The organism is uncultured Nostoc sp. (genome assembly GCF_964247315.1).
In the GTDB taxonomy this organism is placed as follows: Bacteria; Cyanobacteriota; Cyanobacteriia; order Cyanobacteriales; family Nostocaceae; genus Nostoc.
Window position 1 is genome coordinate 1 of record NZ_CAXTTT010000063.1, and the last position, 44,093, is coordinate 44,093.

General features: G+C 40.5%; 31 protein-coding genes and 2 pseudogenes. 28 read left to right on the plus strand and 5 right to left on the minus strand.

Going from position 1 to position 44,093, the window contains the following annotated elements; translation table 11 throughout:
* Window positions 1-50: 50 nt before the first annotated feature.
* The 14 genes and pseudogenes from ACFE93_RS19095 to ACFE93_RS19160 all read left to right on the plus strand — a co-directional run.
* Window positions 51-3,875, plus strand: a pseudogene (locus ACFE93_RS19095) (amino acid adenylation domain-containing protein); the annotation flags it as partial.
* Between the two features lie 162 nt (window positions 3,876-4,037).
* Window positions 4,038-11,867, plus strand: coding sequence for an amino acid adenylation domain-containing protein (locus ACFE93_RS19100; RefSeq protein ID WP_375475181.1), 7,830 nt, complete (start codon window positions 4,038-4,040; stop codon window positions 11,865-11,867).
* Between the two features lie 39 nt (window positions 11,868-11,906).
* Window positions 11,907-15,128, plus strand: a complete 3,222-nt coding sequence (locus ACFE93_RS19105) for an amino acid adenylation domain-containing protein (RefSeq protein ID WP_375475183.1) — start codon at window positions 11,907-11,909, stop codon at window positions 15,126-15,128.
* 120 nt (window positions 15,129-15,248) lie between these two features.
* Complete coding sequence (locus ACFE93_RS19110; RefSeq protein ID WP_375475185.1) at window positions 15,249-18,344, plus strand: thioester reductase domain-containing protein; 3,096 nt, start codon at window positions 15,249-15,251, stop codon at window positions 18,342-18,344.
* A 136-nt stretch (window positions 18,345-18,480) separates the two neighbouring features.
* On the plus strand, window positions 18,481-19,386 hold the full coding sequence (locus ACFE93_RS19115) for a class I SAM-dependent DNA methyltransferase (RefSeq protein WP_375475187.1): 906 nt from the start codon (window positions 18,481-18,483) through the stop codon (window positions 19,384-19,386).
* Between the two features lie 29 nt (window positions 19,387-19,415).
* Complete coding sequence (locus ACFE93_RS19120) at window positions 19,416-20,885, plus strand: aspartate aminotransferase family protein (protein ID WP_375475189.1); 1,470 nt, start codon at window positions 19,416-19,418, stop codon at window positions 20,883-20,885.
* Between the two features lie 110 nt (window positions 20,886-20,995).
* Window positions 20,996-21,466, plus strand: coding sequence for a hypothetical protein (locus ACFE93_RS19125; RefSeq protein ID WP_375475191.1), 471 nt, complete (start codon window positions 20,996-20,998; stop codon window positions 21,464-21,466).
* A 65-nt stretch (window positions 21,467-21,531) separates the two neighbouring features.
* Entirely contained in the window at window positions 21,532-22,029 is a 498-nt protein-coding gene (locus ACFE93_RS19130; RefSeq protein ID WP_375475193.1) for a siderophore biosynthesis protein, read from the plus strand.
* 298 nt (window positions 22,030-22,327) lie between these two features.
* Window positions 22,328-23,533, plus strand: coding sequence for a tyrosinase family protein (locus tag ACFE93_RS19135; RefSeq protein ID WP_375475195.1), 1,206 nt, complete (start codon window positions 22,328-22,330; stop codon window positions 23,531-23,533).
* Window positions 23,534-23,577: 44 nt separating this feature from the next.
* Window positions 23,578-24,609: a sucrase ferredoxin gene (locus ACFE93_RS19140; protein ID WP_375475197.1), complete on the plus strand. Its 1,032-nt coding sequence runs from the start codon at window positions 23,578-23,580 to the stop codon at window positions 24,607-24,609.
* A gap of 4 nt (window positions 24,610-24,613) precedes the next feature.
* Window positions 24,614-25,978: an MATE family efflux transporter gene (locus ACFE93_RS19145; protein ID WP_375475199.1), complete on the plus strand. Its 1,365-nt coding sequence runs from the start codon at window positions 24,614-24,616 to the stop codon at window positions 25,976-25,978.
* A gap of 89 nt (window positions 25,979-26,067) precedes the next feature.
* Window positions 26,068-26,454, plus strand: a complete 387-nt coding sequence (locus ACFE93_RS19150) for a GtrA family protein (RefSeq protein WP_375475201.1) — start codon at window positions 26,068-26,070, stop codon at window positions 26,452-26,454.
* A gap of 49 nt (window positions 26,455-26,503) precedes the next feature.
* Window positions 26,504-27,475 carry a glycosyltransferase family 2 protein gene (locus ACFE93_RS19155; protein WP_375475203.1) on the plus strand — a complete coding sequence of 324 codons (972 nt, stop codon included), beginning with the start codon at window positions 26,504-26,506 and terminating at the stop codon, window positions 27,473-27,475.
* A 7-nt stretch (window positions 27,476-27,482) separates the two neighbouring features.
* Window positions 27,483-28,691, plus strand: coding sequence for a glycosyltransferase family 39 protein (locus ACFE93_RS19160; protein WP_375475205.1), 1,209 nt, complete (start codon window positions 27,483-27,485; stop codon window positions 28,689-28,691).
* Between the two features lie 155 nt (window positions 28,692-28,846).
* On the opposite strand, the gene ACFE93_RS19165 is transcribed toward ACFE93_RS19160, so the two are convergent.
* From ACFE93_RS19165 to ACFE93_RS19180, 4 genes are read right to left on the minus strand one after another with little or no spacing between them, the layout of a single operon-like run.
* Complete coding sequence (locus ACFE93_RS19165; protein WP_375475207.1) at window positions 28,847-30,661, minus strand: ABC transporter ATP-binding protein; 1,815 nt, start codon at window positions 30,659-30,661, stop codon at window positions 28,847-28,849.
* Window positions 30,658-32,475 (minus strand): ABC transporter ATP-binding protein, encoded by a 1,818-nt coding sequence (locus ACFE93_RS19170; RefSeq protein WP_375475209.1) that lies wholly within the window; start codon window positions 32,473-32,475, stop codon window positions 30,658-30,660. Before ACFE93_RS19170 ends, ACFE93_RS19165 begins: the two co-directional genes overlap by 4 nt.
* Window positions 32,476-32,514: 39 nt before the next feature.
* Window positions 32,515-32,769 (minus strand): hypothetical protein, encoded by a 255-nt coding sequence (locus tag ACFE93_RS19175; protein WP_375475211.1) that lies wholly within the window; start codon window positions 32,767-32,769, stop codon window positions 32,515-32,517.
* 15 nt (window positions 32,770-32,784) lie between these two features.
* A complete protein-coding gene (locus ACFE93_RS19180) occupies window positions 32,785-32,973 on the minus strand; it encodes an ABC transporter substrate-binding protein (RefSeq protein WP_375475213.1) in 189 nt (62 codons plus the stop codon).
* A gap of 13 nt (window positions 32,974-32,986) precedes the next feature.
* Here ACFE93_RS19180 and ACFE93_RS19185 point away from each other — a divergent pair, with 13 nt between their 5' ends.
* The 9 genes and pseudogenes from ACFE93_RS19185 (at window position 32,987) to ACFE93_RS19225 (ending at window position 41,670) form a co-directional block, all read left to right on the plus strand.
* The gene (locus ACFE93_RS19185) at window positions 32,987-33,205 is read left to right on the plus strand and encodes a hypothetical protein (protein WP_375475215.1); all 219 of its coding nucleotides are present in this window, start codon (window positions 32,987-32,989) and stop codon (window positions 33,203-33,205) included.
* A 116-nt stretch (window positions 33,206-33,321) separates the two neighbouring features.
* Complete coding sequence (locus tag ACFE93_RS19190) at window positions 33,322-34,317, plus strand: helix-turn-helix transcriptional regulator (RefSeq protein ID WP_375475217.1); 996 nt, start codon at window positions 33,322-33,324, stop codon at window positions 34,315-34,317.
* Window positions 34,318-34,402: 85 nt separating this feature from the next.
* Window positions 34,403-36,994: a TonB-dependent siderophore receptor gene (locus tag ACFE93_RS19195; protein ID WP_375475219.1), complete on the plus strand. Its 2,592-nt coding sequence runs from the start codon at window positions 34,403-34,405 to the stop codon at window positions 36,992-36,994.
* A 23-nt stretch (window positions 36,995-37,017) separates the two neighbouring features.
* The gene (locus ACFE93_RS19200) at window positions 37,018-37,146 is read left to right on the plus strand and encodes a hypothetical protein (protein WP_375475221.1); all 129 of its coding nucleotides are present in this window, start codon (window positions 37,018-37,020) and stop codon (window positions 37,144-37,146) included.
* A gap of 31 nt (window positions 37,147-37,177) precedes the next feature.
* Window positions 37,178-37,834 carry a hypothetical protein gene (locus ACFE93_RS19205; protein WP_375475223.1) on the plus strand — a complete coding sequence of 219 codons (657 nt, stop codon included), beginning with the start codon at window positions 37,178-37,180 and terminating at the stop codon, window positions 37,832-37,834.
* A 194-nt stretch (window positions 37,835-38,028) separates the two neighbouring features.
* Window positions 38,029-38,829: pseudogene (locus ACFE93_RS19210) on the plus strand (TonB-dependent siderophore receptor).
* A 441-nt stretch (window positions 38,830-39,270) separates the two neighbouring features.
* Entirely contained in the window at window positions 39,271-40,434 is a 1,164-nt protein-coding gene (locus ACFE93_RS19215; RefSeq protein WP_375475225.1) for a PepSY-associated TM helix domain-containing protein, read from the plus strand.
* A gap of 710 nt (window positions 40,435-41,144) precedes the next feature.
* Window positions 41,145-41,423 (plus strand): hypothetical protein, encoded by a 279-nt coding sequence (locus tag ACFE93_RS19220; protein ID WP_375475227.1) that lies wholly within the window; start codon window positions 41,145-41,147, stop codon window positions 41,421-41,423.
* 46 nt (window positions 41,424-41,469) lie between these two features.
* Entirely contained in the window at window positions 41,470-41,670 is a 201-nt protein-coding gene (locus ACFE93_RS19225) for a hypothetical protein (protein ID WP_375475229.1), read from the plus strand.
* Window positions 41,671-41,789: 119 nt separating this feature from the next.
* On the opposite strand, the gene ACFE93_RS19230 is transcribed toward ACFE93_RS19225, so the two are convergent.
* Window positions 41,790-42,035, minus strand: coding sequence for a hypothetical protein (locus tag ACFE93_RS19230; RefSeq protein WP_375475241.1), 246 nt, complete (start codon window positions 42,033-42,035; stop codon window positions 41,790-41,792).
* A 60-nt stretch (window positions 42,036-42,095) separates the two neighbouring features.
* Here ACFE93_RS19230 and ACFE93_RS19235 point away from each other — a divergent pair, with 60 nt between their 5' ends.
* The 5 genes from ACFE93_RS19235 (at window position 42,096) to ACFE93_RS19255 (ending at window position 44,083) form a co-directional block, all read left to right on the plus strand.
* Window positions 42,096-42,854: an ABC transporter substrate-binding protein gene (locus tag ACFE93_RS19235; protein ID WP_375475231.1), complete on the plus strand. Its 759-nt coding sequence runs from the start codon at window positions 42,096-42,098 to the stop codon at window positions 42,852-42,854.
* Window positions 42,855-43,060: 206 nt separating this feature from the next.
* Window positions 43,061-43,516, plus strand: a complete 456-nt coding sequence (locus tag ACFE93_RS19240; protein ID WP_375475237.1) for a FecCD family ABC transporter permease — start codon at window positions 43,061-43,063, stop codon at window positions 43,514-43,516.
* Window positions 43,479-43,577, plus strand: coding sequence for a hypothetical protein (locus tag ACFE93_RS19245; RefSeq protein ID WP_375475239.1), 99 nt, complete (start codon window positions 43,479-43,481; stop codon window positions 43,575-43,577). Before ACFE93_RS19240 ends, ACFE93_RS19245 begins: the two co-directional genes overlap by 38 nt.
* A gap of 3 nt (window positions 43,578-43,580) precedes the next feature.
* Window positions 43,581-43,889 carry a hypothetical protein gene (locus tag ACFE93_RS19250; protein WP_375475233.1) on the plus strand — a complete coding sequence of 103 codons (309 nt, stop codon included), beginning with the start codon at window positions 43,581-43,583 and terminating at the stop codon, window positions 43,887-43,889.
* A 32-nt stretch (window positions 43,890-43,921) separates the two neighbouring features.
* Window positions 43,922-44,083 carry a hypothetical protein gene (locus ACFE93_RS19255; RefSeq protein WP_375475235.1) on the plus strand — a complete coding sequence of 54 codons (162 nt, stop codon included), beginning with the start codon at window positions 43,922-43,924 and terminating at the stop codon, window positions 44,081-44,083.
* The last annotated feature ends 10 nt before the right edge of the window (window positions 44,084-44,093 follow it).

Here is a 44,093-nt window from a genome sequence, read left to right on the forward strand (position 1 = left end):
ATTTTACCAGTTTTAACCTCCGCTTTTTTCTGAGTTTGTGAGAAATTCGGGTTATAGTAGGTTCACCCATCGCTAATCGCAACCGAGCAGAAATCGAAGGGTTAATTGGATTTTTTATCAATACATTGGTACTGAGAACCAACTTCGCAGGAAATCCCAAGTTTGAACAGCTACTCAAACAAGTGCGGGAAGTTGCATTAGGAGCTTATGCTCATCAAGATTTGCCTTTTGAGTTGTTAGTTGAGCAACTGCAAGTCGAGCGTTATTTAAGCCATACACCGCTATTTCAAGTGATGTTTGTACTTCAGAATGCACCAATGTCTGCTTTAGAATTGCCGGGTTTAACTTTAAGTTCTGTAGAAAGTGAGAGTGCTACTGCCCAGTTTGATTTAACCCTACAAATCACAGAAACAAAGTCGGGGTTAGATGGAACTATAGAATACAATACTGACTTATTTGAGGCGAGTACTATTCAAAGAATGGCTGGACATTTCCAGACTTTACTTGAAGCAATTGTAGATAATCCACAACAGCGTCTGTCACAATTGCCATTGTTAACGGAAGTTGAGCAGCAATTACTCAAACAGTGGAATTATACAGAAGTTGAGTATCCTACTACTACCAAAGAGCAATGTATTCATCAGTTGTTCGAGGCGCAGGTAGAACGCACGCCTGATGCTGTAGCTGTAGTGTTTGAAGATCAACAGCTGACTTATTGGGAACTAAATAATAGAGCCAATCAATTAGCACACTATTTGCGTTCGCTGGGAGTAAAACCAGAAGTGTTGGTAGGGATTTGTGTAGAACGCTCCTTAGAGATGGTTATTGGGCTATTAGGCATTCTCAAAGCTGGTGGTGCATATCTGCCTCTTGACCCCAATTATCCCAAACAACGCTTGGCTTATATGTTGCAGGATGCTCAACTATCAGTTTTGTTGACTCAGCAGCCACTACTTGAGCAAATCCCCGAACATCAGTCTCAAGTTGTTTGTCTGGATACAGACTGGACATTTATTAACCAAGAAAGTCAGGAAAACCCTGTTAATCAAACTACAACTGAAAATTTAGCTTACCTGATTTACACATCTGGTTCTACTGGCACACCCAAGGGCGTGATGATTCAACATTGCTCATTGGTAAACTATACTGTAGCTGCTTGTTTAGAATATGAGATCAAAGCAAGGGATCGCATCTTACAATTTGCTTCAATCAGTTTTGATGCTGCTGCCGAAGAAATATTTCCCTGTCTCGTGCAAGGCGCAACTCTGGTGTTGCGTACTGAAGAGATGTTGAGTTCTATACTAACGTTTCTGCAACAATCCCTAGAACTGGGACTGACTATACTTGATTTACCTACCGCTTTTTGGCATCAACTAACAGCAGCTAATTTGGTATTACCCAAAACACTGCGATTGGTAATCATTGGGGGCGAAAGAGCTTTACCAGAGCTTCTACAAACTTGGCGGCAGCAAGTAAATTCACAACAAGTGCGCCTTATTAATAGTTATGGTCCTACAGAAACGACTATCGTCGCAACTATCTGCGACTTATCGCAAGCAATAGCTGACCGTAAGTTACCAATTGGAAAAGCAATTCCAAATATTCAAACTTATATACTTGACTCTTATTTACAACCCGTTCCAGTAGGTGTTCCAGGAGAACTCTACATCGGAGGTTTGGGTGTGGCACGGGGCTACCTTAATCGGCCGGAACTGACGGCACAGAAATTTATACCAAATCCCTTCCGGGGGAGCAGGGGGGATAGAGAAGACCAATCCTCTAATTCCAAATGTCTCTATCAAACTGGGGATTTAGCACGTTATCTACCTGATGGGAATATCGAGTATTTAGGACGCATCGACAACCAAGTTAAAATCCGGGGTTTCCGTATTGAACTGCAAGAGATTGAAGCTGTATTGAGTCAACATCCCCAAATTAGGGAAACTGTTGTTGTTGCTCATGAGAATGTTCACGGTGACAGGAGGCTTGTAGCTTATGTAGTTGGGGAGCAACAACTTACACTGTCTGTCAGTGAACTACGCCACTTCCTGAAAGAGAAGTTGCCTGAATACATGATACCTGCGGTATTCTTGCAGCTTGCAGCACTGCCACTGACACCTAATGGGAAAGTGGATCGCAATGCGCTACCTGCACCTGACACTGTACGTCCAGAACTAGAAAAAGCTTTCATCGCACCTCAGACAACTGTTGAAAAACAATTGGCTGTTATCTGGACACAGGTACTAGGTTTAGAAAAAGTAGGTATAAACGACAACTTTTTTGAATTAGGAGGGGATTCTATCCTCAGTCTTCAAATAATATCCAAAGCAAACCTTGCGGGGCTGCACCTAACTCCTAAGCAATTATTTCAACACCAAACCATAGCTAAACTGGCAGATGTCGCTGGCACAACTCAGAAAATTTCAGCAGAACAAAACCTAATCACTGGTTCACTAGAGTTAACACCTATTGAGCACTGGTTTTTTGAACAAGAGCAACCAGAACCACACCACTGGAATCAAGCGGTAATGCTAGAAGTCAAACAGCGCATCAACCCTGTAGCTTTAGAAAAGGTAGTAGAAAATTTACAAAAGCATCATGATGCGCTGCGTTCGCGATTTATAAAAGAAGAATTTGGTTTTCAGGCAGTAATAGTCAGTCCCGATAATCGAGTGCCCTTAACCTATTTAGATTTGTCAGAATTATCGAAAGAAAAACAAGTAGCACAGATGGAAGCAATGTCGGCTCAGCTACAAGCCAGCTTGAACTTGACACAAGGACCATTATTTAGAGTTGCTATTTTTGACCTCGGTGCAAATCAACCAAGTCGCTTGCTTTGGGTGATTCATCACTTAGTTGTTGATGGAGTTTCTTGGCGAATTTTAATAGAAGATTTTCAAACAGCTTACCAGCAACTTTGTCAAAACAAAGCACTACAACTGCCACCAAAAACAACTTCTCTCCAGCAGTGGTCTAGTTATCTACAAGAGTATGCACAATCGTCTGCATTGCGTTCGGAGCTAGAATACTGGTTGACAATAGAGCAGCAACCTGTTAAGCCTATACCCATAGATTTTAGCTATGGGAACAATCTAGAAGAATCAGCTTGTACTTTGACTGTATCGCTAACTCAAGAAGAAACTCAAGTTTTATTGCAACAAGTGCCAGCAGTGTATCACACGCAAATTAATGATGTATTATTAACTGCACTTGTGCAAACATTTAGCCAATGGACAGGAGAAACTTCATTACTAATTAACTTAGAAGGGCATGGTCGAGAAGAACTATTCGAGGATATAGATTTATCGAGGACTGTGGGTTGGTTCACAACTATCTTCCCGGTACATCTAAGTCTTGACAGTGCTTTCGACTCGCCAGGAAAAGCCCTCAAATCAATTAAAGAGCAGCTTAGGGCGATTCCAAATCGAGGTATTGGTTATGGAGTGTTGCGCTATCTCAATGGAGATATGGAAATTAGCCAACGATTCAGTGGTTTGCCAAAAGCGGAAGTGGTTTTTAATTATCTAGGACAGTTTGACCAAGTTTTACCGGAATCATCTTTATTTGGCTTTGCTACCGAATCGACCGGTCCTAACCATAGTTTGCAAAATAAATTAACTTGCTTGCTGGAAGTTAACGGCGGTATTTCTCAAGGACACCTGCAAGTAAACTGGACTTATAGTAATCAGTTACATCGGCAATCCACGATTGAAACTCTTGCTCAAAGCTTTATTGAGGAATTGCGAGTGCTGATTACTCATTGCCAATCTTCTGATGCAGGAAGTTTTACACCCTCCGATTTCGCTGAGTTTCAGCAAAGCCAATGGGAGCAATCCGATCTTGATGCCATTACATCTGTCATCGGAAATATTTGACCTGATCATTTTTCTTTCGCTTTTAAAAAGGATTTAAATATGAAATTTAATGAACAAGAAATATCACCAAAACAGATTTTTATTGAAGCAAAAAGAAAATCTCAACATGAATTCTAAGTAGCGTTCTTGATGCCATTACAGCAGCTACAGGAGATATTTGATATGACGGTAAAAAACAAAAATATTGAAAATTTTTATCCCCTCTCGCCGATGCAGCAGGGCATTCTCTACCATAGTCTTGCAGCCCCCAAATCTGGCAACTATTTTGAACAATATAGCTGGACTCTCTACGGAAAACTCAACATTACAGCGTTCCATAGCGCATGGCAACATATTGTAGAGCGCCATTCAATTCTGCGAACCTGCTTTGTTTGGGAAGGCTTAAAAGAACCAGTACAAGTTGTGCATCGACAGGTAACTCTACCGTGGCAGGAGTATAATTGGCAGCATCTGTCTCCAGATGAACAACAACAAAAGTTAGAGGTTTTCTTGGAAAGCGATCGCTCTAGTGGTTTTGAACTGACGCAACCACCATTGATGCGCTTCACACTGGTTCAACTTTCAGATACATACTATAACTTTACCTGGAGTCATCATCATCTGTTAGTAGATGGGTGGTCTGTTGCCCTAATCTTTAAGGAAGTTCTTGCTTGTTACAAAGCTTTCAGCAAAGGTGAAGACGTATATCTAGAACCTATTCGCTCTTATCGGGATTACATTGTCTGGCTTCAACAACAAAACCTATCTGTGGCTGAGACTTTCTGGCGAGAGACACTCAAAGATTTTACGACTCCAACATGGCTGTGGGCAGATCGAGGAGCTAGAAAATCACTGACTCCAGAAGATGACTATACCGAACAGAAAATTCAACTTTCAGCAGTCACAACCGCAGCATTGCAATCCGTAGCACAGCAGCATCAACTGACGCTAAATACTCTGCTACAAGGAGCTTGGGCTTTGCTGTTAAGCTGCTACAGTGGTCAAGAAGATGTAGTTTTCGGGGCAGTAGCTTCTGGTCGTCCCCCAACCTTAGCTAAAGCCGAGTCGATGGTAGGACTGTTTATTAATACACTACCAGTTAGAGTCAAAGTCTCGCCCAAAGAATTTCTTTTACCTTGGCTGCAAAAAATTCAAACTCAATTAGTTGAAGCCCGTCAATACGAATATAGTCCCTTAGTAAAAGTCCAGGGATGGAGTGAAGTTCCTAAAGGTTTCGCTCTGTTCGATAATATATTAGTTTTTGAGAATTATCCTGTAGATCCTTCCGTGCAAGAGCCGGATATAGATTTTGAGATAGAGAGTTTTTATAGCTTTGCAAGAACTAACTATCCTGTGACTCTAACTGTGAATCCAGGTGAGGAGTTACTGTTCAAGATTACTTACGATGATAGCGATCGCTTCGATATCATCACCCGAATGCTAAGACATTTGCAGACTTTGCTAGAGGGTATGGTTACTAATCCACAGCAGCGGCTTTGTGAATTGTCGCTCTTAACAGAAATTGAACGACATCAGTTATTGCTGGAGTGGAATAATACAGAAGTTGATTATCCTCAACAGCAATGCATTCATAAGTTATTTGAAGCACAAGTAGAACGTACACCCGATGCAGTAGCAGTGGTGTTTGAAGATGAACAGCTAACTTATTGGGAACTGAACGCTAGAGCAAATCAATTGGCGTATTACTTGCGTTCATTGGGAGTAAAACCAGAGGTATTGGTAGGGATTTGTGTAGAGCGATCGCTCTCTATGGTCATCGGACTATTAGCCATCTTCAAATCAGGCGGTGCATACGTACCATTAGACTCAACATATCCACCAGAACGTTTAGCCTTCATATTGCAAGATGCTGCTGTATCAGTACTACTAACACAGCAGCACCTGATAGAGAATTTACCACAACATGAGACTAGGGTTGTTTGTCTAGATACAGATTGGGAAAGCGTAGCTCAACAAACCTCACACAATCTAATTAATGATTGTACAACTGACAACCTAGCTTATATCATCTACACCTCTGGTTCAACAGGTCAACCCAAAGGTGTCTTAGTCAATCACAGCAATGTTGTTCGTTTGTTAGCAGCAACTGAATCTTGGTATAACTTTAATCAACAGGATGTCTTTTCACTATTCCACTCTATAGCTTTTGATTTTTCTGTTTGGGAAATCTGGGGGGCATTGCTGTATGGTGGAAAATTAGTAGTAGTACCGTATTGGCTGAGTCGTTCACCTGAAGAGTTTTATCAATTGTTGTTAACACAGCAAGTGACTGTACTTAACCAGACACCTTCTGCTTTCCGTCAACTGATACAGGTAGAGGAATCGCTGGACAATATTAACAACTTAAGCCTGCGAAAAGTTATTTTCGGTGGAGAAGCGTTGCAAATTGAGAGTTTAGGACGTTGGTTTGAGCGTCATGGCGACCAGTCACCACAGTTAATCAATATGTATGGGATTACGGAAACAACTGTGCATGTGACATATCGTCCGCTAAAAATGGCAGACTTAGAAGTAGCATCAGCTAGTTTAATTGGTCGTCCAATTGGTGACTTACAAGTTTACTTACTAGATAGATATGGGCAGCCAGTACCCATCGGAATACCAGGTGAAATGTACATTGGTGGTGCTGGCGTGGTCAGAGGTTATTTAAACCGACCAGAACTAACACCTGTTAGATTTATTCCTAATCCCTTTAGTGATAAAGCAAATGCGCGTCTTTATAAATCCGGTGATTTAGCCCGATATTTACCGAATGGAGACATTGAATATTTAGGTCGTATTGACCACCAAGTCAAGGTACGTGGTTTCAGGATTGAACTGGGAGAAATAGAGGCAGTAATTAGCCAATACCCAGCAGTACGAGAAACTGTAGTTATAGTCAGCGATGATTCAGAAAATTCTAAACGAATAGTCACCTATGTAGTTCCTCAAAAAGAACAAACACTGGCAGTTCCTGAATTACGCGGCTTTCTGGAGTCAAAGTTGCCAAGTTACATGGTGCCAGCAGCTTTTGTAATTCTAGAGGCACTACCACTAACATCGAACGGAAAGATTGACCGCAGAGCATTACCGGCTCCTGACAATGCGCGACCTGAATTAGAAGAAGTTTTTGTCGCACCTCGCACAAAAGAAGAAAAAACACTAGCTCAAATCTGGGCTGAGGTTCTCGGTCTTGAACAGGTCGGTATCCACGACAACTTCTTTTCATTAGGTGGAGATTCCATCCGTAGCATTCGAGTACAGTCCCTAGCTAAAGAAAAAGGTTTAAGCTTTTCAATCCAGCAGGTGTTCCAATATCAAACTATTTATCAGCTGTTAGAGGCAATAAAAACGGTAGAATCGGAGATTATAAAAACGGAAGAAACTCAACCATTCAGTCTCATATCTCAAGAAGACAAACAGAGGTTACCCGGTGATATAGAAGATGCCTATCCTCTTTCTATCCTCCAAATGGGAATGGTTTTCCATAGCAAGTATAGTCCTGAGGGAACAACATATCATGATGTTTTTAGCTACCACCTCCAAGCTCTTCTCGACATTCAGGTTTTGCAAACAGCTATAGAACTTTTGGTAAATCGTCATGCTGTACTGCGTACTTCGTTCCAGCTAACCGACTTTAGTGAGCCATTGCAACTGGTTCATCAAAACATTGATATTCTATTGCAAGTAGAGGATTGGCACCATCTCTCAACTTCCGAATTGGAGGATGCCCTAAATGCCTGGCTGGATGACGAAAAAAGACGACAGTTTGATTGGAGTATACCTCCCTTGCTCCGCTTTTTTGTTCATCGCTGCACTGAGGAGACATTTTATTTGACTGTGAGCTTCCACCATGCAATTCTGGATGGGTGGAGTGTAGCTTCAATGTTGACTGAGTTGTTTGGGCACTATTTCTCCCTCTTGGGTGAAAAGACTGATTTTCTCGAACCACCACTTTTAAGCCTGTTTCGGGACTTTATAGCTTTGGAACGACAGATGATCGTCTCTGAGGAGTCTCAGCACTATTGGATGGAAAAATTGCATGATAGAACTATAACTATGTTGCCTCGTTGGCATTTTTCCCCTCTGGAGGCTAAAGTCGGGCAAGTTGGTGTACAAGAAGTGCCAATATCTGCTGAAACTTCTCAAGGGTTGCAACAGTTAGCTAAGTCTACAGGAATTCCATTCAAAAGTGTTCTGCTTGCAGCACATCTACGGGTGTTAAGCCTGCTGTGCGGACAGTCAGACGTACTCACGGGTATGGTTACCAATGGACGCCCGGAACATAAGGATGGAGAGCGAGTCCTTGGACTTTTCCTCAATACCGTGCCATTTCGTCTCAAATTGTCTGGAGGCACTTGGGTAAACTTGGTGAAAGAGGTGTTTGAGGTAGAGCGGGAATTGCTGCTACATCGTCGATATCCACTGGCGGCAATACAGAGGAGCTTGGGTGGTCAGCCTCTGTTCGAGACTATATTTAATTTCACTCATTTTCATATTTACCAGGCAGCGCTAGTAGATAAAAATTTACAATCGCTAGGAGGAAAGTTTTATGAAGAAACAAACTTTCCTCTAATGGTTAACTTCAGCCAAGACCCAACCTCTTTTCTGGTAAAATTATCACTTAATTACAAAGTTTCTGAGTTTAGCTTAGAGCAAATCAAGAGCATTAGTGGATATTATGCTAGAACTCTCCAAGCAATAGCGAGCACCCCCCAAGAACACTACGAGTTGCAAGAACTTCTTTGTGTACAAGAACGACATCAGTTGCTGATAGAGTGGAATAATACCCAGACTAATTATCCAATTGATCAGTACATCCACCAACTGTTTGAGGCTCAAGTAGAACGCACACCTGATGCAGTAGCAGTCGTATTTGAAGATGAACAGTTGACCTACTGTGAACTCAACACCAGAGCAAATCAACTAGCGCATTACTTGCATTCATTGGGAGTAAAACCAGAAGTATTGGTGGGGATTTGTGTAGAGCGATCCTTAAATATGGTCATCGGGTTATTAGCCATCCTCAAAGCAGGTGGTGCTTATGTACCACTAGATCCTAGCTATCCCAAAGAACGCTTGGCTTATATGTTGGAAGACTCTCGACCAGGCGTATTGTTAACACAACAAAACTTAGTAGAAAATTTACCCACTGATCAAGCTCAAGTAATTTGCATCGATAGCGACTGGCAATTAATCGCTGATGAAAACACAGAAAATCCTGGGTACAACATTACAGTCGAAAGCCTTGCTTACGTCATTTACACCTCCGGTTCTACAGGAAGACCAAAAGGTGCAATGAACACTCATCAGGGAATCTGCAATCGCTTATTGTGGATGCAAGATACCTACCAGTTAACAGCAGCAGACAGTGTTTTACAGAAAACGCCCTTCAGTTTCGATGTATCAGTCTGGGAATTTTTCTGGACGTTGATGACGGGTGCGCGCTTAGTAGTAGCTCAACCAGAAGGTCATAGAGATCCCAACTATATAGTTAATTTAATTCTAAAGCAGCAGATTACGACCTTACATTTTGTCCCATCAATGCTGCAAGTATTCCTAGAAGCAGAAGGATTAGAAAAATGCCAGTCTTTGGTAAGAGTCATAGCCAGTGGTGAAGCGTTACAAGTCCAACTACAACAGAGCTTCTTTAATCGACTTGATACTCAATTGTATAATCTTTACGGTCCTACTGAAGCTGCTGTAGATGTCACTTTTTGGCAGTGTCAAGATAGTTTTACCAACCAGAAAACAGTTCCTATTGGGCGACCAATAGCAAATATCCAAATTTATCTACTTGATAAGTATCTCAATCCTGTTGCTTTTGGTGTAGCAGGTGAAGTTTATATTGGTGGCGTGGGAGTAGGTAGAGGTTACTTAAACCGTCCTGATTTGACCGCAGAAAAATTTATCCCCAATCCCTTTAGCAACGAAGCAGCAGCCCGTCTGTACAAAACAGGAGACTTAGCACACTATCTAGCGAATGGAGACATTGAATACTTAGGTCGCATTGATAACCAAGTTAAGATACGTGGTTTCCGCATTGAGTTGGAAGAAATTGAGGCAGTAATCAGTCAATACCCAGCAGTACGAGAAACTGTAGTTACAGTTCATTGTTCAGAAGCAGATTCTCAACAAATAGTGGCTTATGTAGTTCCTCAAAAAGAAGAAACACTCGCAATTTCTGAACTACGCGGTTTCTTGGAGTCAAAGTTGCCAAACTACATGGTGCCAGCAACTTTTGTCATCCTTGAAGCACTACCACTAACACCTAATGGTAAGGTTGACAGAAAAGCCCTACCAACACCAAATGGAGAAATTACCCGAGAACATGAATACGTAGCACCACGTACAGCCATAGAACAAACCTTAACCAATATTTGGCAAGAACTGCTTTTCAAAGAAAAAGTCAGCATCCACGACAACTTCTTTGAAATAGGTGGTGATTCCATCCTTAGCATTCAAGTAGTTTCTCGTGCCAAAAACTCAGGAATACAAATCACTACCAGACAAATATTCCAAAATCAAACTATCGCCGAACTAGCCAGAGTTGCCAATACAACAATTAGTGTAAGTGCTCAACAAGTTATAGTTACTGGAGTTGCACCACTAACACCAATTCAACATTGGTTTTTTGCACAAAATCGACAAGAGTCACATCATTTTAACCAATCAGTTTTATTACATCTACCCAAGGATATAAAACCTGAATTGCTTGAAAAAGCTGTAGAGAAATTATTAGAGCATCACGATGCTCTGCGTTTACGATTTAGATCGCAAGCATCTGAGTACAAACAAATAAACTATGACAAAGAGAATAATGTACCATTTTCCGTAGTAGATTTATCATCAACTCCCAGACTCTCACAACCACAAGCCTTATCAAAAATTGCCACAGAATTTCAAGCCAGTTTAAACCTGTCAACAGGACCGATAATGCAAGTGGTGATGTTTTACTTGGCTAGCGAAAGGGATGCACGTTTATTAATTATTATTCATCACCTAGCAGTCGATGGTGTAAGTTGGCGAATTTTATTATCAGACCTAGAAACAATTTATCAACAACTCATCGTTCAACAACCGATACAACTAAATGCTAAAACAACAGCATTTATTGATTGGGCAGAAAAATTAAACAACTATGCACAATCAGAAATTATCAAACAAGAGTTAGACTATTGGTTAAACCAACCTTGGTCTAAAATAACACCACTACCATTAGATTATGCTCACGCTCAACAAGAAAATACAGTTGATAGTGCTGCTTCTGTGTCAGTGAAATTAAGTGTAGAAGAAACCCAAACTTTCTTGGGGACAGTAAACGAAGCTTATAACACACAAATTAACGATATGTTACTAAGTGCATTAATACTTTCATTGGCACAATGGGCGGGAAATTCAACGGTAGTAATTGACTTAGAGGGACATGGCAGAGAAGAATTATTTGAAGATGTAGACTTATCGCGGACGGTGGGTTGGTTTACCACTTTGTTTCCAGTATTATTGCAACTACCGGACTTAAATCAACCATCATCGGTTATTAAGTCAATTAAAGAACAATTACGAGCGATTCCCAGTCGTGGTATTGGCTATGGTATTTTGCGTTACTTATGTAAAGATATTAGTGTTAATCAACAACTACAGACAATTGCTACTCCAAAAATTAGTTTTAACTATCTGGGACAATTTGACCAAGTAAAATCCCAAAATGGTTGGAAGTTTGCATCTGAATCCACTGGAGCTAACCAGAGTTCAAAGCAAACTCGTGACCATCTATTGGATATTAATGCTCTGGTGATAGAAGGTGAATTACAAATTAATTGGACTTACAGTAGTAATGTTCATACTCAAGCTACAGTGGAGAATTTGGCACAGAACTATATTCAAACAATTAGGTCAATAATAAAACATTGTCAATCACAAGATGCTTTTGGATATACACCTTCGGATTTTCCCGATGCACAATTGAATCAATTAGAACTTGAGGAGTTATTAGAAATTTTGCATGAATAGTATAAAGCTGAAAAAATACAGTTAAAAAAAGAAAGAGCGATGAGCAACTTACAAATAAAAACTTCGAGCAAAACTAAAAATATTGAATCAATTTATCCACTTTCTTCGATGCAACAAGGAGTACTGTTCCACAGTCTTTATGCTCCTGAAAGTGGAGTGTATTTTGGTCAGATCGTCTTAAGTTTAAAAGGTAATATTTCTACTACTGCTTTTGAATCTGCTTGGCAAAAAATTGTAGATAGACATTCAATTTTACGTACATTATTTGTTTGGCAAAATCGCCCAACTCCATTACAAATAGTACTCAAGCAGGTTAAATTCCCTTGGAATAATCTTGATTGGCGAGGATTATCTTCAACAGAGCAACAACAGCAATTATCAGAGTTAGTGCTAAAACAAAGAGAGCAAGGGTTTCAATTCAATCAAGCACCCTTGATGGGATGTACGTTAATTAAACTAAATGAAGATACTTACCAGTTTATCTTGAATTTTCATCAAATCCTCATGGATGGATGGAGTTTACCAATTATTTTTAAAGAAGTTTTAAGTTTCTATGAGGCTGACGTGAGAGGTGAAACTTGTTATTTGCAAACACCACGTCCCTACCGTGATTATATTGCTTGGCTGAATTCTCAAGATAAGGAAGTTGCCATTGAGTTTTGGCGACAAACTTTGCAAGGTTTTAGCGCCCCCACTCCCCTAATAGTAGATAAGTTTCAGTATCAAAATCAGCAGCAAGACTCTTACCATCACAAGGAACTTGAATTACGTTTGTCTGCTCAGGTGAGCCGAAAGTTACAAGATATAGTACAACAACATCATGTGACTTTATCGACTATGGTACAAGCTGCTTGGGCATTACTATTAAGTCGTTATAGTGGTGAAAAAGATGTAGTATTTGGTGTGACTGTTTCAGGTCGTCCTGGTAGTTTTTCTGGGGTGGAAAATATGGTGGGATTGTTTACCAACACCTTACCATTACGTCTGCAAATCCTCCCCCAGCAGCAACTAATACCTTGGCTGAGACAAATACAACAGTTAATGTTGGAATTACAGGATTACTCTTACACTGCCCTTGTTGACATTCAAGCCAAGAGCGAACTCCCTGGGAGAAGACTTTTGTTTGAGAGTATTGTGGTGTTTGAGAATTATCCAGTTGATAGTTCTTTGTTAGATGAAGGTAGTTCGCTACAGCTAGGTGAGATAGAGGCTTTTGACCGCAATAACTATCCACTGACTGTAGCTGTAACGCCTAGTAATGAGTTGTTCGTTAAGATTATTTACGATGCTGTTCGTTTTGAAGAAGATACGATTGGGCGGCTGTTAGGGAATCTGCAAACTATTTTCTCAGCGAGCGCGGAAAATCCCCAACAAGCTGTGGGTGAATTACCCTTGCTGAGTAAATCAGAAATTCATCTGTTGAGGGAGTGGAATGACACGCAGATTGAGTATCCCAATGATCGGTGCTTCCATCAATTATTTGAAGCCCAAGTGGAGCGATCGTCTGATGCTGTTGCAGTTGTCTTCAAGGATGAACAACTAACTTACCGAGAACTCAACCAACGCGCCAATCAATTATCACACCATCTACAAAAACTGGGCGTGAAACCAGAGGTATTAGTTGGGATTTGTGTAGAGCGATCGCTCTCTATGATCATCGGAGTATTAGCCATTCTCAAAGCGGGTGGCGCTTATCTCCCCCTAGACCCAACTTACCCGTCAGAGCGCCTTGCCTTCATGCTGTCAGATTCACAAGTACCCATACTTCTGACAACACAGAAATTAGTCACAGAACTACCCCAACATACCGCCAAAGCCGTCTGTCTAGATACCGATTGGGCAACTATTGCACAGGAGAGCGAGCAGAACCTCAATAGTGGTGCTATCGTCGAAAACTTGGCTTACCTCATCTATACCTCTGGGTCTACAGGGACACCGAAAGGAGTTTTGGTTACTCATCAAGGATTGGGCAACCTAACGAAAGACAAAATTCGGACGTGTAAAGTTCAACCTGACAGCCGCATTCTCCAATTCTTCTCCTTGAGCTTTGATGCCTCCATTCCAGAATTAGTTATGGCTCTGGGTTCTGGTGCAGCCCTGCATCTGGGAACACCGGAAGATTTGCTTCCTGGCTCCGCCTTGATGCAGATTTTACGCGGACAAGCCATTACCCATATTACGCTCCCCCCCTCAGCGCTAGCGGTTCTGCCCACTGCCGAATTACCTGCCTTGCAAATGGTTTTAGTGGGAGGAGAAGCCCCTTCTCCAGAACTGATCGCGCAATGGTCAAAAGGGCGACTGTTCATCAATGCCTACGGGCCGACCGAAACAACAGTCAACGCGAGTATGGTAGAATGCAGCAACGGTGGTCAATCTTTACCTACCGTGCGTCCCGCCGCCAACAAACAGCTTTACATCCTAGACCAACATCTTCAACCTGTTCCCATCGGTGTGCCAGGAGAACTGCACATTAGTGGAGTCGGTCTGGCGCGGGGCTACCTCAACCATCCAGAAAAAACTGCCGAGACATTCATCCCTAATCCTTTTAGTGATGAACCAGGAAGCCGTCTCTATAAAACTGGGGATTTAGCTTGCTACCTGAGTGACGGTCATATTAAGCTTTTTGGTCGCCTTGACCATCAGGTTAAAATTCGCGGCTTTCGGATTGAACCGGGAGAGATTGAAGCACTGTTAACCCAACACCCAGGAGTGCGAGAAAGCATAGTCATCGTCTGTGAAGATCAACCAGGAGATAAACGGCTCGTCGCTTATATCGTCCCCGATCCGGAAAATAACCCGACAATTGGCGATTTACGCCGCTTTATTGCAGAAAAATTACCCAATTACATGATACCTGCGGCGTTCATAACGCTCGATGCCCTACCACTCAATCCTAACGGCAAAGTAGACCGTTTTGCTCTGCCTATACCAGATACGGCTCGACCAGAATTAGAATCAGCGTTTGTCGCTCCTCGCACCCCTACAGAGCAAATTTTGGCTGACATTTTTGCCAAAGTGCTGGAGGTTGAGCAGGTGGGTGTTCATGACAATTTCTTTGAGTTGGGAGGACATTCGTTGCTGGCAACTCAACTGGTTGCTCAGTTGCTCAAAACGTTTGAGGTAGAGGTGACGGTTGTTGACCTATTTGAAGCGCCTACCGTAACAGGTTTAGCTGAACGCATCGAGAAAATGCAGACTTTGGAGAAGCTTTCGTCTCTTCCTTTGGAGATGATTGAGGAAAGAGAGGAAATTGAAATATGAGGAGGTAGAGTTGTGTTTTTAAACGCAGAGTAAGCGCAAAGGGAGGCTGAGTTTTGATTCGCTACGAATTTATGAAATTTTGTACAGTACATCTTAATTACGAATTACGAATTACGAATTATGCCTTATCTCAAACCCAACGTTATCGTAGAGCCATTATTTAATCAATGGTATGCCTGGTCATACCTCATCTTCCCAGCAACAGCGGCTCGGTATATTACTGAATCGCATCTCAAAATTATGCAGTCGTTTGTTGATGCTCCACAGGTTCATCAGTCAGCACTGAAAAATCCAGCTATGATGGGCGCTCCCTTTATCAACTATGAGGTTGACCGAGTTCATCAAATAAAAGCTTTGTTAGAAAAAACGAAAGAAGAAGAAGTACATCTGGTGCAACTCAGTCAAGCGATCGCACAGCTAGACACGATGCTAACTGAAGAAGCCAAGGGATATTCCTTAGAACCTCTTTATCAAAACGTTCCTGAAGCCTTAAAAGGATATATAGAATTAGTTTATGACTCAAACAACCATCCTTCTATTCGCTTTATTGAAGGACTTCTCTATAAAAGTCAATACTATAATCCTGCATCCCAAACTGTTGCTTTATATTTAGGTCACGAGGATGAACGTTCCTTTGTCCTCAGTACGCCTCGTTTAAAAGATGAGCGTTATTTACATTTAAATTTTCCCTTCAACGACTCCAGACTCGATCGCCTCTTTCAAATGAGGGATATTCCTCAACCCTATACTCAAATCAAAAATCTGTTGGGGATAGCTGAGGAAAATGAGGCATTATTTTCATCGTTCTTCACCGAAGAACCTCCTCAGAAAGAGCCAAAGTATAGCGGTGATTCAGTCAGAATTCGTTACTTCGGTCATGCTTGTGTCTTAATTGAAACTAAAGACATCAATATTTTATTAGACCCATTAATCAGCTATCAGCACCAAGAGGGCATCCCCCGCTACACCTATGCCGATTTACCGGAAACGATTGACTACGCGCTGATTACCCACAATCATCAAGACCACTGTATGTTTGAAACATTGTTGCAGTTGCGACATAAAATCAAGCATTTAGTGGTGCCGAAGAGTAACAGTGGGGTTTTACTCGATCCTTCTATGAAATTAATCTTAAAAACAATTGGCTTTGCCAATGTTATAGAAATTGACAGCCTGGAAGCGATAGACATTAATGAAGGACAGATTGTTGCCTTACCTTTTTTAGGCGAACATGGGGATTTAAACATTAGCGCCAAAGCCGCTTATCTGATTCAATTAAAAGGACAATCTATTCTTTGTTTAGCAGATTCTAATAATATTGAGCCTAAACTTTATGAAAAAATTCAAAAAGTATTTGGAGATATTGATGTAATTTTTATCGGGATGGAATGCGATGGAGCGCCCTTTAGCTGGGCCTATGGCTCCTTACTCACAAAATCAATACCCAGAAAGATGGGTGCAACTCGGAGATTAGATGGTTCAAATGCTGACAGAGCATTTGAACTTGTCAGTCAATTTAATCCGCAACAGGTTTATGTTTATGCAATGGGACAAGAACCTTGGCTGAGCTATATCACATCAATTCAATATACTGAAGAATCTCGTCCTATTATTGAGTCAAATAAGTTAGTAGAAGCGTGTATAAATCGCAATATTTTTAGCGAACGGCTATTAGGTAAAAAAGAAATTTTATTAGAAAAAAATCCCAAACAAGTACCCGATGTAAAATTCCCTACAAATTATAACGAACGCTTAAACGAAAAGAAAGTTACTCAAACCATTGATGAGTTTTTAGCTAAACTTAGCCGTCTTAATATCAAGCTTTGGGTGGATGGGGAGCGCCTGCGCTGTAATGCTCCTAAAGGAGCGCTGACACCAACTTTAAAAACTCAACTTTCCGATCGCAAAGCAGAAATTCTGGAGTTTCTGAGCAATAAGTCTAATGGCAGCGAAACGTTAGCGTTACTCAATGCTGACGCTGTTTTAGACTCTTCCATTCACCCTAAATTACTCACCCAGCCGACTGTTGAACCCAGTTGTATATTATTAACCGGAGCGACAGGTTTTGTCGGAGCCTTTTTACTTTACGAACTCCTGCAACAAACATCAACCGATGTTTATTGCCTAATTCGTGCCAACAGTACTGAATTAGCTCAGAACAAGCTGCAAAACTGCCTTGAATCCTATCTACTTTGGGAGGAAAGTTTTAGTAGCAGGATTATTCCAGTTATTGGAGATTTATCACAACCACTTTTGGGACTTTCTGAGTCACAATTTCACGAGCTTGCTGATACAATTGATGTTATCTATCATAATGGGGCGTGGGTTCATCACGCTTCTCCTTACTCGTTACTCAAAGCCACCAATGTCCTGGGAACTCAAGAAGTATTGAGATTGGCGTGCCAAACGAAAGTGAAGCCAGTTCATTTGATTTCTGCTACCAGCGTGTTCTCAGGAGTTGGTGATTCTAGAGTAAGAGTAGTTCGAGAACAGGATAATATTGATAATGGTCAAGTCCCATTCGGGGGCTACAGCCAGAGTAAATGGGTAGCAGAAAAATTAGTCAGCGCTGCACGCGATCGCGGACTTCCGGTTTGTATTTATAGACTCGGACGCATATCAGGACACAGCCTAACGGGTGTCTTTAATGTCAATGACTTTTTGTATAGATTGATTATCGGTTGCGTCCAACTCGGCAGTATTCCCGATGTTGAGTTGATACAGGATATTATTCCTGTAGATTATGCAAGCAAAGCTATTATTCATCTATCGAAACAGCAAAACTCTTGGGGTAAAACCTTTCACTTGACTCATCCTCAACCAGTTTCCACAAACCTGTTTTTCGAGAAGTTGCGATCGCTTGGCTATCCGATTCAACAAATCCCTTACGAACAATGGCACACTCAACTGTTAAACATTGCACAAAATTCTCCAGAACACGCTTTATATCCTCTAGTTTCTCTGCTTCCTGGTAGAAACAATAATTCCCAAGCACCAACCTCTGATTCAGCAGTTTTAAAATTTGACTTTCAAAATACACTCGATGGTTTAAAAAATACATCCATTACTTGTCCTACTATCGACGATCAATTGCTAAATATTTACTTCTCATACCTCATTAAAAACGATTTTTTAGTAGCACCACCCATTAAAGATAGCGCTCAAAAAAGTCACGATGAGTACATTTTCTCAAATTTGACGCCAACGCAGAGTTAAGTAGAACGGCGTCAAAAATATAAGCTATGTCATTGTAACTTCAACGAAGTGGAATGTAGACATAATACAAAATCTTGAAAAAAGTGGTTAAGAACCAAAATTTGCCCAAATTATAATTTTCATCTGAGAAAACACCATGAACAAAACTGACATATCTCCAGAAAGTCGCTATACAGATTACGACCCTTGGGCTTGGTTATACAATAAATCAGAAGCGAATTCAGCCTGTAAAGGGTTGCTGCCAAACATAGAAAAATTACTTTTGCCACACCTTTCTAAAGGAGCAAAAATTTTCGATCTCTGCTGCGGTACAGGGCAATTATCGCAAGAGTTAATCGCTAAAGGTTATGAAATTGTGGGACTAGATGGCTCGGAAAAAATGTTGCACTATGCTCGCCAAAATGCACCAACTGCTGAATTTATTTTAGGTGATGCTCGTGATTTTAAACTCACTTATACATTTGAAGCTACTATTTGTACTGATTCTGCCCTCAACCACATTATGAGTCTTGAAGAACTCAAAAGCGTTTTTAGTAATGTATATATGGTCTTGAAAGAGAACGGTATATTTTTATTTGATATAGGCTTAGAAAAGCGATATGCCAACATCTTTGTTAATGATGGTGAAATAGAAGAAAATTATGCTTGGACTGTGGGCGAAACTTACAATCCACAAGGAAAAGTCGGTACATTTACAATTACAATATTCCAGCCAAATGACGATGAATTAGACAAAAAACCAAACTCAATTAACTTATTGATAAAACATTTAAAACGCATAGTTTACAATAAATTTTTGCGTCATACTAAACCATCAACTTTATTGCAACTTGTAGAAAAAGACTGGCAAACCTCAGAGATTACTTTTTTAGTTAAGCCTTATTCCAAAACAGAAATACAATCCCTTTTGGAAGAAGTAGGGTTTACATCAGTTAGTATTTATAACTCCAATAGTGAATTAGCAGATACTGAAAATAATAAGAATGCCTATTTTGTAGGACGTAAACCTTCTGCTTCTCTCAGTTTATCAAAATCAGACTAAAAAATGTACGTAAATAACACTCTAAAAACATGATAACTAATAAACAAACTTCACCTCTTTCTACAGAGACAAAAGCAGATTTACAACAGAAACATTTACAAGCATTAATCGAACGCTACACCAAACGGACAAAAAAGTCAAAACAAATGACCCAAGCTTACCGTTCGGTTCTAGCAGACCCCAGAGTTCCAGAATGGTTCGATGCTTCCGTTAAAGAGATGTGTTATTTAATCATCAGTCAACAAGCTCAAGGATCTCGAGTTTGGGATATTGATGGAAATGAATATATCGATATCATCATGGGGTTCGGCAGCAATCTTTTAGGGCATAATCCACCATTCGTGAAAGAAGCAATTCAGGAGCAACTTGAAAAAGGATTTTCACTAGGCCCACAATCAGAATACGCTGGTGAAGTTGCGGAGTTAATTAGCGAACTGACAGGGATGGAAAGAGTAGCTTTTAGCAATACTGGCACGGAAGCTGTAATGACAGCAATTCGGTTGGCTCGCTCCCATACAAAGCGCAATAAAATTGCTTTATTTACTAATTCCTATCACGGTCATTCCGATGGTGTTTTAGTCGGATCTGTCGGTCTCAAGTTGCCTAAAATACTTGAAAAGCTAGGTGGTAATATCCTAACTTCTCGTATTAATTCCCTAGCCTTTCCAGGATCTCGTGGCATTCCTTACTCAGTTACCAAAAATGTTTTAATGCTAGAGTATGGCAACCCCGAATCCCTCAACATTATTAAAGCTAATCAGGGAAAATTAGCAGCGGTTGTAGTAGAACCCATCCAGACGAGTAAACCCAATCTACAGCCGAAAGAGTTTCTACATCAACTCAGGCAATTAACTCAAAAATCAGGAATTGCCCTGATTTTTGATGAAATGGTAACAGGTTTCCGTCTTCATCAAGGAGGAGCTCAAGCTTGGTTTGGTGTTGAAGCAGATATTGCTGCTTATGGTAAGGTTGTCGGTGGAGGAATGCCGATTGGAATTATTGCCGGAAAAAGAGCCTACTTGGATCGTATTGATGGGGGTATGTGGAATTATGGAGATGCTTCTTCTCCTGATGTAGAAAAAACCTTTTTCGCAGGCACTCACTGCAAGCACCCTCTAGCGATCGCAGCGAGTCGAGCAGCACTTAAGTATTTAAAAAATCAGGGACCCACTCTTCAAGAGCAATTGAACCAAAGAACATCTCAGTTTGTAGAAAGATTAAATATTTACTTTCAAGCCAATAAACTACCAATTCAGATGGCGAATTTTGGCTCTTTCTTTGGTCCTGTCTTTACTGAACATGCTGTCTCCTCAAAAAGTTTTCTTATGGGTTTCGAGCTATTACGTTATCACCTTTTTGATAAAGGTATTTTGCTTAGGGGAGAAGGAGGAGGTTTCTTATCTACTGCTCATACCGATGAAGATATTAACTCGATCTTTAAAGCTATGAAAGACAGCATTACTGAACTACAGGAGGCTGGCTTTTTTAACATCCCGTAACTTAAGCAAACTTCTTTATTTTGAGGCATATTCACTACTATATATAAGGGATTTAGTTAGGTCAACAGGGCTATTGATAAATTATTTCTCAACTAAACCCCACTTTATAAATGACCCATAATTCTCTTCCCTCTCAACTTTATCTACTCGTTCCTTGGAATTTACCAGTTGAGCAGCAACTTAGCGAATCAGACCAAGTAAAAATACGTCAATTACTCAAAAAATTGTTGCAAGCTTTAGATGAACTGTCCCATCGAAAAGCCCTTGCCATTATTGATCAAGAATTAGCCAATCTTGATGTCAGCAATATATCTCCTGCCTCAATATCTTCTACTGAAACGTCACTAGAACCTTGGGAAGTTGAAGACTTTAACCGTTGTTTTAAAGCAACTTACGTCACAACAAAGGAATCAAGCGTCTGTATTGTTTGGGGACTGCTAATCGTTTATAAAACTTTGCTCATACTTGATGAAGATGGTAAAAAATTTGACCGTGATCGAGTCAAGGATCTAAAAGAAGGACTTAAAAGCTATGTTTATCTGTTAGGAAGAGTTTTCAGTTTATCTTTGGAGGAAATCTAATGACTAAAATAGAGACTCAAGTCAAGCTAAAGCAACTTTGGGAGTGATTCCACTGGTTATTTTTTGTGGATGTCCAAGGGCTGATTATCTGTTTGCGACGCTTTGAGATCGAACTTGCAGCAGGTAATCTTTCCCAAGCTGAAGTGGAATTAGGAACGGCAACTAAGTTAATGTTAGCGTCTGGAGCAGCAATGGAACTTGCTGGCAGCTTCAGTAGAAAGGAGTATGAGAATCAAATTATTCCAACTATGAAGCCTCCTCAAGTTGAATCGGAAAACTTTAGCGGATTAATGTCTTGGGATCATGCCTTGCTAATTAAAATTTTGAAAAGACTTAGTCCAGTTTTTCAGGCTCTACCTGTTGAACTCCATACTCAACACAGCCAGTTTGTAAATGCTTATGTTACATTATCGAGTGCTCATACAGCAGTTTGCACTCGATTTGGCGGTGATGAAAAAGGAAGTTTACGTTGTAACAAAAGTACGGCAGTGAGTAAGTTAAAGATATTCGCTCAAAATCGCCTAAAGCTTATTGATCCAAATCATAAAGTCACTGATGGGTGATATAGGTATCCTATTTGAGTTGTGAAAGTTGTTGTGTTAATTGTTCTTAGTTATTAGTCCATAGTCATTTGTCCTTTTTCAAGAATAATTTAGGATTACCATAATTCCATCAAAATCGATTATTAGAAAATGGCACTTGCTGAGAGAGTTGTTTATATACCAGATTTTAACCTATCACAAAGTTATTAACTTTAGCCTAACTAGCGGATAATTAAATAACTGAAATTAATATTTATTAAAAATTGATATGAAAAAATTATTGACATTAAGAAAATTCTCATTAATTTATTTCATTGTTATGGTCGTTATCATAGCTGGGTCAGTAATTACAACCTCCATATATCGAAGTTATCCTTATACCTATACACCTCCGGCTATCAACTCACCTGTACCAGCACCCGTTTATCCTCCGCTCATTTCATCGCCTAACCTCTCTGTTCGTAAGAATGTTGTTGACCTCACATCCAAGGAAAAAGCCGCTTTTGTCAAAGCAGTTCATGCCCTAAAAAACACAATTCCACAAGGGAGTAAGCTCAGTATTTATGACCAATTAGTTTTAGAACACGTTTTCACGATGGGTTTTAGTTTATCTAGCGGAGCTAAAGGTTCAGCTAAAGTCAACCCAGCCCATGGTAAGCCTGCATTTCTGCCTTGGCATCGTCAATTTTTGCGGGTATTTGAACAAGCTTTACAAGCAATTGATCCCAGTGTAACTGTTCCTTACTGGGATTGGACAGACCCCAAAGCACTTGAGATTGTTCTTGAAGACGACTTTCTAGGATCGCGAGGACAAGGAGTGACTATTGAAATTCCAGGTGCGGGAACATTCCAGGGAGGTGTAGTCTCCTCCGGTCCATTTGCTGAGTGGACATTGAATGAGAAAATTCATTTCGATCCGATTACTGGAAAGTCATTAGGTCCGAAACTCAAGCGATTTATTAAATTACCACCTTGTGATAAATACCCCATACCTAAAGCGAAAGTAGAACAACTCTTCAGGTTCGATAATTATGAAATTTTTAACGCTCTTTTAGAAGGAGCATTAAAGTTGGATGATAAAAAAAATTGGGTTGAAGGATGGGAACTTCACGCTTGTATCCATACACTTATTGGTGGTAGTCTTGTTGACAAGCTCGAACCAAACCGTGTACCCCAGCAAACTCAAATTTTAGGGACAATGGACAGCGTTCCCAGTTCTCCCTACGATCCAATATTCTGGTTAAATCATGCTAACGTAGACCGCCTTTGGGCTGAATGGCAAGATCGAGGACACACCAGTAGCCGTTTTTATCCATCTAAAGGTATGCCATTTGGACACAACTTGCACGACCCAATGTGGCCTTGGGATAAGGGTTTGTCCATACCAGGAAATGTTGGCTCTGAAGATATAACTTCTTTAGTGTCAAGTATCCAATCTAATGTAGTGGTCACGCCTATGGACGTTCTAGATTTCAGGAAACTGGGTTATACCTACGATACAACTCGTCTGGTTCCAAAAACCTAAAACGACTTAAGTTATAGTTAATTTTTTTTAGTTGATCTGCAAATATGCAAATAAAACAGACTCATAAAACTCACCTTATAGATTGCCGTTTTTGCTCTTTGGTTTCTAAAGCTAACGGAGAAGACCCAATTGGTACAGCAGGTACTTGCGACCATTGGCTGATTATGGAAATTCCACAACCTTGGCCGGAAGAAGTCTTTGAGGAAAATCCAACTATCAAATCATTGATAGGTTTATTCCAAGAGTTAGTTTTTCAGCATGGGATTAATTTAAAACCGATACTAATTGCTCCCGATCGCGAGTATTCTTATGCTGGTTTTACTCGTGTATTATACTACTATCGCCCTGCAAGGCTATTTTCTCAATTTGAGAAACAGGAATTTATTGTTCCAGAAAACAAAGCTGCTGCTCTAGTGACGGCAATATTCAAGCAGTTAATGGAACAACCCAATGATTTATCAGAATTTCAGCAATATCAACAACAAACAAGTCACATTCGCGAACTCATGGTTTGCACCCATACTCAAGTAGACCTCGCCTGTGGCAGATTTGGGACTCCTATATATCGACAATTACGGAAAAAATATGCTCCTGCTTCCAACGGAAAGTTAAGAGTCTGGCAAACAACTCATTTTGGCGGTCATCAGTTTGCTCCTACCCTAATTGATTTACCTCAAGGATTATTGTGGGGACATCTAGAGCCAGATGTATTGGATTTACTGGTACAGCGAAATGCTTCAGTCTCTGGCTTGCGTCAATACTACCGAGGATGGACTGGTTTAAGTAAATTTGAGCAAATTGCCGAGGGCGAAATTTGGATAAAGTCTGGCTGGAGTTGGTTAGATTACTTGAAAGCAGGTAAAGTGCTAGCTATAGAAGAAGTAGCTGAAGGGCAGAATGCAAATTGGGCAGAAGTTCGGATTGATTTTGCTGTAACTGATGGTAATACAACAGGTGCGTATGAAGCCAGAATTGAAGTTTGTAGTGAGGTTATGAGTGCATACAACTCAGCGAAAGAAATGGAATTAGAAGCAGTAAAGCAGTATCGTGTTAGCCGTTTTGTTAAGGTTGAGTAATTAAATGACTGCTCAAAAACAATCTAAAATTACAAACGAAATCCTTCAAGGCAATCTAATTAAATTGATGTTTAAGTTATCAATTCCTAGTATTCTGGGAACACTGATGGTTAGTTTAAACTCTTTTATCGATGCTTTGTTTGCAGGAAGATTTCTTAATGAAACAGCTTTGGCTGGCATCTTACTTGCACTACCATTTACAAGTATAGTAGAAGGATTTGCTGCCTTAATTGGAGTAGGTTCTGCTTCTGTTCTCAGTCGAGCTATTGGGTCTGGAGATATTAAAACTCAATCTAAAATATTTGGCAATCTCATAACTATGAGTGTTGTAATTTCATTTTTTATTACAATTATTGGCTATATATTTGGTGAAGAATTAATTGCATTTATGGGAGGAAGTGGTCAAGTAGCTTTAGAAGGAACGAAATATTTGAAGACTTATATATTAGGTTCTGTTTTCTTCATTGGAGGAACAGCTTGTGGTGAAATCATAAGTTCAGAGGGACAAATTAGATTAACCACAATATCTATGTCGATTTTTGTAATCATTAACATATTATTAAATTATATATTTCTTACTGTATTTCATTGGGGAACCTCAGGGATTGCCCTTGCCACAATTATTGCAATGGTTTTTTCTAGTATTGTGAACTTAGCTTATTTTATTTTTGGTAAAAGTTTTATATCAGTGAATCTCAAAAAATTAGCGATCGCAATAGATTTACTACCCGCAACATTGTCAGTGGGAATGTCATCACTATTTGCTCCAGTTATGATGTTGGCTCAAGGGTTTGTAGTTTTTAATTCAATTTCTTACTATGGAACAAACAATGACATTGCTTTTTTTGGTGCAACACAAAAAGTAACTTCATTAGTATTTATTCCTATTATCGGTTTTGCACAAGCATTACAACCAATAATTGGTATGAATTATGGTGCAAAAAATCATAGGAGGATAAAAAAAGCCTACTTAACTTTTGCAATTATTGGAACTATTTTATTACTATTAATTTGGCTACCTCTACAACTCTCTCCAAGGACATTTTTGGGTATAATTCTACCAAGTATTAATTTTACAGAAGATGATATCTTCAATTTTAGACTTCTCAGCATATTAGCACCAGTATGGCCTTTAGCATCCTTTAGTAACACTCTTTTTCAATCTATAGGTAAAGGTAAAACTATATTAGTAGTTCTTTTATTAAGAACTATAGGTTTATATGTACCAATGGTGTTATTTTACTCAAGGATATATGGATTAAAAGGTATATATTATGGAATGCTTTTTGCAGATGTCATATTTATGTTTATTGTATTTATTCTAACTGTTTTAGAATTTCAGTCTTTAAGTAAACTCAAAGTTGAATAATACAGATTATAAGTTATCTAAAAATAGTTTCATAGTTTTTAAAGTTTTTTATAATTCAAAAAAATTAAAATAGATATTGAATTAAGCTTATGCATTATCCTTCAAAAAGATTTATAAAGTTTCTGATAGTAGGGGGAATCAATACACTTTTTGGTTACTCGATATTTGTTATGTTAATTTTACTAAATTTTCGCTATGAACTTGCAGTATTAATATCAACTATGTGTGGAGTATTATTTAATTTCAAAACTACAGGAACTTTAGTTTTTAAAAACAAAAATAATAAATTAATTTTTAAGTTTATAGTAGTTTATATTATCATATACTTATTACAATTATTTTTGCTAAAACAATTATTAGCTTACAAAATCAATCTTTTTGTAGCAGAAGTTTTAATTTTACTTCCTCTTGCTTTAGTCTCATATACATTAAATAAAATATTTGTTTTTCCAAAATATAAACAGATAAAAATGTAAATTATCCAGATAGTGTCTGCAAAAATTAAAAATTACGGAGGACTTAACATTGGCTTATATTTCTGTTGTCATTCCTGTCTATAAAGCTGAAGATTCTTTACATGAGCTTTATCAAAGGTTAAAAGCCTCTCTTGAAATTATTTCTGAAGACTTTGAGATAATTTTAGTTGAGGATTGTGGAGGCGATCACTCCTGGGAAATCATACTAGAATTAGCTAATAAAGATCCACGAATTAAAGGGATTCAATTTAGTCGCAACTTTGGTGAGCAATATGGTATTACAGCTGGCTTAGATCACTGTAATGCAGAGTGGGTTGTAATTATGGACTGTGACTTGCAGGATCGTCCTGAAGAAATTCCTCGTTTATACGCTAAAGCACAAGAAGGCTACGATATAGTATTGGCTAGGAGAGGTAAGCGAAAAGACCACATTTTGAAGCGCCTTACTTCTTGGCTATTTTATAAAGTTTTCAATTATCTAGCAGATATTAATTACGATGGACAAATTAACAACTTTCGTATTGTTTCTAGGAAAGTTGTAGACAGTTTTCGTCTCTTGCGTGAACAACTAAGATTTTTTAGTCTTTTGGTACAGTGGATTGGTTTTCCCACTGCTAGTATTGACGTCCAACATGGTAGTCGTTTCGCCGGAAAAAGTACATACACCTTTAGTAAATTGTGGAAACTGGGAAGCGAAACTTTAGTTGCTTATTCTGATAAACCTCTGCGATTATCAATCAAGCTGGGTTTATTAATATCTTTCCTAGCTTTTATATATGGCACTTATACTTTTCTTGATGCCTTATTTTACGGAACAACTGTTACAGGTTGGACTAGCCTGATTGTTTCTTTGTATTTTCTCTGCGGAATTATTATTGCTTTTTTAGGAATCATTGGTCTTTACTTAGGTAAAACTTTTGATGAGACAAAAAGAAGACCACTCTATATCATTAGACAATATTCGGATAGTAAGGACAGCAGTGCATCAAGGTTATATTTAAGTAACCGTTCAGGGAGGTAACGAGACAATGAAAGTTACAGGCGATTTGAAAGAAAATCAGACTAGCATTCAGCAATATCAATTGATTGATTTGCCGAAGATTACTGATCCTCGTGGCAATTTGACTTTTATTGAAGCGAATAGACATATCCCTTTTGAGATAAAAAGAGGCTTAATGGTAGGTATTGGATGGCTCAACAAATATTCAATTGTTTTCTTTTGCTTTGGTTTGCTAGTTGGCTTATTAATTACTCCCAACCGACAGTTTTTACTTAATCGATGGATTTGGATAGCTGGCTTAATTGCATTCACAATTGCCTTACCAAATCTGATTTGGCAAACTACACATGGTTGGCCTTTTCTTGGGATACAAAAAGAATATAAAGCAGATTATCAGGTCGATTTTTGGATATCTACTATTAATTTCACACTACAACAGATATTCCAGATGCATACCCTGACCTTTCCAATTACATTAGCAGGATTTTCCTATTATTTCAGAGACACAGAAGGTAAATCATATCGTTTTATAGGATGGGTATGTATTATTGTTTTTGGACTATTGATAATTCTTGAAGCCAGAGAAATTTATTATTTAGCTCCTATCTATCCATTGCTTTGGGCATCTGGGGCAGTCAAAGTTGAGAAGTTGATTTACAATCGCAGGCGTTTAAAATCTATTATTTTAGCTGTTCTAATTACTGGTGGTATTATAACAATGCCTGCCTCACTTCCTGTGCTACCCTTAGAAACCTTCATCAGCTACTCACGCTTCTCACGCTATTTATTGCCGATTTGGGAATATCCCTTCATGCTAGAGCCAAAACAGGTGACGGCACCACACAGATGGACACTTGGTTGGCAGGAAGCTGTCGCGACAGTGGCTAAAGTTTACCATAGCCTTTTGCCAAGCGAGCAAGCAAAATGTGCCATTTTAGCTTGGGACTACAATTATGCTGGGGCAATTGATGTTTTAGGTGGAGCCTATGATTTGCCAAAATCAATCAGTGGCGATATAGGTTATTATTTCTGGGGACCAAGAAAATATTCTGGTGAGATTGTGATTAGTGTTGGAGGTGATTTAAATTACTTACAAAAGCTATTCAATCAAGTTAATCAGGTAGCTATGATAACCAATGAAAAAGTTGGAAAAAGTAGTAATACACCGATTTATCTGTGTAGACAAATCAAAATCCCTCTAGAGCAAAGCTGGTTAAATTTTAGAAATCATTGGTGAAGGAACTGTAATTTTTCAAACTTTTTTATTTTGAGTCTAAGCATAGAAAGACACATGAACTTATTCGCGAGTTATTATCCCGAATAAAAATACAGTTTGATGAATCCTTCAATAGCTTTGAGGCTATTTTGCGGGTGTTTTTTGTCTAAGTCCTATTAGTCCGAACTCGATCTAATTTGTCCCATATCTTCAGACCAGAGGCGCTGCATTTCTTCGCAGGTTGCTAGCAACTCCTCCAACTTACCACTCGCTTCAACTCGACCATCTTTGAGGACAATAATTTGATCGGCTTGATGTAAAGCGATTTGACGATGAGAGACAGCTAAACAGGTAAAATTTTCCGTTGCCAACAGACGCTGCCATAAAGTGCGTTCTGTTTCCACATCCAAAGCACTAGACAAATCATCAAAAACCAACAACTCAGACTGGCGGATAAACATCCGCGCCGCAGCCGCACGCTGAATCTGACCACCAGAAAGTTTTGTTCCCCTTGGCCCGACAACAGTATCTAAGCCATTTTCTAAATTGGCAACATCTTTTTCCATCACCGCCAAATGAATAGCACCTGCCAAATCCACTACATCCTCCGGCAGTCCCATCAAAATGTTATCGCGTACCGTTTCGCTAAAAAGTTGCGGAACTTGCGCAGTATAAGCACTACGGGGTGGGACAAAAAAAGCGGCTGGGTCTGCAACTTGCTGATTATTCCAGAAAATCTCTCCTGCTTGTTTGGGTAAAAGCCCCAAAAGCACGCGCAATAAAGTACTCTTACCCGAACCAATGCGCCCGGTAATTACCGTCAGAGTACCCCTTTGCAAAGTCAGATTCACCTGAGCAATACCGCACTCCGTACCGGGGTAGTGATAGCTCAAGTTCCTGAGTGCCAGCGTTTCCAAGCGGTGTTGCCCAGTTTTGGGAGTGTAAGGCAACTGGGGTAACTTACCCCGAAGATAAACTTTTTCGTGTTTGACTAAACTTAGAGGTGGCACGCCAGGAATGAGTTCGGCCAATCGGAGTAGGGAAACCTCGGTTTGGTAGTAACCTGTTAAAGACTCACTGAAAAATCCTGCGATCGCTGCAAACTCCCCCAAATATGAAACAAATAAAGCAAAATCACCGACTGTTAAAGTCGTTCCTGTTTTAGTTTGCATTATCACAGCCGCCGCCAGCAGCAAGATGGCTGTGCCAAGATTTGCTATATTTGTCAAAAACGAATACAGTACCTGTCCGAGTAACAAATCTTTGAGAGCGGCTTGGCGGCGAACTTCATTCACTTTCTCAAAGTATTCCACAACACGCTTCTCACTCCCAGCAACCTGAATTGCTTGTACTGCTGTGAAAATCTCGCCTAATAACCCCGTCACTCCCCCAATGGCTTCCTGATTTGCTTGTCGGTATTTGCGGATGCGCTTACTGGCTAAATTGATGGTTGCGATCGTCACTACTAAAGGCGCAAATACTATCAGTGCTAAGAACAGGTTAATGCGAGCTAGTACGATCAAACCGATGGTAATTGCTAGCCCCTGAGCAATTGGGTCGAAAGAAAAGGTCAAAAAATCAAGGATGGCTTGGATATCATCACGAAAACGGGAGATCGCTTCTCCAGATGAGCTTGGTAATGCTTGTGCGCCTGGTCGTTCCCAGATGCGAGCGAGTAAATGCTTGCGGAGCAGAGTTGCAACATGCATCCGAAACACGCCATCAGCTGTGACACCAATCAACATGAATGTTTGCTGTGCGATCGCACTCCCAACCAACAAAGCCAGCAATGTCCAAACGTTTAACCCTGCGGCTGTTTTGACTGTGATGGTATCGAAAATCTGGCGGATAATCAGTCCGGGTATCAAGAGAAAGAAATAAAATAGACCACTCGCTAACAACCCATTGGTTAAGTAAAATAAGGGTTTGTAGCGAATTAACTCCAGTAAGTACCGCCAAGTTGGGATAGAAGATGCAGTTTTTGTTCTCATGCTAAAGCTTCCTCTAACCCGATTTGCAGTAATTGGGCAAAGCGGGAGTCAGGGTTAGTAGCCAATTCCTCGCGCTGACCGCACTCTAGACAATGACCGTCTTCTAAAATCATGATTTGATCGGCTCGTTTTACTGTTGCTAAACGATGAGCAATAATGATGGCAGTTCTCCCAACGAGTAGGCGATCGATCGCTTTTTCTAACAACTGTTCTGTAACCAAGTCGAGGCGGGATGAGGCTTCGTCCAGAATTACCAAACCAGGGTTTTTGAGAAACACCCGCACAAATGCCAATAACTGCGCCTGTCCTGCTGATAGTCCGCTACCACCAGGAGCGAGTAGAGTGTCTAAACCGCTAGGGAGCGATTCATACCAGTCCCATAAGCCAACTTCCTGAATAACTGACTCTATGCGTTGATCGGGGATAGATGACTCAAACAAAGTGAGATTATCGCGGACACTGGCGTGGAAAAGTTGAATTTCTTGCGTTACCATACCGACGTGTTCCCGCAGTGTAGCCAATGGTATATCGAGTAAGTTGACCCCGCCTAAACGAATTGTTCCTTGTGTGGGGTCGTAAAGTCGCAGGAGAAGGCGGGTGATGGTAGTCTTGCCACTGCCTGTACGACCAAGTAGACCGAGAATGGTATCAGGCAACAAGGAAAATGAAACATTGCGCAATACCAAATCCGGTTGTGTTACGATGGCGTTTCGCCCGCCGTAGGCGATCGCATCTTTCTCAGGAGTAGGATAACGAAAGTCAACATTCTCGAAACTTACGCTCAATGCCTTATCTGGAAGAGTTGTTTGACCAATATCTGAAAGACGACTTTGGGTTGTGAGTAATTCTCGCACCCGGATTAAAGCAGCTTCAGCTTCTTGTAAATCTTGAACTTGGCGACCAAATTGTTGAATTGGTTGTTCCAATAACTCGATGTAGCGATAGATGAGATAAACTGTGCCGATCGCAAATGCGTTATTGAAAAAAAGCACGATGCTCATCCCCAAAATCACTGTTTTTCCCAGAGTAAAGAAAACACTCCAAGCGCTAAATACTCCAAGACCAAAGGTTTGTGATTTAACCAACTTGGGAAATAAATCTCGTGAGCGTTCGTAGAAACGGTGCATGACGTAGGCTGATGCACCACAGGAACGCACATCTTCTGTACCAGAGAGTCGCTCTGCCAAAAAACCAAATAAAGCTGCACTGGATTCACGTTCTGCTTGAAAATAAGGAATGACTATATTATTGAAATAGCTAAAAGTAAATAAGAGAATGACTACCATTGCGATCGCTGTTAGCCCTATTCGCCAGTCAATATGAAACAGGGCGATAAAAACACCCACAGCAAAGATACTGTTACCCACAAAGTCAATTGCGAACCGAGAAAAAAAGTCATTCAATTGGCTGACATCACCATCTATGCGTTCGATTAAAGCCCCTGGTGTTTGGTTATTGTGAAAGGACAGATCGAGTTGCAGGCAATACAGGGTCAGGTTTGCCCGCAGTCGGTTTGTGGCTCGTAAGCCAATATCTGCTGCTAAATAGGTTTCTAATAAAGAAATTAGCCCAGTCGCTAAGGCAATTCCTAAAAAAAGCAACGCTAATTGGATTAGTCGAGAAAATTTTGCCCCAGCGTAGGCGTAGCCCGTCGTAGACATCGCTGTATCAATAAACGTTGCTAAAATCTGAGGATTAAGCAACCGTAAGCCAATACCAATCAGCAAGAGAATTAGTAGCAAAAGTGACTTATGCCACAGGGGTTTGAGATACCTGAGTAAAATGAAAATATAGTAACTGCGAGAGCTTTGCATAGTCTTAAATTAATCATTCTTTTGGTTACATTTGCATCACTAAAATTTGCATTTTTTTTTACATTCCTCCTTGTTTTCATCAATAATAAATAGAATATCGGCATCAAGTTTGTCTATAACTTCAATGGTATATGAAGCCAACTCATTTAGATTGATGGAAATTGGTTTTAGGTGTACACCGATATAATTCAAAATTTGAAAGTAATTTTCATCTTTCGGTTTAATCCAAAAACTAGAACCATCAGATTCAATGACGGAGATATCTTTTACTTTTACTTGTAACGTGTTGCTCACATTTTGTCGTATTTTTTACACTCGTTTTTGATATTGGGCAAGAATTTCTTCTGCTTTTTCATCCTGACCTACTAATTGAGCAATAGATCGAAAGTTCTCTTTGAAAGAAGTTTTGCTCTCATCAAATTTTCTAAGCACAGTGGGCGCAATAGCTGATAGTTGCTCGTAATTTTTTTTGTCGTGAACATCGAGTGATAAAATCAAATCTGGTTTGAGCGTGAGAATTTTTTATAGAGAAGGACTCGCTGTAAGCAGGCTCCCAGCAGGAGCATTGCAACTGCACCCTGAAAGTGCGATGTCTGACGAGAAGCCGAGTCAGCGTCTACACACAGATCACCAGAGGCGATCGCTTACAACTCCAGCATATTTGTGGCTGTGTATTGTTATACTATTTTTCCAAATCAAGCAACAGAGCCAAACCCAGAAATCTAGATGAAATCTGAGTTTCGTAATTCCGAATTCGGAATTACGAATTGGTATTACATCATTAACCAGCCATAAAAACATGAGATAATTTCTCAATAAACTTGAGAATAAGCTTAATTAATTAAAATGGCGGAAGTTTATACAAATGCCCAATGGTCTGAAATCTACGAAGAAGGCTTAAAAACTGGAAAGATTACCTACCATTCTGATGAGATTGAAAGCATTGAAATTTTGCAGCATCCACTCATCAAAGGTCAAGTTAGTAACATTCCACTTTGTCTGGGACTGCGAGCAGACATTATTAATTTGGAGTTACCACAGACTCTTGGTTGGGATTTTGTGGATGGTGATACATACATAACTCTGGTTTTTCGTAGCGCAGGGGTATTCAAAGAGGAAATTGAAGATATTTGCGAACAACCTGGAGAAAGCTATTTATTCTATAGCTTAGGAGAAGTCAGAGAGATTGAGAAATCAATGGCGGGACAAGATGTCAATATCAGAGTCCGTTTGGAACCGCATCTGCTGAGATTATTGAGTATGGGTCAGGAAGCATATTTACCCTCCCTACTCAAACCATTCTTAGAAACAGACACACCACCTTCATTTCATCAATCACTTGGCAAAATGACTCCGGCAATGCAATTAGCGTTACATCAACTGCTTCACTGTCCGTTTCAGGGAATCATGCGACGTACTTATTTAGAAGCTAAGACACTGGAACTGATCACCTTACAATTTGCTCAACTGTTTAATGATAATACACCCTCCCACCAGCTAGTTAATTTGAAAAGAAATGATGTTGAGCGCATCTATCAAGCCAGAGATATTTTGCTTCGAGATATTACCAACCCACCCTCATTAATTGAATTAGCAAAACAAGTAGAGTTAAACGATCGCAAACTCAAGCAAGGGTTTCGTCAAATTTTCGGTACAACAGTTTTTGGATATCTGCATGATTATCGTTTAGAAAAAGCTTGTCAATTTCTCATGGAAGGACGAATGAATGTAGCTCAGGTGTCTTACGCTGTGGGGTTTGCCAATAGAGGTTACTTTGCTGCTGCATTCCGCAAAAAGTTTGGCATAAATCCCAGCGATTATCAAGCACAGTGGCGAAAATAGTCCGGCAAGCGATCGCTTTTGACCCTGTAGAGATCACCTGAAATCAGAAAATGCCCTATTCTACCTAAAAGTTATCGAAATTTACTTGCAACTGTTTTGGACATCTGCGATCGTGGTGTGTGGAGCAATGAATCAAAAAAAATCTTATATTCTTTTGGTAGTCGGTGTAATCTCAATTCTGACGATGCGACCTGCTCAAGCAGATTCAGATATTTCTCGCCTTCAGGATGTTATTCATCCTCAGAGAAGTGCTGCACTGCTGGCTCAAGACTCTAGTGTAACGGTAGTACAGGTGACGGGAGTGAAGGCCAATCCCACGAATCAAGGCGTGGAGATAATTTTACAGACTTCTCTTGGTCAACAGTTACAAGTTATAAATCGCAGTGCTGGTAATAGCTTTATCGCTGATGTTCCTAATGCTCAATTGCATTTACCGTCGGGTGAAGCCTTTACATTCCGCTCCACTAAACCAATTGCAGGTATTACTGAAATAACAGTCACTAACTTTGATGCCAATACAATTCGAGTGACAGTTATCGGTGAGGGAAGTGTACCAACAGTTGAATTATCTGACAGTCCAGACGAGGGTATAATCTTCTCAGTTGCAAGTGCTGCATCTACGCAAAATCCCACCCCGCCTGCACCAGGGTCACAACAAACCCAGCCAGAGCAACCAACAGCCCAGGATGATCAGCCGATTGAATTGGTAGTTACGGGTGAGCAGGACACAGGATATAATGCGTCAGACGCCTCAACTGCCACCAAAACAGATACGCCCCTGCGGGACATTCCCGGTTCAATTCAAGTAATTCCCCAAGAGGTGATCCGCGATCAGGGTGCAATCAGCGTCCGAGAAGCAGTGCGTAATGTCAGCGGTGTCACCTATGCCAGCTCATCTGGCAATCGTGGAGAGGGTTTTACTGTTCGGGGCTTTTCAGCCGAACCCTTCCTAAATGGATTTCGTGGTGAAGGCTTCTCACGAACCCAAGAGGAAAGTGCAAACATCGATCACATCGAAATCTTGAAGGGGCCTGCATCCATTCTCTATGGACGAGTAGACCCATCGGGAATCATCAATCGGGTTACTAAGAAACCGCTATTTGATCCTTTCTACGAATTGAATTTTACAGCCGGTAGTTATAGTTTCTACCGTCCAACCTTAGACTTTGCTGGTCCACTCAACGACGAGAAAACATTAGCATATCGCTTGAACATTGCCTACGAGGACGCAGGGAGTTTTCGCGATCGCGTTCAAACTGAGCGATTCCTCTTTGCGCCATCCTTTACCTATCGGCTAAGTGAAAATACGACCTTAAACTTAGATGTATCCTATCTGCGGGACGCACGACCAATTGATCGGGGACTGGTGGTACTGAGTGACAATAAAGTTCCCAATATTCCACTGGGTCGCGATCTGGGCGACCCGACCAGGCAGGAAAAATTCACTCAAACCCTAGCAGCCCTCTACCTCGACCATCGTTTTAATCCTAATCTCTCGCTCCGGTCTTTGTTTCGCTATACCGCAAGTACCGAAAGTGGTCCCGGTGCCACTCTACAAATCTTCGGTGATACAGAAGATGATCGCACCTTTGAACTGGGCAATTCTATTGGCGATCAATACTATGAAACCTACTCCTGGCAAAATGACCTGACTGCCAAAGTCAAAACGGGATCAATTCAACATACGGTATTGCTGGGCTTAGAACTCACACGACAGAAGAGCTTCTTTTCTGCCAGAGATCGCTCGGCAGGATTCATTGATGTTTTTAACCCTAACTACAACTTTACTTTTGGTGAGTTTGATCCCTTGAGAACTGGTAATGATGTCACTGAGACTTTTGGTATCTACCTGCAAGATCAAATTACCTTGCTGAATAACCTCAAACTGCTGGTCGGTGGAAGATTTGATACCTATCACTTTGAATCCACTACCAACGATGTTGCAAATCCGCCCGATAACGCAGATGCATTTACCCCGCGTGTAGGTATTGTTTATCAACCGATTCAGGAAGTGTCACTTTACACCAGCTACAGCCAGTCTTTTACCCCTAACAGTGGTAGAAGTATCAGCAATCAACCCTTTGACCCCCAAAAAGGCACAGGCTATGAAGTTGGAGTCAAAACAGAGTTGCTTAATAGTCGGTTATCTTCAACACTAGCATACTATAATACAACGCTGAAAAATGTCCTCATCGACGATCTAGATAATCCTGGCTATTCGCTTCAAGTCGGTGAACAGCGCAGCCGAGGCATCGAGTTTGATATTGCAGGTGAAATTCTTCCAGGCTGGAAGCTGATCGCATCTTACGCTAACACCGATGCAAAAGTTACCGAAGACAACATATTGCAGGTCGGCAATCGACTCAATAATGTGCCGCGTAATAGTGGCAGCCTATGGACAACGTACACCCTGCAAACAGGCAGTTTGAAAGGATTAGGATTTGGGTTTGGGGCATTTTTTGTCGGTGAGCGAGCAGGAGATTTAGCTAATTCCTTTGTGGTTCCCGGTTATACTCGCTTGGATGCAGCGCTGTACTACCAAAAAGACAATTTCCGAATTGGACTCAATTTCAAGAACCTTTCGGATATTCGTTATTTTGAGGGGTCACAAGGTCGAACTCAAGTTATTCCAGGTGCACCCTTTATCGTGCAAGGTACGATTTCATATTCGTTTTAATTGGTACAGCAGGAGTATTTACTATGACATCTAAAACGGTACGTAAAGTTATCTTTGGTTTACACCGCTACATCGGGTTAGCGGTGGGACTGATTGCGATCATTGTTGGTTTAACTGGTAGCTTGCTATTATCGCTGGATTCGGCTTCGTGAAGGCATTCTCATCGAAATTCTTGAAACCTATTTGCCGCAGTCAATCAAGTGGATTACTCATCCTCATCAAAACAGTTTAGAATTTGGATTTATTTTAGCTGGATCAGGACAAGATTATGCTGGACAACCAACAAAGTCAGGAGAAGACTATATTTTTGGTGGTGTATATCCACAATCGAATCACAACCTTAATGGAGCAGGTAATCTTAGGTGGGTGAGTTTGATAATTAAGCCAGAAACTCTGAGGACGTTGATCGAAAGTTATGGGGAACAACTACCGCCAGATTTAGAAAAAGCGATCGCAGGTGTACCAGAATATTTTAATCTACGTCCCAGTCTAATTACCCCAGCCAAACAAGTCGCGCTCCAGCAAATTCTTCATTGTCCTTATCAGGGACTAACACGCAAAATGTATCTGGAGAGCAAAGTGCTAGAATTGGTTTCCTTCAAGCTAGCAGATCGAGTAGCAGCGCCAACAGAAAAACTGCTACGGCTTCAACAAATTGATCGCATCCATCACGCCAGAGACATTTTAATAAGGAATATCGGTAATCCACCTTCATTAATCGATCTGGCTCGACAAGTGGGTATTAATGAATACACTCTCAAACGCGGGTTTCGTCAAATTTTTGGGACTACAGTGTTTGGTTACTTACACGACTATCGCATGGAACAAGCCAGGCCGTAGTGCAGAGGGACAAAGGAGTTGATGATGCGATCGCCTAATGATACCTTCAAAGAACTATCTACTCGCAAAACCTTACCACTGTATTGATCGAGATAAGCAGTGCTTTCACTGTTGTCTACATCTTCTTAGGTCAGCTTAAAGCTAACCGTTAAGACTTCTTCTGTGTTTACTTGGAAAGTAAATTGTCCTAAGCAATGCATCCGGTAAAGCAGCTTGAGCAGTTTTTAATTGTTTATCATAGTGAAACACAAGATTTCCTCAAGTCCTCAACGACAGTAACAGATAGTGATGCGTTTTCACCCCGTGTGGGAATTGTTTACCAACCGACGAAAGAGATTTCACTGTTTGCCAACTATAGTCGCTCGTTTGTTCCTGTTGGTGGTAACGATAAGAACGGCAATACTTTTGTGCCTGAAAGGGGAACTGGCTAAGAAGTTGGCATCAAAGGAGACTTTTTAAATAATCGTCTTTCCTCTACTTTAGCCTTCTATACAGTTACTAAAACCAATGTCACAACTCCCGATCCCATCGGTACCTTTTCAATTCAAGTCGGCGAACAACACGCTCGTGGCATTGAGTTCGACATTGCTGGAGAAATCTTACCTGGTTGGAAAGTGATTGGTTCCTACGCTTATACAGATGCACAAATCACTGAAGACAATACATATCCAGTCGGAAATACTCTGTCTCCGACACCGCGACATAGTGGTTCATTGTGGACAACCTATACCTTTCAAAGGGGTTCTTTAGAAGAGTTTGGTTTTGGTGGAGGCATTTTTGCAGCAAGCGAGGCTTATGGAAATTTGGATAACTCTTACACTGTACTTGGTTTTGTACGGACTGATGCGGCACTTTTCTACAAAAAGGATCGCTTGAGAGCATCTGTTAACTTCAAGAATTTATTTAGTGTCAGATATTTCGAGAGCACTTTTTTGGGTACAGCCTATCCGGCTGCACCGTTTACAGTTCAAGGAACGATTTCTTGGGAGTTTTGACCAAGAAGAGGGGTTACAAGTGTGGGGTGTAGGGGAAATGCCCAATTCCCCTCTGGCAAGGCTTGAATATTTTAATGTAACATTTTTCTTGAAAATAATTGTCATTTTTGGTAAGGTGTGATGAGGAATCAGTTGCAATAAGTGGTGTTGACGCTATATTACTCACTAGGTAAATTATCCGGGTCAAAGCTGAGCGATCGCATTGGTGATAGATATAATTCTTTTGATATTCAACTACATTTACTATCTCACTGCTAACTGACAAAAATGATTGCCCCACACTCCACCTTTATGAGAAAATATTGCAAGTATTGCAATCGCTCGCTCTGCAAAAATGACCATCACCATTTCGCACAATCACTTCTGGTATGTCTATTTTGACGTAAGCCTCTACGGCTGAATTCTACTGTGGCAAGGCTTGAATATTTTAACGTACCTGCTATGAACTCTAAAAAACTACGCGACCTAGTATTTACCCTACACTGCTACATTGGTTTAGCAGTGGGACTGATTGCAATTATCGTCGGCTTGACTGGTAGTCTATTGGTCTTCCACTCAGAAATTAGCACCTTCGATCAGCAGCGTCGAATTGGCACCATTACTCCTCAAGGTGAACAACTGCCAGTTGAGGTTGTCCTGAACACTGTGAAAAAGACATATGCCGATCAACCAGATGCAACAGTGCAGAGGATTTATCTGCCCTCCAAGCCAAATGAGCCGATGAATGTTATCCTGAAAACCAAGGAAAATGACTGGACAGAAAACTATGTTAACCCTTACACAGGAGCAATTCTCGGTAATAATTTAAACCAAACTTTTGTAAATAAGTTTTTTGAAATTATCTACCCACTTCACTATGCTCTTTTAGGCGGTGACATTGGCTATAAGTTTGTAGGCATTATTGGTTTACTGATGTCCTTCATGAGCATTACAGGTATTATCCTTTGGCCAGGTTGGCGCAGGTTGATTTCTGGCTTCAAAATTAAGTGGAAGGCTCATCCCAAACGGGTTAACTTTGATGTTCACAAAGTTGCTGGCGTTGTCGCAGCAGTATTTCTGATATTTGCATTCTTTACAGGATTTTGCTGGAGCTTTGGTGAGTTCATCAACCCGATGATCTATGCTGTCACTTTTTCCAAACAGCAACCGACTCCGGTATCTGTTCCCATTACTGGTAAGTCTGCGCTAGGACTAAAAGAACAATTAAAAACTGCTCAAGCTGCTTTACCGGATGCAGCGCTTAGGATAATTTACTTTCCAAGTAAACCAGAAGAAGTCTTAAGAGTTAGCTTTAAGCTGACCCAAGAAGATGTAGACTCTGGTGAAAGCACTGCTTATCTTGATCAATACAGTGGTAAGGTTTTACGAGTAGATAGTTCTTTGCAGGTGTCATTGGGCGATCGCATCCTCAATTCTTTTACTCCCCTACACTATGGTACATTCTGGGGATTGCCATCTCGGATTTTCTATATCTTTGTCGGACTTGCACCATTAATTTTATTCATTAGTGGCTTTGTAATGTGGCGGTATCGTTATCAAGCTAAAACGACTGTAGGCGATGCCTATGGTAACCCGAAACGCGATCGCCAAATAGAATTATCATAGTCAGATCGTAATTAACTCATCAAATAAGGCAAAAGTAAAAAGTTAAAAGGCAAAAGAAAGAATGAAAGAATAGACCTCTTGCATGAATTAGATGATGTCTACTAAACAAGTGAATTTTCTATAACTTTTTGCGTCTACTCTGCAAGAACAATTACGTCGAATGCGTGAGGCTTAAGGCTTAAAATTCTTGTTCTCCAACCTTCGTGCAAGAAGTCTAATGATGATTTTGTAAGTTTTTCACCTATTTCTAACGGGTGGTTTATTTACGCCATGTTGTACTAGTACAGGTAGGCATAAATAAACAGACCATTTTAAATCACTGAAAAGCCTATTATGATAAGCTTTTTGACTTTTGACTTTTGACTTCCGCCTTGCGGTACTAGTATCTTGAGTTGTGCTGTTGTCAAGAGTTAAGGATAAATTGCGGGAAGATTATTTAAATTAATTAGCATTAATTTTTTACCATCTACCAGTCGCTAACTATGACAATTATCCTAACGCCAGAACAGGAAAGAGAACTTTGGGCACAAGCTGAACAAGACAGTCAATAAAACTCACTCTTTCCATTTGAATCCTATTGTCAAATACCCAAGCAACTGGGCAAAGGATATACACGAAGCATAGAAGTGCATCCCCAAGTGCGACTGGGGATTGGTAACTGTGAATACTAGGATGAGATACTGGAATCAGGCTGTGAATGTGTTCACTCTTTGGAATTTGCTGTTTGCCTTTGTGGAACAATTATAGATGAATACGGAGGGCAATTAGAAGAAGGATACACACTCATTTCAGGTGGCGGCATTCAACGAAATATGACTTTTTTGGCTTCTCAAGCGCAGGTGGGTATTGGCTTCAGTATGCCTGTTGAGTTGTTGGCAATAAAAATCTATAAACTGACGACCACAATGAACACATATGTGCCCACAGTTTACTCCCTTTTTTTCCGTTCTTGCGAATATGAGTTGATGCACACCTTGGGCACTGCATAGCGAACGCTCTAATTCATACTTCAATTATGCAACGCCAAAATTTTAAATGGATATTGTGCCCAATAAACTTTTTGCAGAGGGAACATGGGATGAAAAAGTTATTTCAGTATTGTTGCTGGATGTAGCAATTTTCATTTTTACCGTCAATAGTCCAGCTTTAGCAGCAGCATATTTATTATCTACATCGACCACAGAAATCCCAGAAGATCAATTGTTCAAGCTAAGGATTGAAAACATGATTGGTTGAGACATTTTTGGCAGATAGCCTCTTCTATGGGAGAGCCTCATCAGCAATTGCATCTGCCAGTTGATGGTTTAGCCGTCGTAGAGGCTGATATAGATAGCCAAATGCGATCGCTATCATAGTCAAGATTCCGACGACAATAAACAACAAAGCAATACCAAATTTTCTACGTCAACCAGTGGTGTGAAATCTCGGTTCTGTTCCTTCTTCTCAATTTCTCTCATCAAAATAACAACTTCCCGCAATGCTGGATGTTGACTCAGTACCGCTTCAATCTCTCCTAGCTCAATCCTGAACCCCCGCAATTTAACTTGATGGTCAAGTCGTCCCAAATATTCAATGTTGCCATCGCTCAGGTAGCGTGCCAAATCCCCAGTTTTGTAAAGGCGATCGCTCTCTTTTGACTTTTTACACTTAAGAACTGTGATTTGAAAATTACTTACAAACAACCACCAAAACGGGCTGTTACCATGATGCAATCGGCGACGGAGGTGATGTTAGCGCTGGGTTTAGAAAAGCAGATTGTTGGTACAGCTTATCTCGATAATCCGATTTTGCCACAGTATCAACAGGCATATTCCCAAATTCGCGTATTAGCGCCAAAGTACCCGTCACGGGAAGTTTTTTTGGGAGTTGAGCCGGATTTTGTCTTCTCCACTGAGGAAAGCGCTTTTGCCAAAGAAGCACTTGGGTCACAGTCAGAGTTGCTAAAACTAGGTATTTCTTCTTATTTGTTGCCCATTGAATGCGATCGCACCGAACTTAGACCTGAGCGCGTGATGATGGAGAATTTATATCAAGAAATCCGAGAAATAGGGCGAATTTTTGGAGTAGAACAACGAGCAGAAAAATTAATTGTGCAACTGCGATCGCAGTTACAAGAAATACAGCAAAAGCTAGGGAAAGTAACAACCAAAAAACGCATTTTTTGGTATGATTCTGAAGATCCTCCCCTAACTGTTTCTAACTGGGGAATGCCCAATCATATTATTGAACTGGCAGGTGGCGAAAATATATTTAAAGATATTGAAAAAAAAGAAGCTTGGGTGAAGGTTAACTGGGAAGATGTAATTGCACGTCAACCAGATGTGATTGTTCTCATTGATGCTAACTGGTCATCTGCCGAAGAGAAGCGTCGATTACTTAAATCTAACCCTGCTTACTCACAACTAACAGCAGTGCAATAGGATAAATTCATTGTCCTGGGTTTTAGTTACACGATGCCAAGAATTAGGAATGTCGCCGGGGTGAAACAATTAGCAGAGGCTTTGTATCCTGAGAGGTTTAAGTGAGCAAAGAGATAAGGGAGATAAGGGAGAAATAATCAATGACTAATGACTAATGACTAATCTATATCCTATTTGGTATTTTCTCATTTTTTGGTGTATATGCGCTGTCTGTTGGGGCTTTCCTCGGTGCGCTGTTAGCATTCACACGACGAGTATTGTTTTGGTTATTGGGAGGACTTTCGGGAACAACGTGGACAGACTTAATTCTGCCGATGCTGGCTTTGTTCTTGGGAATCGGGTATTTGTTACTCCAGACGCGATCGCTAAACGCACTCCTAGTTGGTGAAGAAACAGCTCGGACTCTGGGAACTGACACCGATCGCTTCCGCAAGCAGTTATTCCTAGTAACCTCACTGCTGACAGGTGTAATAGTTGCTGTCAGTGGTGTCATTGGCTTCGTTGGGCTAATGATTCCTCATAGCGTTCGTTTCCTCGTCGGCTCAGACCATCGCCGGGTGTTACCTGTGAGTCTGCTGTTGGGGGGGAATTTTCTTAATTTGGGCAGATGTCCTAGCACGTACTATTGTTGCTCCAGAGGAATTGCCCATTGGTATTATTAAGGCACTTTTCGGCGCTCCTTTTTTCATTTGGTTAATGCAAGGTAAAGGGGGTGGGAAATGAAATTTGATTCTCGATGAGCCGACTAATCACCTTGACATTCGCTATCAGTTAGAACTTTTGCAACTGGTGAAGGGGTTGGGCGTGACTACTATTGCGGCGTTGCACGATTTGAATTTGGCTGCTAGTTATTGCGATCGCATTTATGTTGTCCATCAAGGAACAATCAAAGCAGTAGGAACACCCCAAAATTTACTACAACCTGCTTTAATCCGTGAGGTTTTCGGTGTGGGTTCAACAGTAAAAACCGACCCAAGTAATGGTAAATTACACATCAGTTTCTTCTTATACCAATTCTCTATGAAGATGCACTAAATTAATAGAGGTAGAAGCAGGGGTGCATAGATATGGGAAATCAGTTTCGAGTAGAAGTGTATGAGAGCAGCGAAGAACTGCAACACCGATTGCGCCATACAGTAACAGCAACAACTAAAGAAAGGCTACAGATGCTCTACTGGATTAAGCCCGGATTTCTCACAAGCAGTAAAAAATCAATTTACATAACTTGATGTGAGACAT

What these genes read in the sequence shown, in the direction of transcription:
- ACFE93_RS19100 (WP_375475181.1), top strand. Translation starts at nt 4,038, where the DNA reads ATGACGGTAAAAAACAAAAATATTGAAAATTTTTATCCCCTCTCGCCG.
- ACFE93_RS19105 (WP_375475183.1), top strand. Translation starts at nt 11,907, where the DNA reads ATGAGCAACTTACAAATAAAAACTTCGAGCAAAACTAAAAATATTGAA.
- ACFE93_RS19110 (WP_375475185.1), top strand. Translation starts at nt 15,249, where the DNA reads ATGCCTTATCTCAAACCCAACGTTATCGTAGAGCCATTATTTAATCAA.
- ACFE93_RS19115 (WP_375475187.1), top strand. Translation starts at nt 18,481, where the DNA reads ATGAACAAAACTGACATATCTCCAGAAAGTCGCTATACAGATTACGAC.
- ACFE93_RS19120 (WP_375475189.1), top strand. Translation starts at nt 19,416, where the DNA reads ATGATAACTAATAAACAAACTTCACCTCTTTCTACAGAGACAAAAGCA.
- ACFE93_RS19125 (WP_375475191.1), top strand. Translation starts at nt 20,996, where the DNA reads ATGACCCATAATTCTCTTCCCTCTCAACTTTATCTACTCGTTCCTTGG.
- ACFE93_RS19135 (WP_375475195.1), top strand. Translation starts at nt 22,328, where the DNA reads ATGGTCGTTATCATAGCTGGGTCAGTAATTACAACCTCCATATATCGA.
- ACFE93_RS19140 (WP_375475197.1), top strand. Translation starts at nt 23,578, where the DNA reads ATGCAAATAAAACAGACTCATAAAACTCACCTTATAGATTGCCGTTTT.
- ACFE93_RS19145 (WP_375475199.1), top strand. Translation starts at nt 24,614, where the DNA reads ATGACTGCTCAAAAACAATCTAAAATTACAAACGAAATCCTTCAAGGC.
- ACFE93_RS19150 (WP_375475201.1), top strand. Translation starts at nt 26,068, where the DNA reads ATGCATTATCCTTCAAAAAGATTTATAAAGTTTCTGATAGTAGGGGGA.
- ACFE93_RS19160 (WP_375475205.1), top strand. Translation starts at nt 27,483, where the DNA reads ATGAAAGTTACAGGCGATTTGAAAGAAAATCAGACTAGCATTCAGCAA.
- ACFE93_RS19165 (WP_375475207.1), bottom strand. Translation starts at nt 30,661, where the DNA reads ATGAGAACAAAAACTGCATCTTCTATCCCAACTTGGCGGTACTTACTG.
- ACFE93_RS19170 (WP_375475209.1), bottom strand. Translation starts at nt 32,475, where the DNA reads ATGCAAAGCTCTCGCAGTTACTATATTTTCATTTTACTCAGGTATCTC.
- ACFE93_RS19190 (WP_375475217.1), top strand. Translation starts at nt 33,322, where the DNA reads ATGGCGGAAGTTTATACAAATGCCCAATGGTCTGAAATCTACGAAGAA.
- ACFE93_RS19200 (WP_375475221.1), top strand. Translation starts at nt 37,018, where the DNA reads ATGACATCTAAAACGGTACGTAAAGTTATCTTTGGTTTACACCGCTAC.
- ACFE93_RS19215 (WP_375475225.1), top strand. Translation starts at nt 39,271, where the DNA reads ATGAACTCTAAAAAACTACGCGACCTAGTATTTACCCTACACTGCTAC.
- ACFE93_RS19225 (WP_375475229.1), top strand. Translation starts at nt 41,470, where the DNA reads ATGGATATTGTGCCCAATAAACTTTTTGCAGAGGGAACATGGGATGAA.
- ACFE93_RS19255 (WP_375475235.1), top strand. Translation starts at nt 43,922, where the DNA reads ATGGGAAATCAGTTTCGAGTAGAAGTGTATGAGAGCAGCGAAGAACTG.